The following is a 56,725-nucleotide window of genomic DNA, read 5'->3' as shown; positions in this document are numbered from 1 at the left end:
CTCACCGCCGATTCAACGGCGTCGGCTGGGCGCCAGGTATCGAGGTTCGGCGTGCAGCGCAGGCTGGCCAGTTGCTCGATTGGCTGGTGAGTCGGGCCGTCTTCGCCCAGACCGATGGAGTCGTGGGTGTAGACGTGGATCACCCGCTGTTTCATCAGGGCCGACATGCGCACCGCGTTACGCGCGTATTCCATGAACATCAGGAAGGTCGCGCCGTAAGGCACCAGGCCGCCGTGCAGGGCAACGCCGTTCATGATCGCCGTCATGCCGAATTCACGCACGCCGTAGTACATGTAGTTGCCGCTGGCATCTTCGGCGGTAACACCTTTGCAACCTTTCCACAGGGTCAGGTTGGAACCGGCCAGGTCAGCCGAACCGCCGAGGAACTCAGGCAGCAACGGGCCGAACGCATTCAGGGCGTTCTGGCTGGCTTTACGGCTGGCGATGGTTTCGCCCTTGGCCGCCACTTCGGCGATATAGGCCGAGGCTTTTTCGCTGAAGTCAGCTGGCAGGTCACCGCTCAGACGACGCACCAGTTCGTTGGCTTCAGTCGGGAACGCGGCGGAGTAAGCAGAGAAACGCTGGTCCCACTCGGCTTCAACAGCGCGACCGGCTTCCTTGGCGTCCCACTCGGCATAGATATCGGCCGGGATTTCGAACGGGCCGTGATTCCATTTCAGCGCCGCACGGGTCAGGGCGATTTCCGCGTCACCCAGCGGGGCGCCGTGGCAATCTTCCTTGCCTTGCTTGTTCGGAGAACCGAAACCGATGGTGGTCTTGCAGCAGATCAGGGTTGGCTGCTCGCTTTTACGTGCAGTGTCGATCGCCGTCTTGATCTCTTCCGGGTCGTGACCGTCGACATTGCGGATCACTTGCCAGTTGTAGGACTCAAAACGCTTCGGGGTGTCGTCGGTGAACCAGCCTTCGACTTCGCCATCGATGGAGATGCCGTTGTCATCGTAGAAGGCGATCAGCTTGCCCAGGCCCAGGGTACCGGCCAGGGAAGCGACTTCGTGGGAAATGCCTTCCATCATGCAGCCATCACCCAGGAACACATAGGTGTGGTGATCGACGATGTTGTGGCCAGGACGGTTGAACTGCGCCGCCATGACTTTTTCAGCCAGGGCAAAACCCACGGCGTTGGCCAGGCCCTGGCCCAGTGGACCGGTGGTGGTTTCTACGCCCGGGGTGTAGCCGAGTTCCGGGTGGCCCGGGGTGCGGCTGTGCAGTTGACGGAACTGCTTGAGGTCATCGATCGACAGGTCGTAGCCGGTCAGGTGCAACAGTGAGTAGATCAGCATCGAGCCGTGGCCGTTGGACAGCACGAAGCGGTCACGGTCGGCAAACGATGGATTGCTCGGGTTGTGCTTGAGGTAGTCGCGCCAAAGCACTTCGGCGATATCTGCCATACCCATAGGGGCACCGGGATGGCCGCTGTTGGCTTTTTGCACGGCATCCATGCTGAGGGCACGAATGGCGTTGGCACGCTCACGACGGCTAGGCATCGCTGTTCTCCTGGGGGCTTGATTAAAACGAAACGGAAAAAAGGCGAGCATTTTCCCTCACCGGGCCGCCTCGGGGCAATGACAGATAGTCATCTGAAGGCGTTTTTCCAATGGATAACGACGTATTCGCCTGGTGAAACCTTTCCGCCGTCCGATTGTTGACAAAAGCTAACGTCGAGAAGTGCCATCTATCGAGCAATATCAAAACTTTTTGATATTGCTCTTGCGATACCTTCGACCCGTGACTAGACTGCCGGCCTTATGAATTTACGCGTGCCCTCCATTCAACATGACGATTGCGATGAGCTGGCGGCCTTGTGCAAGGCTGGCGGCGATCCCCTGCGGTTGAATGTCTTGCGCGCACTGGCCAATGACTCGTTCGGCGTACTGGAACTGGCGCAGATCTTCGGCATCGGCCAGTCAGGCATGAGCCACCACCTCAAGGTACTGGCACAGGCCGACCTGGTGGCAACGCGCCGCGAAGGCAACGCGATTTTCTACCGTCGCGCGCTGCCCCACACCGAACTGCTGGGCGGCAAACTGCACGCAGCATTGCTCGAAGAAGTGGACAACCTGACGCTGCCGACCGACGTACAGTCGCGCATCACCCAGGTCCATGGGCAACGTGCGGCGGCCAGCCAGGATTTTTTCTCAAGGGTTGCGGAGAAGTTTCGCGCCCAGCAAGACTTGATCGCCGGTCTGCCGCAATACCGCGAAAGCGTGGTGGCCCTGCTCGACAAGCTGAGCTTCGACAAAGACGCCACGGCCATTGAAGTCGGCCCCGGCGATGGCGCATTCCTGCCGGACCTGGCGCGCCGCTTCGCGCAAGTCACGGCGCTGGATAACAGCAGTGCGATGCTCGAACTGGCGCGCCAGGTCTGCGAACGCGACAAGCTGACTAACGTTAGCCTGCAACTGGCCGATGCATTGAACGGCGTCAGCCTCAAGGCCGATTGCGTGGTACTGAACATGGTGCTGCACCATTTTGCCGCACCGGCCGATGCGCTCAAGCACATGGCCCATTTGCTGCAACCAGGCGGTAGCCTGTTAGTGACAGAGTTATGTAGCCACAACCAGAGTTGGGCCAAGGAGGCCTGCGGTGATCTCTGGCTGGGGTTTGAACAGGACGATCTGGCCCGTTGGGCCACCGCTGCGGGACTCGTTCCCGGGGAAAGCCTCTATGTAGGCTTACGTAATGGTTTCCAGATCCAGGTCCGCCATTTTCAGCGACCGGCTGGCGACACTCACCATCGGTAATTTCAGGAAAACATCGAGATGAGCGAATACTCCCTTTTCACCTCCGAGTCCGTGTCTGAAGGGCATCCGGACAAAATCGCCGACCAGATTTCTGATGCGGTGCTGGACGCCATCATTGCTGAAGACAAGTTCGCCCGTGTGGCGTGCGAGACTCTGGTGAAAACGGGCGTGGCGATCATCGCCGGCGAAGTCACCACTTCCGCCTGGGTTGATCTGGAGCAGATCGTTCGTGACGTGATCACCGACATCGGCTACACCAGCTCCGACGTTGGCTTCGACGGCGCGACCTGCGGCGTGATGAACATCATCGGCAAGCAGTCCCCTGACATCAACCAGGGTGTCGACCGTGCCAAGCCTGAAGATCAGGGCGCCGGCGACCAGGGCCTGATGTTCGGCTACGCCAGCAATGAAACCGACGTGCTGATGCCTGCACCGATCACCTTCTCGCACCAACTGGTGCAGCGCCAGGCTGAAGCCCGTAAATCCGGCCTGCTGCCTTGGCTGCGCCCGGACGCCAAGTCGCAAGTGACCTGCCGTTACGAAAACGGCAAGGTTGTCGGTATCGACGCCGTCGTTCTGTCGACCCAGCACAACCCGGAAGTGTCGTACAACGACCTGCGCGAAGGCGTGATGGAGCTGATCGTCAAGCACGTGCTGCCTGCCGAACTGCTGAGCAAGGACACCCAGTTCCACATCAACCCGACCGGCCAGTTCATCATCGGCGGCCCAGTGGGTGACTGCGGTCTGACCGGTCGCAAGATCATCGTCGACAGCTACGGCGGCATGGCCCGTCACGGCGGTGGCGCGTTCTCCGGTAAAGATCCATCGAAGGTTGACCGTTCGGCGGCCTACGCCGGTCGTTACGTGGCCAAGAACATCGTTGCCGCCGGCCTGGCCGAGCGTTGCGAGATTCAGGTGTCCTACGCCATCGGCGTTGCCCAGCCAACTTCGATCTCGCTGAATACCTTCGGTACCGGCAAGATCAGCGATGACAAGATCGTCAAACTGGTCCGTGAAGTGTTCGACCTGCGTCCATACGCGATCACCACCATGCTCGACCTGCTGCACCCGATGTATCAGGAAACCGCTGCGTACGGCCACTTCGGTCGCACCCCGGCGACCAAGACCGTTGGTGACGACACCTTCACCACGTTCACCTGGGAAAAAACCGACCGCGCCGACGCCCTGCGTTCTGCTGCCGGCCTGTAAGGTTCCCCCGCAACACCCGAAGCCCCGCACGGTTCGCGCCCTGCGGGGCTTTTTATTGGCATTCGCTTTACACCGCATCAAGGCCTTCGCGAGCAAGCCCGCTCCCACAGGGTTATGAGTGGGTCAGTTGATTTGTGAACGCCATCGCTTACTGTGGGAGCGAGCTTGCTCGCGATGAGGCCAGCACAACCACCAGAAATACCCGGCAAAACACCCCCTCGCTGCGCCAACTGATACTGACCTAGCCTTCACGCACCTCACCGAGCAAGGACGCTCAAGATGCTTCCCGACCTACGCCTGTTTTTCGCCGCTCTACTGACCCTTGCCTACCTGACCGCCAGCGCCGCCGAGTGCCCGGAATGGCCAGCCGAACGCGCCCGGAACGAAGTCGGCAAACTGCAACAACAAATCGACCTCTGGGACGACAGCTATCACCGCCAGGGACGCTCACTGGTCGCCGATGAACTCTACGACCAGTCCCGCGCGCGACTCACCCAATGGCGCCACTGCTTTAATCTGAGCCCGCCCGCAGACCCCTTGCGCACTGCGCGCGGTACGCTGCCCCACCCCATCGCCCACACCGGCCTGGACAAACTGCACGATCAGCCCGCCGTGGAAAAATGGCTGCGTGACCGGGTCGACGTCTGGGTCCAGCCTAAAATCGATGGTGTGGCGGTGACTCTGGTTTACCGCAGCGGCCTGTTGGCCCAGGCAATCAGCCGCGGCGACGGCCAAAGCGGCCAGGACTGGACGGTACCTGCACGGCAGATTCCGGCCATCCCGCAACGGCTATCTCAGGCCCGGGACTTGATCGTGCAAGGCGAACTGTATTGGCGCCTGACCGATCACGTGCAGGCCCGGGCCGGTAGCCTCAATGCTCGTGGCTCGGTAGCCGGTCTGATGGCACGCAAGGTCTTGAGCGCCGAACAGGCCGCCGGCATCGACCTGTTTGTCTGGGACTGGCCCCAAGGACCGGCGAGCGTACCCGAGCGTGCCGCGGCGCTGACTGCGCTGGGCTTCCCGAGTACCACGGCATACAGCCAGCCCATCGCCTCCGTCATTGATGCCGAACGCTGGCGCGAGCACTGGTATCGTTCCCCCTTGCCCTTTGCCAGCGACGGCATCGTCCTGCGCCAGAATCAGCGACCAGCCGCCGAACGCTGGCAAGCCAGGTCACCCTACTGGGCCATCGCCTGGAAATACCCCTTCGCCCAGACACTGGCCGAAGTCCGCCAGGTTCACTTCAAAATCGGCCGGACCGGGCGGATCACTCCGGTTCTTGAACTGACCCCGGTAAAGCTCGATGACCGGCAGATCAAGCACGTCAGCGTCGGTTCGTTGCAACGCTGGCAGACGCTGGACATCCGCCCGGGTGACCAGGTCGCCATCAGCCTGGCCGGGCTGACCATTCCCAGGCTCGATAGGGTTGTATTGCGCAGCAGCGAACGCGCCGAATTGAACGCGCCGCGGGCAGAGGACTTTCATTCATTGAGTTGCTGGCAACCGACTCCGGGCTGTGAGAGCCAGTTTCTTGCGCGCCTGACCTGGCTCAGCAGCAAACAAGGCCTGGCGCTGCCCAATGTGGGTCCGGGCACCTGGGAAAAACTTCTTGCAACAGGTCGGCTGAACGGTCTGTTGGATTGGTTGACCCTCGATGCCCAAGAGCTTGCTACCATTGACGGTTTCGGCGAGCGCAGCGCGGCTCGTCTTGCGGACAGCTTCAACCGAGCCCGGCAACGCCCGTTCGCGCACTGGCTGAAAGCCTTGGGATTGCCGCCGACAGGTCAGGCGCATCTCGGCGATTCATGGCTGGTACTGGCGCAGCGAGACATCGAACAATGGCGGGCCGAGGCCGATATCGGGCCAGGGCGCGCGGCGCAACTGAGCGCTTTTTTCCGCGATCCGCAGGTACTGGGCTTGAGTGAAACGTTACGTGATGCGGGGATTGACGGCTTTTAGTTGTCGGCCCTGCGCCCAGCGGGAACCACAAGGGACCGCTGGGCTCCAACAGCCATTGCCACAGTGGTCTGCTTGCTTTCCTACATGGAGCTTTTATGAAATTTCTTTCACCGCTCGCCCTGTTGACCCTTTGCAGCGTGCTGGCCACCCCGTTGATGGCGGACGAGGAAGCGCCGGGGCTGACCGGTTGCGCCGCCAAGAAGCAAGGCATCGTCAACCAGATCGAATTGGCCAAGGTCCGCGGCAACGCCGACCAGCAGGCAGGCCTGGAAAAGGCCTTGAGCGAAGTCGAAGCGAACTGCACCGACGCCTCGCTGAAGAAGGAACGGGAAAACAAGGTGCTCGACGCCAAGCACGAAGTCAGCAAGCGTCAGGCAGACCTCGACAAGGCCATGAGCAAAGGCGATCCCGACAAGATCAACAAGCGCAAAGACAAACTCGCCGATGCCCGCAAGGAATTGCAGAACGCACTCGATGAGTTGGATAAGTAACGCAGCAGTTTTTTTGTGGCGAGGGGGCTTGCCCCCGTTGGACTGCGAAGCAGTCCCAAAATCGCTGAACCGAACTCAGTCAGATATACCTGACAGTTCAAACAAACGACGGCTACGCCGTCGAACGGGGGCAAGCCCCCTCGCCACAGGTCATGCGTAGCGCCGAATCAATGATCCCGAAACGCCTTATGACAAGCACTGCAAGCATCTTCGACTTTCTGTACCGCCGGCCCCAGGTTGCTGGCCTTGTAGGGTTGGACCTGGCTGGCGATCACCAATTCACCGGTGGCGCTTTCAAGGTCGCGGGCCATTGCCTGAAAGCGTGTCTGTTGCTCCCAGACATCGCTCTTGGCGCTGGTGTGATCCTCCTCGCGCACTTGCGGAAAATGCTGCCACGGCTCACGGGACAACGCATCGAGTTTCACCGCACCTTCGGCGAACTTCGGGCCATCGAAGGCAATGCGCCCACGCAACATACCGCCCAGGTCTTCGCCAGTCTTGAGCATCTGCTTGAAAATGGCCTTGCGCTGGCCGAGCGGCGAGTTGGGGTCGATACCGCCACAAGCGGACAGCGTCAGGCAGGCCAGCAATACAACAGAAAGTCTTTTAAGAGTCATGGTGGCTTCAGGTCACGGGAAACGGCGGCCAGTATCCTCGCGTCATCGGCAAAGACCAATAGCCCTATTATCAATAAGGGTTGCTAGCGCATGGAGCGCTCAAGCAACCGGCAAAGGAACCACTCCATGAACAGCCGTTTCAAGGCATGGCGTCACAGCCTGGCCTGGACCCTGCCGATGGTGGCCCTGCTCGCAGGCTGCACCGGTGGCGACAGCCAACAACCGAAAACCCACGCCCTGGCCACCTACTCCAGCGCCACATGGGAAGCGCTGCCGGCAGTGTCCGACAGCGACCTGGTCGCCGGTTTCGGTTCCTGGCGCAGCGCCTGTACCCGACTCAAGGCCGATCCGGTCTGGGGTGGCACCTGCGCAGCGGCTGTCAACGTGCCGCAAACCGCCAGCGACATTCGCGGTTTTCTCAAACAGAACCTCGATGTCTATGGCCTGCGCGCCGCCAACGACAACCCCAACGGCCTGATCACCGGCTACTACGAACCGGTCTATCCCGGGAGCCTGACCCAGACCAGCGCTGCCAATGTCCCGGTCTATGGCGTCCCCGAGGACATGATCATCGTCGCCCTCGACAGCATTTACCCGGAACTCAAGGGCAAGCGCCTGCGCGGTCGACTCGAAGGTCGCGTGCTCAAGCCATACGACGATGCGGCAGCCATCGAAAGCAAAGGGGTCAATGCGCCGGTCGTGGCCTGGCTGACCGATCCGATGAACCTGCAGTTCCTGCAAATCCAGGGTTCGGGTCGTATCCAGCTCGACAATGGTCGCCAGTTGCGCATTGCCTACGCCGATCAGAACGGCCACCCGTATCGACCGATCGGCCGCTGGCTGGTGGAACAGGGCGAACTGAAAAAAGAAGACGTGACCATGGGCGCCATCAGCACCTGGGCCAAGGCCAATCCATCGCGGATCCCCGAACTGCTCGGCAGCAACCCCAGTTATGTGTTCTTCACCCGCAACCCGGACAGCAACGAAGGTCCGCGCGGCTCGCTGAACGTACCGTTGACCGCCGGTTACAGCGCGGCGGTGGATCGCAAGGTGATTCCGCTGGGCAGCCTGTTGTGGCTGTCCACCACCAGACCGGACGGCACGGCCCTGGTTCGCCCCGTGGCAGCACAGGACACCGGCGGCGCCATTGCCGGCGAGGTTCGGGCGGATCTGTTCTGGGGCACCGGGGATGCGGCCGGGCAACTGGCCGGGGACATGAAACAGCAGGGGCAGATCTGGATGCTCTGGCCCAAAGGCGCGACGTTGCCGCAAGTGCCGCAGGTGGCGGATGCCGAGAAGACCAAGCCCTGAGGCGAGTGTTGACCGTTAGATAGCTTTCGCGAGCAGGCCCGCTCCTACACTGGAACGCACACTCCTGTGGGAGCGAGCTTGCTCGCGATGAGGCCGGCAAAAACCCTGAAGATCTGTCAGGCTGACACCACAAAGAAACTCACGATCAACCCCATCCCCACGAACCACATCAACGACCGCAGCGTCGCCCAGTCCGCCAGGTAGCAAATGATGTAGAGCAGCCGGCTGGTAATGAACAGCACGGCCAGCACATTGATCGTCACCAGTTCGGCATTGCCGACCAGATGCGCCACGATCACCGCCGCAGCGAACGCCGGGGTCACTTCAAAGCTGTTCAGTTGCGCCGCATTCGCGCGCCTGCCCAAGCCTTCCAGCGAATCGAGAAAGTCCCGGGGATCATGGTTGTCTCTCAACCTGAACCCGCCACTGATCTTGGCCACGCCCACACACACATACGGCAGGAAAATCGCGATCAAAATGCACCACAGAGCAACCGTCATAAAGCAGTCCCTTCTTCACGTTTCAGAACAGTCAAAATTTCATGACCAATATACCGATCAGCACCAGCCCACAGGCCAAGAGGCGTGGCCCGCCAAAAGGCTCTTTCAGGTAACGCATGCCAAACAGCACCACCAGAATTACGCTGATCTCGCGCAACGCCGCCGCTTCTGCAATCGAGCCCAGCTGCATCGCCCACAGCACCAGAGCGTAGCTGAACAACACGCAGAACCCGACGGCCAGGCCCAGTCGCCACTGCTCGCGCCAGAACAACATGAACGCGGGTCGTTTGCGCACCAACGCCAACAGCGGAAACGGCCAGGCACTGAGCAAGGTGACCCAAACCAGATAATCCAGTGGATGGGACCAGCGTCGCAATGCCTGCCCGTCAATGTAGGTGTAGCAACCGATGCACAGGCCGATCAGCGCCACCACCGGCAACATCGACCAGGGCAAACGCGCACCGCCGCCGCCCTGCCAGAGCAGGCACAGCATGCCGAACGGGATCAGCAGGATTCCGAAAATCTGCTGATGGGTCAGCACTTCCCCGGCAAAGATCAGCGTCAGCGCCAGCACCACCAACGGTGACAGGCCACGCATCAATGGATAGACCAGCCCGAGGTCGCCGACCCGATAGGCCTGGATGAGCAAATAGCGATAGAGCAACTCGAACGCCGCCGACGCCAGGATCCACGGCCAGATCTCCAGTGGCGGCACGCTCAGGAACGGCAGCATCAGCACGACAAAGAGCAGCGCCACGCTGTCCATGCAGGCCACCACCAACAGCCGCTCCGCACTGAACTTGATCAGGGTATTCCACGCCGCATGCAACAGCGCCGCCACCAACACCAACGCCGTCGCAAGCACGGCCTACTCCTTTTGTTGTCTCCACGATCCCCGTAGGAGCGAGCTTGCTCGCGAAAAACGTGAGGACAACGCGCTCAATCAGCGAGCACCCGTCTTCGTTCACGTCCATCGCGAGCGAGCTCGCTCCTACAGGGGCCGGGTAGAGAATTGATTCGCCATATTTCACTGTCTGTTTATACTGCAAGCGACCACGCCGCACTCAGTTGCGCACAAACTTATTCCAATAAAAATCCTGCCCGGCCCGCTCTCGTCGAGAACGGTCGTCGGCCTGCGTATGCCTGATCACAGCGTCAAGACTACCGACAGAGACCTTGCGCATGCCACTCGCTTTGCTTGCCCTCGCCGTTGCCGCCTTCGGCATCGGCACCACCGAATTCGTCATCATGGGTCTTTTGCCCGATGTCGCCCGCGACCTCAGCGTGAGCATTCCCGACGCCGGATTGCTGATCACCGGCTACGCCCTGGGCGTGGTATTCGGTGCACCGATCCTCGCGGTCGGCACCGCCAACATGCCGCGCAAGGCCACGTTGTTGGGCATGACGCTGATGTTCATCCTCGGCAACATGCTCTGCGCGCTGGCGCCAAACTACGCCACGTTGATGGCCGCGCGCGTGATCACGGCACTGTGCCACGGCGCATTTTTCGGCATTGGTTCGGTGGTGGCCGCCGGGCTGGTGGCCCCCAACAAAAGGGCTCAGGCGATTGCCATGATGTTCACCGGCCTGACCTTGGCCAACGTGCTCGGCGTGCCACTGGGTACCGCACTCGGGCAATACGCAGGCTGGCGCTCGACCTTCTGGGCGGTGTCGGTGATCGGGGTGCTGGCGGCGATTGCGCAATGGGTCTGGCTGCCGAAAAACATCGCGATGGATAAAGCCAACCTGGCCAGCGAGTTCAAGGTACTGGGCAAGGCCAACGTACTGCTGGCCCTGGGCATGAGTGTACTGGCCTCGACCAGCCTGTTCAGTGTGTTCACTTACATTGCGCCGATCCTGCAAGACATCACCGGTGTCAGCCCCCACGGCGTCACCCTCATGCTGCTGTTGTTCGGCGTTGGCCTGACCGCCGGCAGCATGCTCGGTGGTCGTCTGGCGGACAGCCGTTTGCTGCCTTCGCTGGTGGGCATGGCGCTGGCGGTGCTGGTGGTACTGGCGGCATTCACGCAAACCAGTCACTCGGTCATCCCGGCGGCCATCACACTGGTGTTGTGGGGGACGTTTGCCTTTGCCTTGTGCCCGATCCTGCAACTGCTGATCATCGATCAGGCCTTTGAGGCACCAAACCTGGGTTCGACCTTGAACCAGAGCGCCTTCAACCTCGGCAACGCCGCCGGGGCATGGATTGGCGGGCTGGTTGTGGCCAGCGGTGCCGATCTGGCGGACTTGCCCTGGACCGGTGCACTGGTCAGCGGGCTGACCGTGCTGACCGCACTGTTTTTCATCTATCGCCAGCGTCGCGGTGCGGCTGCGCTTGATGCGGTGGGCTGAGGATCAGCTTGATGGTTTTTTGATTTTCTGCGGATCGGGCGCTTCGCTCTGATCCGCAGATTTTTTCGGCGGCCCGCTTTCGCTGCGAATCTGCGCATGGCTGATCAGCGCGAAAATAAAACTGCCACCGATGATGTTCCCCGCCAGCGTCGGCCCGGCGAACACCAGCCAGAAATCACTCCACGGCAACTCGCCGGCAAATACCAGATACGAAACCTCCAGCGAACCGACCACGATGTGGGTGAAATCCCCCAGCGCCATGAGGTAGGTGATGAGGATGATGATCCACATCTTGGCGCTCTCCATGGACGGGATCATCCAGACCATGGTGGCGATCATCCATCCGGAAATGATGCCCTTGGCGAACATCTGGCTGGCGTGGTTTTCCATGACCTTGCGGCCGATATCGAGGAAGGCGACATCGGTCTTGCTGTCGAAAATCGGCAGTTCCAGCATCACGTACGCCACCAGCAAGGTGCCACAGAGGTTGCCGACCAGCACCACCGTCCACAGCCGTAGCAGCCGGCCGAAGTTGGCCAGCGTCGGTTTGGTCATTACCGGCAACACGGCGGTCAGGGTGTTTTCGGTGAACAGTTGCTGGCGAGCGAGGATCACCGCGAGGAAACCGGCGCAATAACCGAAACTCGCGATCACCTTGAATCCTTCGCCATCCGGAAGACGTGAATTGAGCAAGCCCATGCCCATCAGCGACAGCCCCATGGTCAACCCCGCCGCGAGCGCCGACCACCACAACGCGGCAATGCTGCGCTCCAGCTCCTGGTCGCCCTGGGTACGGATGATCTCGTGCAGCACCGCGGCACGGGGTGGCTGGCTCTTTTCGACTTCGTGCTCTTCTTGCGCCGAAAGGTTCGGGGTCTTGCCGTCTTGTGCCGAGTTCATGGGATGCGCAACCGGTGGCGGGCTATTCAGCTATGACCTGTGCAGCGGGGATTCCGTTCTGTAGGAGCGAGCATGCTCGCGATGGACTTGAGAGCACCACTGGGTGTCAGGTACCCAGTGTTATCGTTAACGACCATCGCGAGCAGGCTCGCTCCTACACGCTGGCGTCGTCCTTGAACTGGTCCTTGACGTACTTGATCTCGGTCCGGCCGTGAGGCGCCGGCAAGCCGTCTTCACCGAGGTTCACGAACACCATTTTTTCAACGGTGAGGATGCTCTTGCGGGTGATCTTGTTGCGCACCTCGCACGTCAGGGTGATCGAAGTGCGGCCGAACTCGGTCGCCGTGATGCCCAGTTCGATGATGTCGCCCTGGCGCGAGGCGCTGACGAAATTGATTTCTGAAATGTACTTGGTGACCACACGCTGGTTGCCCAACTGAACGATGGCGTAGATCGCCGCCTCTTCGTCGATCCAGCGCAGCAGGCTACCGCCGAACAGCGTGCCGTTAGGGTTGAGGTCTTCGGGTTTTACCCATTTGCGGGTGTGGAAATTCATGTTCACTCCTGAGCGTCTTGCCGAATGATGCCGACCATCATGGCAGAGCCCGACCTAGAGCTCTATTGAGCATCGTCTATGGTCTCGATTACCGTTCGGACATTGACCGACAGAAACGCTTTGGAAGATCGGCATAGCCCGCTATAATCGCCACCGTTTCAAAACGGTCATCTTCAATTGCTACCGTTTCCCGCCACCTGTCCGAGGGGCGCTGCAGCAGGTTCGACCTGTCAGGCTCGGATGGGGCGTTGCCTGGCCTTCACTGGCTGGACACTAAACGCACAACGGCGCCCATTCGCATACATTACGAATGGAGGCTCTTCATGAGCGCTGTTATCACGCCTGCAGATTTTAACGATTACAAAGTTGCCGACATGTCCCTGGCTGCCTGGGGCCGTCGCGAAACCATCATCGCCGAATCCGAAATGCCAGCCCTGATGGGTCTGCGCAACAAGTATTCCGCCGAGCAACCGCTCAAGGGCGCGAAGATCCTCGGCTGCATCCACATGACCATTCAGACTGCCGTGCTGATCGAAACCCTGGTTGCCCTGGGTGCCGAAGTACGCTGGTCGTCCTGCAACATTTTCTCGACTCAGGACCAGGCTGCTGCTGCCATCGCCGCTGCCGGCATCCCGGTTTTCGCCTGGAAAGGTGAAACCGAACAAGAGTACGAGTGGTGCCTGGAGCAGACCATCCTCAAAGATGGCGCGCCTTGGGATGCCAACATGATCCTCGACGACGGCGGTGACCTGACCGAGCTGCTGCACAAGAAGTACCCACAGGTTCTGGACCGCGTCCACGGCGTGACCGAAGAAACCACCACCGGCGTTCACCGCCTGCTGGACATGCTGGCCAAGGGCGAGCTGAAAATCCCGGCCATCAACGTCAACGACTCGGTGACCAAGAGCAAGAACGACAACAAGTACGGCTGCCGTCACAGCCTGAACGATGCGATCAAGCGCGGCACCGACCACCTTCTGTCCGGCAAGCAAGCGCTGGTCATCGGCTACGGCGACGTGGGCAAGGGTTCGGCCCAGTCCCTGCGTCAGGAAGGCATGATCGTCAAGGTTTCCGAAGTCGACCCGATCTGCGCCATGCAAGCCTGCATGGACGGTTTCGAAGTGGTTTCGCCGTTCATCGACGGTATCAACAACGGAACTGAAGCAAGCATCGACAAGGCATTGCTGGGCAAGATCGACCTGATCGTGACCACCACCGGTAACGTCAATGTTTGCGACTCGAACATGCTCAAGGCCCTGAAGAAGCGTGCCGTTGTCTGCAACATCGGCCACTTCGACAACGAAATCGACACCGCTTTCATGCGCAAGAACTGGGCATGGGAAGAAGTGAAGCCGCAGGTTCACAAGATCCATCGTACCGGCGCTGGCGATTTCGACCCACAGAACGACGACTACCTGATCCTGCTGGCCGAAGGCCGTCTGGTTAACCTGGGTAACGCCACCGGCCACCCGAGCCGTATCATGGACGGTTCGTTCGCCAACCAGGTTCTGGCCCAGATCTTCCTGTTCGGCCAGAAGTACGCCGACCTGTCGCCAGCCCAGAAAGCCGAGCGCCTGACCGTTGAAGTACTGCCGAAGAAACTCGACGAAGAAGTGGCCCTGGAAATGGTCCGTGGCTTCGGCGGCGTAGTGACTCAACTGACCAAGACCCAGGCCGACTACATCGGCGTGACCGTTGAAGGTCCGTTCAAGCCGCACGCCTACCGCTACTGATAGACCGGCTTTTCCTGTGTAGGAGCGAGCTCGCTCGCGATGGACGTCAGCGATAACGCGTGCTGTCTGGATGAACGCGTTGCCTTGATGTTTTTCGCGAGCAAGCTCGCTCCTACAGGGGGCCAGCGTCCGCCTTATGAGTTTCCAAGGATATGACCATGTCCCAAGATCGTCGCTACAGCTTCGAGTTCTTCCCTACGAAGACCGATGCTGGGCATGAAAAGCTGCTCGCCACTGCTCGCCAGCTGGCCATCTACAACCCCGATTTCTTCTCCTGCACCTACGGCGCCGGCGGTTCGACCCGCGATCGCACGCTGAACACCGTGCTGCAGCTCGAAAGCGAAGTCAAAATCCCTGCCGCTCCGCACCTGTCCTGCGTGGGCGATAGCAAGGACGACTTGCGCGGCCTGCTGGCCCAGTACAAGGCTGCCGGCATCAAGCGTATCGTCGCCCTGCGCGGTGACCTGCCTTCGGGCATGGGCATGGCCAGCGGTGAGTTGCGCCACGCCAATGACCTGGTTGAATTCATTCGTGAAGAAACCGGTGATCATTTCCACATCGAAGTCGCCGCTTACCCGGAAATGCATCCGCAAGCGCGCAATTTTGAAGACGATGTGGCCAACTTCGTGCGCAAGGCCAACGCTGGCGCCGACAGCGCGATCACCCAGTACTTCTTCAACGCCGACTGCTATTTCTACTTCGTCGAACGCGTGCGGGCGCTGGGCGTGAACATCCCGATCGTGCCGGGCATCATGCCGATCACCAACTACAGCAAGCTGGCGCGTTTCTCCGATGCCTGCGGTGCGGAAATCCCGCGCTGGATCCGCAAGCAACTGGAAGCCTATGGCGACGACACCCAGAGCATTCAGCGCTTTGGCGAACAGGTCATCACCGAGATGTGCGAACAACTGCTGCAGGGTGGCGCTCCAGGGCTGCACTTCTACACGCTGAACCAGGCTGAAGCGAGCCTGGCGGTGTGGAACAACCTGAAGTTGCCGCGTTAAAAAGTCGTTGAAGCACGATTAAAAGATCGCAGCCTGCGGCAGCGCCTACAACGGAATGTCAAATCCCGTAGGCGCTGTCGCAGGCTGCGATCTTTTTGCTTTCAACGCACTATTAATGTGCAGCAATCCACGGAGTTAGAGCATCTGCGGTCAGTTTCTGGCTCTTTCCGGTTTCTCGTCGTAATCTCAGCCTATGCCTTTGATCACGCAGTTAATCGCCGTGCTTGTCTTCACTTGCCTGAGCTTCGCCGCCCGGGGCGAGAAGCTGCGCATTGTCACGGAGCCTTGGGCGCCCTATGTGTACGAAGACAACGGCAAATCCCTGGGCCTGGACTACGAAACCACCGCCATTGTCTTCAAGCGCCTGGGCATCGAAGTGGAGTGGCAGTTCCTGCCATGGAAACGCTGCTTGTCGATGCTTGAAACAGGCCAGGCCGACGGCGCCCTGGACATCTTTCACAGCGACGAACGCGAAGCGACGCTGCTCTACCCCAGCGAACCGCTCTCGGAAGTCCAGTTCGTGATGTTCTACGCCAATGACCGGCCCCACCCGTTTCGCAGCCTCGAAGACTTGCGCGGCCTGACCATCGGCACCTCGCCGGGTTACCTGTACAGCAAGGACTTCAGCGATTCGACGCTGTTCACCCGCGAGCCGGCCCCCACCCATGAAGCCAACTTCGGCAAACTGGTACGCGGGCGAATTGACCTGCTGATCACCGACCGCCGGGTCGGCCAGCATTTGCTCGACGAACTGGGCATCCGCGACAAGATCACCGAAAACCCCACGGTCATCAGCCAGCAAAGCCAGTTTCTCGCGGTGCGGCGCAATGCGGGCATGGATCTGCTGGTGCAACGTTTCGGCGCCGAACTCAAGCGCTTCAAGCGCGAGCCCGCCTACGCTGAACTGAGCGCCCGCTACGGCGCGGAACCGGCAGCCAGCGTGAAGTCTGAAAAGGCCACGGCCGCCACGGAAAAAACCGTTGAGCAGCAGGAAAGCGGCGCGCAGTGATAGCTCTGTTATACTCCGGCCTTCCCGCCAGGCTCACGCCCGGACGCTCGGAATCGTTAAAGGCATCTCAACCCCGCTACTGCGCAGCTTTCAGCCCGCGCGAGCGCTTGCAGACGAGCCTTCGAAACCCAGCAGGACCGGACGGGATTGCGTCCTCTTAAACGCCATTCGCGCCAGGCAAGACTCCCATTGGGCCAAGCCCTAACTAGAACAGGATTACTCATGTCCTTTGCTTCCCTCGGTCTCTCCGAGGCTTTAGTCCGCGCCATCGAGGCGGCGGGCTATACCGAGCCTACTCCGGTGCAACAGCGGGCCATTCCCGCCGTGTTGCAAGGTCGCGACCTGATGGTCGCGGCACAGACAGGTACTGGTAAAACCGGCGGTTTCGCCCTTCCGATCCTGGAGCGGTTGTTCCCCAACGGTCATCCGGACAAGTCCCAACGTCACGGCCCGCGCCAACCGCGCGTACTGGTCCTGACCCCGACTCGCGAACTCGCCGCGCAAGTGCATGAAAGCTTCAAGGTCTATGCCCGTGACCTGAAGTTCGTCAGCGCCTGCATCTTCGGCGGTGTCGGCATGAACCCGCAGGTTCAGGCCATGTCCCGCGGCGTAGACGTGCTGGTGGCCTGCCCTGGTCGCCTGCTCGACCTGGCCGGCCAAGGCAGCGTCGATCTGTCCCACGTGGAAATCCTCGTGCTGGACGAAGCCGACCGCATGCTCGACATGGGCTTCGTCCATGACGTGAAAAAGGTCCTGGCCCGTCTGCCGGCCAAACGCCAGAACCTGCTGTTCTCGGCGACCTTCTCCAAGGACATCACCGACCTCGCCGGCAAGCTGCTGCACAACCCGGAACGCATCGAAGTCACGCCGCCAAACACCACGGTCGAGCGTATCGAACAGCGCGTATTCCGCCTGCCGGCCAGCCACAAGCGCGCCTTGCTGGCCCACCTGATCACCGCTGGCGCCTGGGAACAGGTACTGGTGTTCACCCGCACCAAGCACGGCGCCAACCGCCTGGCCGAGTACCTGGACAAGCACGGCCTGAGCGCCGTCGCGATCCACGGCAACAAGAGCCAGAACGCCCGCACCAAAGCCCTGGCCGACTTCAAGGCCGGCACTGTGCGCATCCTGGTGGCCACCGACATCGCCGCCCGCGGCCTGGACATCGACCAGTTGCCACATGTGGTCAACTTCGAACTGCCGAATGTCGATGAAGACTACGTGCACCGTATCGGTCGTACCGGCCGTGCCGGTCGTTCGGGCGAGGCGATTTCGCTGGTAGCCCCGGACGAAGAAAAACTGCTGAAAAGCATCGAACGCATGACCAAGCAGAAAATCGCCGATGGCGACCTGATGGGCTTCGATGCAAGCACCATCGAGGCGGAAAAGCCTGAAGTGCGCGAGCGTCCGGACATGCGCAACCCGCGCAATCCACGTGGCCCGCGCGGCGACGGTCCGAACGGCAGCGGTGGCGGCGGTGGTCGCAAGGACAAAGGCAAGGACAAGGGCAAGGAAAAACCGGCCGGCGAACGCGGCGAGCGCCCTGCCCGTCAGCAGAAACCACGTGAAGGCACTCCGGCTCGCGAACAGCGTCCGTCGCAGCCTCCTCGTGCCGCCGCTGACCGCGCCCCGGACGAGTTCCTGGACGACGATATCGATAACTTCGGTAACCGCGTCGACTACGTGCCGCAGCAGAAGCCCGCGCAAGGCCGTGGCCGTCGCCCGGGTGCTCCGGCGCAAGGCACCGCGGCAGGTTCGGGTGCTCCACGTTCCGGCAAGCCACAAGGTCGCCAGAACGGTCCCCGCAACAGCGATGGCGCCAGCACCGGCACTCCGCCAGCCAAGCGTAACGGCCCTCGCAGTGGCGCACCGCGCGACGGCCAGGCCCGTCGCGAAGATTCGCGCAATCGCCGGCCGGCCCGTGACGACCAGCCACGTTCGGAACCTGCCGTACAGAACCCGCGTGGCCCGGCGCCGAAGATCATGCACAAGGAGTCGAAGGCGGATCGCTTCCCGACACCTGAGCAGCTGGATCAACTGCCAAGCCGTCCTCGTGGTGAGAAACCAGCGCTGCTGACCCGCAATCGCTGAGTTATCGCTGCAATGAAAAATGCCCCGGTTCGAAAGAGCCGGGGCATTTTTTTGATCAGTGCAAAAACCTGTGGGAGCGAGCTTGCTCGCGATGGTCGTCAACGATAACCCTGGAAGCCTGATGCTCCGCGGCGTTCTCAGGTCTATCGCGAGCAGGCTCGCTCCTACAGTCTCAGCATTACTTCGCTTTTACACCTTCAAAGGTCACGTACATCTCAACCGCATCGGACGATGGGCCCAGGTCTTTCTGCTTGCCGAAGTCGGAACGCTTGAGGCTGAAAGTACCCTCGAAGCCTGCACGGTAGCCGCCCCATGGATCCTTGCCTTCACCCAGGAAAGTAGCCTTGACCACGATTGGTTTGGTTACACCGAGGATAGTCAGGTCGCCAGCTACATCGGCAGTGTCCTTGCCAGCGGCGTTTTTGCCGGTGGGTTTGACGCTGGTGGAAACGAACGTGGCTTTGCTGCCGTTCAGGAAGTCTTTGCTGGAGATGTGCTTGTCACGCTCGGCGTTGTTGGTGAAAACGCTGGCGGTGTTCACGTTGAACTCGATCTTGCTGTCTTCAGGCTTGGCAGCGTCAAAGCTGAACTTGCCGTCGATGTCCTTGAAAGTACCGGTGATGAAGCTGTAGCCCAGGTGGCTGATCTTGAAGTCAACGAAGGCGTGCTGGCCTTCTTTGTCGACCACGTAGTCAGCGGCCATGGCGTTACCGGCGGACAACAGGGCGGAACCGATTGCCAGAGCGGCCAGAGTCTTTTTCAACATGCTTTGTTTTCCTTTGGAGTCGAGGTTGAACTTCAGGCGTTGCGACCCAGCATTCGCTTGAGGGTCACATCACGGTCGATAAAGTGGTGCTTCAATGCTGCCAACGCATGGAGGCCGGAAAAAATTACCAGCACCCACGCCAGGTAGAGGTGAATCACGCCAGCGGTATCTGCCTGATCCGGCAGTCCGGACACCAGCGCAGGCACTTCAAACCAGCCAAACACCGGGATACCGACACCTTCTGCAGTGGAAATCAGGTAACCGGCAATCATCACAGCGAACAGACTGAGATACAGAAAGCCATGGCCGAAATGGGCGCCCAAGCGCGTCATGCGGCTGTAGCTGGCCAGGGTTGGCGGCGGTGGGCTGATGAAGCGCCACAGCACCCGCAGCAGCATCACACCCAGCAACACCAGGCCGATACTCTTGTGCAGGTCCGGCGCGTCTTTGCGCCAGGTGCTGTAGTAGTCGAGCCCGACCATCCACAGCCCAAGCGCGAACAGACCGAAGACCGCCAGTGCCACAACCCAGTGAATGACGATACTGACCCAGCCATAGCGGGAGGTAGAGTTACGTAGCTGCATTGCCTAGATCCTGTAAGTGCTGGCCCAAGACTATCGAGTTATCTATCGAATTAAAGCGGAAAAATTTGCTTTGAAATATCGAAAAATGCGATCAAGAGTCTGAAGCCTGCGAGTTAAGGAAAGATTAAACGCGAAATTGTGAGAAAAAGTGAATACAAACCGGAGAACACCTGTATCAAAAGGTTTATTCGATTCTGGTCCAGGTTTTTCTCCAGGCAAAAAAAACGCGGCCCTTGAGCCGCGTTTTTTTCGCCTGAGCGTTGCTGAGCCTTGGTGTCAGTGGCCCCACTGCTCTCCGATTCAACATTTTTGACCGGTGCCGTCCTGGCAGGCTCCGCCCTCCCCGATCCAGACACCTGATGGCTGCCGCTTCCTTTTCTGCTTCACGCTAACCTTCAACGGTTTTTTTATTAAAGCGATACATATGTATCGCCATTTCCGTAGTTGAACTTGGTTCAATGTGGGCTCAACAGTTCATTGAACAATGAAAAAACATGGCCATTACATACACCAACTTTCAAGCAAGTAGCTCGCAGGCGCTCCCCCCCAATCAAGTGATGTCGGCAGGATAGTAACTTATGTCCGGAAATTGACGATTTCGATTGGTGTTGCAAGCTGACGGAAATCTAGTCATTTACGATCAACGCACGGCGAATCTATGCTTGGCGCGCTTTGGATTCGCCCCTGGGCGTATTCCAAAAAAGAAGGCCACGTTAATAATCAGTGACATCTCCAGTAGAATCTCGACACACGCTAATTATGATAAAAACCTTGATTACTTAGGTCCTTGGAAAACCGGAGGCGGCTGAAAACAATCAGCATCGTGCGGATTAATCTGGCATTTATAATGCCAACTCAGAGCTATACCCTTTAGGAAACCATTCGCTACTTACACAGCCAGAAAGCACTATCAACATGATTATTACTGCTAGTGATTTCATATATCCCCCCGTTATCTGAAGAACATAAAGTCAAAGATCTGGAGCCAGCTATCATTTAGCTCCGAATCTTTTGTGAGAAGCTTCTGATGCATCGCAGCAGCATGTAGGACCGCACAGCCAAACCGGATGGTTGATGTTTGATGGCAAAAAAAAAGCGCGACCCTGGGGCCGCGCTTTTTTACACCTGAACGTTACTGAGCCTTGGTCACAGTGTCCGTCGCAGGTTTGGCCGCTGGCTTCTTCGCCGTCTCGGCTTTCTTCACCGGAGTCTTGGCCGGGGCCTTTTTCGTTTCGGTCTTGGCTGGGGCCTTGGCCGGTGCCTTCTTCGCAGGCTCGGTTTTCACCGGTGCTGCAGGCTTCGGTGGTTCGACCGGTGCCGGAGCAGCAACCGGTGCTGGAGCAGGTGCCGGAGTTACCGGTGCTACCGGCTCAGGTGCCTTGACTGGCTCTGGTTTCTTCTCGTCATCCGAGCCGCCGAACAGGTTGCTGAAGAAATTGCCTTTCTTCGCCACCACCGCACCAGCGCCCGCCGCTGCGGCGGCCGGACCCACTTTCGCCGGTTCGAACGACTTGCCTGCCGCCAGGTCTTCAACCTGGCTGGCCGCACGCTGGCCAGTACGCAGCGCGCCTTCCAGGGTGCCCGGGTACAGGGTGTCGGTGTGTTCGCCAGCGAAGGCTACGCGCTGAATCGGGCGCTCCCACAGGCGCCAGAACTTGCTGATCTGGCCCGGGCCGAAGGCCAGGTAGGCACCGCCAGTCGACGGGTCGGTGCTGTAGCGACGGATTTCATAACCGGTGAACGAACCACGGGCCTGTGGATAAAAAGCGTGCAGGCGAATCAGTACCTGATCAGCCATCTGCTTGTCGCCGAACGCCTGCATGACGCGGGCGTTGTCGCCGGACAGGTTGATCACCACGTTGGCACCGCCCTTCAGGGCAGGCTCGACCCACAACATCCCCAGGCCGGTGTTGCTGTAGATCTCGCCGGACATGCGCGCCTTGCTTTCCCACACCGGCGTCTTGAACTTGAGCATGATCTGGTCGCGCCAACCGTAGTTGGTGCCCTTGATCGCCGCCAGGTGCTGTGCGTCCAGCGCCGGGGTCATCTGGATCTTGTTCAGGGCGCGCAACGGCACGGCCAGCACCACGTAGTCGGCCTGGTAGCCGACGCTGCCGACCTTGACGGTGACGCCGTCCTTGTCCTGGCTGATGGCCGAGACCGGGGAAGCGGTCTTAATGGTTTTCAGCTGCTTGACGAAGGCCTGGGCCAGCACCGGGCTGCCACCGACCAGGCGCGAAGCACGCAGGTCACGATCGGAGACGCCACGGTAGACGCGGCTCTGCTGCGCGAAGTACAGCAGCGACAAGCGCGAAGGTTCATCGTAGCGGGTACGGATCTGCTGGTTGATCAACTGGCGAGCGGTGGCCGGCAGGTTCTGCTTGTCGAGCCAGCTCGACACGTTGATCTGATCCAGCGCGTGCAGCGTGTTGTTGGCGGCCGGGTTCAGCGGGTCGTCGATCGAGCGCGCCAGATCGTCCACGGTCTTGTCGAAACGCTTGAGCGCCTCGGCGGTGGCTGGCTGCTTGGTCGCCAGATCGGCGGCGGAGAAATACTCGCCATCGATCAGGTAGCTTGGGGTCCGCACGAATTCAGGGGCCGGCGTGGTGCTCAGCTTGAAGTTCGAGACGTACTTGTTCAGCACCGGCTGAGCCTTGTCATTGCCGATCCACTCACTGGTGGCCATGCCGGAACGACCGCCCAGGCTCGACCTGGCTTCCAGCAGAGTGACCTGCCAGCCCTTGTTCTGCAGCTCGTATGCGGCAGTCAGGCCCGACAGGCCGCCGCCGATCACGATCGCGGTTTTATCCTTGGCCAGCGCAGACACGCTGAACAGCCCCAACATCACCAGCGCACAGGCGCGCAGCCAACCGACAGACATTCAGCGAACTCCGGAATCACACGAGGAAAACAGTAGTTTTTGCGAGCCAGACGGCTCAAGAGCCGCGAAGGATACGTCAGCCTTCAGACGCCCGCCAGCAACGTCTATCGGCCTGTACAAAGTAGCTCATTCGACACAATGGGTTGTCCCCGCGGCACGCATTGCATAGGCTTGCGCGATTGTTTGTCCGCGCAGGTAACGGACCGCCTCCAGGAGAGTGAAAATGGGCCTGAATAATCAGTGGATGCAACGCGATCTCGCCGTGCTGTGGCATCCCTGCACCCAGATGAAAGATCACGAGCAACTGCCGCTGATCCCGATCAAGCGCGGGGAAGGCGTGTGGCTGGAAGACTTCGAAGGCAAACGCTACCTCGATGCGGTCAGCTCCTGGTGGGTCAATGTGTTCGGACACGCCAACCCGCGGATCAACCAGCGCATCAAGGACCAGGTCGACCAGCTCGAACATGTGATCCTGGCCGGCTTCAGTCATCAACCGGTGATCGAGTTGTCCGAGCGTCTGGTGAAGATGACGCCGGAAGGCCTGACCCGGTGCTTCTACGCCGATAACGGCTCGTCCTGCATCGAAGTCGCGCTGAAAATGAGCTTTCACTACTGGCTCAATCGCGGTCAGCCGAACAAGAAGCGCTTCGTCACCCTGACCAACAGCTACCACGGCGAAACCATGGCGGCGATGTCGGTGGGTGATGTGCCGCTGTTCACCGAGACCTACAAAGCGCTGTTGATGGACACCATCAAGGTGCCGAGCCCGGATTGCTACCTGCGCCCCGAAGGCATGAGCTGGGAAGAACACTCGCGCAACATGTTCGCCGCCATGGAGCAGACCCTGGCCGAAAACCACGACACGGTCGCGGCGGTGATCGTCGAGCCGCTGATCCAGGGCGCCGGTGGCATGCGCATGTACCACCCGGTGTACCTCAAATTGCTGCGAGAAGCCTGCGACCGCTACGGCGTGCACCTGATCCACGACGAAATCGCCGTCGGCTTCGGCCGCACCGGGACGATGTTCGCCTGCGAACAGGCTGGCATCCGCCCTGATTTCCTGTGCCTTTCCAAAGCCCTGACCGGCGGCTATCTGCCGCTGGCGGCGTGCATGACCACCGACGAGGTCTACAGCGCCTTCTACGACGACTATCCGACCCTGCGCGCCTTCCTGCACTCCCACAGCTACACCGGCAACCCGCTGGCGTGCGCGGCGGCCCTGGCGACCCTGGACATCTTCGAAGAAGACAACGTCATCGAGAACAACAAGGCCCTGGCGCAGCGCATGGCTACGTCGACGGCGCATCTGGTCGACCACCCGAACGTGTCCGAAGTGCGCCAGACGGGCATGGTGCTGGCCATCGAGATGGTCAAGGACAAGGCCAGCAAAGAGGCTTGGCCGTGGCAGGAACGTCGCGGCCTGAAGGTGTTCCAGCACGCCCTGGAGCGCGGTGCCTTACTGCGTCCATTGGGTAGCGTGGTGTATTTCCTGCCGCCGTATGTGATCACCCCGGAGCAGATCGACTTCCTTGCCGAAGTGGCCAGCGAAGGAATCGACATCGCGACCCGCGACAGCGTCAGCGTGGCGGTGCCGAAGGACTTCCACCCGGGGTTCCGTGATCCGGGCTGATGATGCGGTCAATGTGGGAGCGAGCTTGCTCGCGATAGCGGTCTTCCAGCCACCATCAATGGTGAATGTCAGATCGTCATCGCGAGCAAGCTCGCTCCCACAGAAGTCCCCACCGTTCCATGACCAACACCCTTTTTCAGAGACCCAGCATGAGACTGTCCCGCTTCTTCATCGACGCCCCCCTGAGCATCGGCGAGCACGAGTTGCCCGAAGCCCAGGCCCACTACATCAGCCGCGTGCTGCGCATGGCCGAGGGCGATGCGTTGCAGTTGTTCGACGGCTCGGGCCAGGAGTTTCGCGCCAGGCTGGTCGACGTCGGCAAAAAGCGCGTCGTGGTGCAGATCGATGAATGCTTCGCCGGGCAGATCGAGTCGCCGCTGCAAATCCATCTCGGCCAGGGCCTGTCCCGGGGTGAACGCATGGACTGGGCGATCCAGAAAGCCACGGAACTGGGCGTCACTGAAATCACCCCGATCTTCACAGAGCGCTGCGAAGTCCGACTCAAGGACGAGCGCGCCGACAAACGCCTGCTGCACTGGCGCCAGGTGGCGATCAGCGCATGCGAACAGTGCGGGCGTTCAAGGGTGCCGGTGATTCATCCGCCGCTGTTGCTGACTGACTGGTTGAAGCAGACACAAGCCGAGTTGAAATTGGTGCTGCACCCGGTGGCCGAACCGTTGGTGAGCCACGCCAAACCTTCAAGTCTGGCATTCCTGATCGGCCCGGAGGGTGGTTTGTCCGATGCCGAAGTCGATCAGGCCAAGGCCGGCGGCTTCCACGCCGCCCGCCTCGGTCCACGGGTGCTGCGCACCGAAACCGCGCCGGTTGTTGCACTGGCGGTGGCCCAGCAACTCTGGGGTGATTTCTAGGCTACTGCACCGGATCACTCACCGGTTTGGCAATGATCGCCTTGAGTTCGCTGGTCATCGGGAACTCAAGGTTCAAACCCTTCGGCGGGATCGGCTGCTCGAACCAGCGTTGGTAGATGCCATTGATCTCGCCCGAGCTGTACAGATCCGCCAACGCGCCGTTGACCAGCGCCAGGAACTGCGGATCGTCCTTGCGCACCATGCAGCTGTAGATCTCCCGCGATTGCTCCTCCCCGACCACCACCCACTTGTGCGGGTCATTGGCCTTGGCGCGCTCACCGTAGAGCAGCGCGTCGTCCATGTAGAACGCCGCCGCCCGGCCCGACTGCAGCATCTGGAAGGCTTCGCCGTGGTCCTTGGCGCTGATCACGAACATGTCGATCTTGTGATCGACGTTATAGCTTTTCAGGAAGCGCTCGTTGGTGGTGCCGGCGGTAGTCACCACGTTCTTGCCGCGCAGGTCAGCGAAATTCTTGATCCCGCTGTCCTTCGCGGTCAGCAACTGGCCTTTGACGTAGATGAAGCCATAGGAGAACGCCACCTGCTTCTGCCGTTCGGCGGTCACGCCGGTGGAGCCGCACTCCAGGTCAACGGTGCCGTTCTGCACCAGTGGAATGCGGGTCTGCGAGGTCACCAGGTTGTACTTCACCTTCAGGTCCGGCAGCGCCAGTTGCTGCTGGATACGCTCGACGATCTTGCCCGCCAGATCCACCGAGTAACCCATCGGCTTGCCGCTGTGATCACCCACGTAGGAGAACGGCACCGAAGCATCGCGATAGCCCAGGGTGATGCTGTTGGCGCTGGCGATCTTGCTCAGGGTGCCGGTCAGCGGCGCTTCATTGGCCTGAACCTGACTGCCAAGCAACAGGCCAAGCGTACAAGCGAGCAACGTGATTTTTTGCATTGTTATTCTCCGTTGTGAGTGTTGGTTTATCAGACGCGTGCAGCGATGACGGTGATTTCCACCAGCACCTGCGGGCGGGCCAGTTCGGCCTGCACGGTGGTGCGGCTCGGTGCCTGCCCCGGCGATAGCCAGGCCGACCAGACCTCGTTCATCGCGGCGAAATCCTCTGTGATGTTCTTCAGGTAAATGGTCGCGCTGAGCAGATGATCCTTGTCGCTGCCCGCCTCCGCCAGCAAGGTATCGATTTTCGCCAGCACTTCGCGGGTCTGGCCGGTGGCATCCAGGGCATCGCCCGGCACCTGCCCGGAGAGAAACACCAGGTCGCCAAAGGTCACGGCGCCAGACAGGCGCGGGTTGCTGTGCAGTCGGGTAATGGTCATTGCAGTGTCCTTTTCAGAAATCAGTATTCAGGCGGCCCGGTGGCTGAAACCCTGAAGGTCAATGGAAGGCCGGCGCTCGCCGATCAGCTCGCTGAGCAAGCGCCCGCTGCCGCATGCCAGGGTGAAACCCAGCGCGCCGTGGCCGAGGTTGAGCCACAGGTTGCGATACGCCGTCGCGCCCAGTAGCGGCACGCCGCTGGGGGTGGCCGGGCGCATGCCGGCCCACTCGACGGCTTCGTCATAGGCGCCGGCATTTGGAAAGGTGTCATGGGCCTGACGCTTGATCAGCGCCAGACGCTTGGGGTCCAAAGCAGGGTCGAAGCCGACGATGTCGACCATCGCCGCCACTCGCAATTGCTTACCGATGCGGGCGTAGACGATCTTGCGGTCGTAGTCGGTGATGCTCACGTCCGGTGCCCGGTGACCGGCGCCGATCGGCACGGTCAGGCTGTAGCCCTTGAGCGGATAAAGCGGCAGTTGCAGCCCGGGTAGCGCCAATAACGGACTGCGGTGACCGGCGGCGATCACCAGTTGATCGACCGACAGCAATTGCCCGCCCAGTTCGATGGCGTTGACACTACCGTTGCTGTGGCGAATGCCGGTCACCGCTTGCCCGAGACGAAACTCGCAACGGCCGGATGCTTGCAGCCGCGCGGCCAGTTGCTGGCAGAAGCCGTGGCAGTCGCCGACCTCTTCGTCCGGGGTGTAGATTGCCCCGACAAAGGGCGCATCGATCAGCGCCGGTTCCAGTTGCGCGCATTCGGCCGGCGACAACACTTGCTGTTGCTGCGGGTCGGCCAGGCCTTGGCGCGCATGCCCGAAGCTGCTGTTCTGGCGGAAAGTCACCAGTTTGCCATTGCGCCGCCACTGGAATCCCGCCAGTCCATCATCCTCGCGCCAGGACTTCAATGTGTCCTGGCTGAACAACGCCAGGCGCAGCAAGTGCGCGGCGTTCTCGCGGTTGACCGAGCGGCGGCAGGCGCCGAGGAACGACGCCATCCAGCGCCACTGTGCCGGGTCGAAGCGCGGGCGCAACTTCAGCGGTGAATCGCCGCGCAGCATCCAGCCGATGGCTTGTAAAGGCACACCGGCGTCGGCCAGCGGCGCGACATAGCGATAGGACAACTGGCCACCGTTGGCGAAGCTGGTTTCGCTGCCCAGCGAGTCCCGTGCCTCGACCACCGTCACCTCGAAGCCGTCGCGCACCAGCGCATAGGCCGTTGCCAGGCCAATCACGCCGCCACCGATGATGCACACACGCTGAGCCATGTCCGTCCTTAAAACCGTAGTGAAGACGACACCGAGGTTAGAGCCAGGTGACAGACGTTGAACAATGCATAAAGATGGCAAACCCATAAACAAAGGTTATGGACTTGCCATGCGTCTTCGCCATATCGAGATTTTCCAGGCCATCCGCCAGACCGGCTCAATCAGCGCCGCTGCGCAATTGCTGCATGTCTCGCAGCCGGCGGTGAGCAAGGTGTTGCAGCACGCCGAGCAGCAATTGGGCTTCCCGTTGTTCCTGCGGGTGCGCGGCAAGTTGCAGGCGACCCCGGAAGCGCTGGAACTGGAGCGCGAAGTGGACAAGGTCAGCGAAAGCCTGCAAGGCGTACGACGCCTGGCGCAGAGCCTGCGCCGCGAACCTGGCCACAGCCTGCGCATCGGTGCCACCCCGGCGCTGGCCCTGTCATTGCTGCCACCGGCCATTCACGAATGGACCGGGCGTTACCCGGACATCGTTTGCGAACTCTCCAGCGCCCACAGTCGCGAACTGGTGCAGAACCTGTTGATGCGCGAAGTGGATGTCGCCCTGACCCTGCAACGCCCGGATCACCCGGGGCTCAAGGCCCAGGCGCTGGCGTCCGGCGTGCTGGTGGCGCTGGCGCCGAGTGGTTACTGGCCTCAGGAAGAGGTGGGTAAACCGTTGCCACTGATGGCGTTGGCGGATGCACCGCTGATCGGTTTATCCAGCGCCGACCCACTGGCCGCACGGCTCGACAGTTACCTGGAAGCGGTAGAACCGCCGCCCCGGGTACGCATCGCCGTGCAAACCTACTCACTGGCACGGGCGATGGTGGAATCTGGCGCGGGCCTGGCGGTGATCGATCCGTTCACCGCCCTTGGCGCCTCTCCCGCCACCACAACGATCCGCCCTCTGACACCGCCGTTACCCATCACCCTGTACGCAGTGACCCGCGCCGCCGAACCACCGCCCCACACCTTGAACGATCTGTTGCAGGTTTTCAGCCGTCGAGCCCGGGAGCAGTTGGATCGCCTGGTCCCGGTGCAGCCTTAAAGGACATAAAACAAAATCGCCACAAAGTGCAGCAGGCTCCCGGCGATCACGAACAGATGCCAGATCCCGTGGGCATGGCGCAGGCGATGATCGAGGGCAAAAAAGATAATCCCCACGGTGTACAACACCCCGCCCGATGCCAGCCACGCAAACCCGGCGCCGCCCAGCGCCGCAAGCAGCGGCTTGACCGCCACCAGTACAATCCAGCCCATCACCGCATAAATCACGATCGACAGAATCCGCGCTTCCGAACGCGGCTTTATCTCTTGCAGGATGCCGATCAGCGCCAGTCCCCAGACAATCCCGAACAACGTCCAGCCCCACGGCCCGCGCAGGGTCACCAGACAGAACGGCGTGTAACTGCCGGCGATCAACAGGTAGATCGAAAAGTGATCGACCTTCTGCATGATCGCTTTCTTGCGCCCGCGCACGCTGTGGTACACGGTCGACGCGCTGTAAAGCACCATCAGGGTAAAGGCGTAGATCGCCATGCTGACAATCTTCCACGGACTGCCGTCGAGACTGGCCAGCACAATCAGCCACACCCCGCCGATAAACGCCGCCACGGCCCCGACAAGATGCGTCCAGGCGTTCAGTCTTTCCCCGTGATACATGCGTTGCTCACCTCGAAATTCGTTACCGCAGAGCGCAAGGCTCAGGCTTGAAGCGTAAAAGCGCAATGTTTCTGTACGACGGGCCCGGAGTAATTGGGCACAATCGAGTCATTCCAAAAAGAGTCCGCCCCATGCTGATCGATGAAGAGTTGACCCTGAAAAAACTCGAGGTGTTCCTGGCTTTCATGCGCACCGGCAACCTGGCGCGGGCCGCTGCCGAGTTGCAGACCAGTAACGTCAGCGTGCATCGGGCGATCCATTCCCTGGAAAGCGCCTTGCGCTGCCCCCTGTTCAAGCACGAAGGCCGCAGCCTGACGCCGCTGGAAAGCGCTTATGTGCTGGAAGAGCGGGCGCAGAAGCTGATTCAGGATGTCGTCGAAAGCGTGCGCCTGACCCGCGAAGCCGCCGGGTTCTCCGCCGAGCGTTTCAAACTGGGCTCGCTGTATTCACTGACGGTCAAGACCGTGCCGCAACTGATCATGGGTTTGAAGATCCGTCGCAGCGAGCTCAACATCGACCTGATTCTGGGCTCCAACATCGACCTGCTCTACAAGCTCAAGAACATGGAAGTCGATGCGGCCCTGGTGTCGCTGGACGACAGTGTCAACGACCCGGATTGCGAGCAGATCCCGCTGTTTTCCGACGACATCTTCCTCGCCACCCCCGCCGACTCGAAGTTTGCCCAGCGAACCGAAGTCGACCTGGCCGAGGTCCGCGACGAAACCTTCATCACCCTGACCCAGGGCTTCGCCACCCATCAGGACGGCAAGCGGGTATTCGAGCAGGCAGGGTTCGAACCGAAGGTGGCGATGCAGGTCAACGACATCTTCACCCTGCTGAGCATGGTCAGTTCGGGCGTGGGTTATGCGTTGCTGCCGGGGCGGATTGCGGCGGTGTACGAGAACCGGGTGAAGCTGATCCCGTTGCAGGAAAAGTACCGGTTGCAGCAGCACATTGGCGTGGTGTTCCTGAAAGCCAAGGAGCGTGATCCGAATTTGCTGGCGTTGCTGGCGGAGTGTCGGATGTATGCCAATCGGCAGGCTTGAGACCTTATCGACCCCATCGCGAGCAAGCTCGCTCCCACATAGGAATGCGATTCCCTGTGGGAGCGAGCTTGCTCGCGATGACGTCTGAACATTCAATGACGATGCAGCGGACTACCCGACAATCCCGCGAACAATGAAGTACAACAACGAAGGCCCCAGCAAGCACCCAAGCCCGGTGTGGAAGGTCGCGGTCAGCGCGCCATAAGGCACCAGGCGCCGATCCGTCGCCGCCAAACCGGCAGTCACGCCACTGACCGTCCCGGCCAGCCCACCGAACACCATCGCCGAGCGCGGGTTATCCAGACCCATCCAGCGCGCCGCCATCGGCGTACCCACCATTACCAGAATCGCCTTGATCAGCCCGGTGGCAATCGAAAGCGCCACCACATCGGAACTGGCGCCAATGGCCGCGCCGGTCACCGGCCCGACAATGTAAGTCACCGCACCGGCGCCGATGGTGGTCATGCTCACCGCATCGCGGTAACCGAATGCCCAGGCCATGCACGCGCCGACAATAAACGGCAGCACTGTGCCCAACAGCAGCGCAATAACACCGATCAAGCCGGCCTTTTTCGCTTCCGTGGCCTGCACCTCGAAGGCCGTGGCGACGATGGCGAAGTCCCGTAGCATGGCGCCGCCCATCAGCCCGATGCCGGAAAACAGGGTCAGGTCCGCCAGGCCTTTTTGCCCGCCGGTCATCGTGCCGCCGACCCAGGCCAGTACCAGGCCGATGACGATGGCTATCGCCGAGCCGTGGATACGCCCGAAGGTCAGGCGTTTGGAGATCACTACCGACACCCACATGATCACGCCGACAAAGGCGAATGCGGTGACCAGACCGTTGTGTTCCAGACCGTTCTTGATGAGTTCCCACATATCAGCGACCTCCTGCCGGTGCGCCAACCGGCGTTACATCCACCGGTTCATCGGGCAAGGGTTCGCCTCTATGGGTCCGGCTGATCAGGGCAATGGTGCAGCCGCAGATCACCACCGAACCGATCGCTGCCAACACCGCCACCGGACCACCATGCAGCGCCGTGACCACGTTTTGTTGCGCCGCCATCGCCACCACCACCGGGATGTACATCGCGCCCCAGAAGCCGACGCCCATCTCGCAATCCTTGGTCATGCCGCCACGCTTGTGCATCCACAACCGTGCGCAAATCAGCAGGATCATCGCGATCCCGACACCGCCGACGTTTGACTTCACACCCAGCAACACCCCGAGCATGTCCCCCATGATCACCCCTGCCAGCGTACAGATCGCCAACAGCGCCACACCGTAAATAATCATTGCTGTAGTCCTCAAAGTGCATTTCGAATGTTGTTTTTGTTGTGCGAAGCCTTAAGTCAGATGATCTAAGGGTGGCGGCTTCCCTCCTCACGCATCAGCGCCTGCAAGGTGTCGAGCCGTGCACCGTCGAAGGCAATCACGGTGCCCTGCTCGAACACCCGGCGCGCCAGTCCGGTCAGCACCGCACCGGGCGGCAGTTCGATCTGTAGACGTACGCCGCGCTCGTAGGCGCTTTGTACCGTGCCGCGCCAATCGACGATGCGGCACATGTTGAAGGCCAAGTCGTCACGCAAGGCTTCAGGCTTGATCATCGGACGCGCGCGACTGCCGCTCAGGTAGCCCATCTTCGGGGTGTGCAGCGGCACCTTGGCGAAGGCTTCGGCCAACCGTTGCGCGGGCGCCTCAAGCAATGGGCAGTGGGACGGCACGCTCACTGCCAGACGCTTGGCCAAGCCCGCTCCGCAACCTTTCGCCAACCCGGCCACCGCTTTCATCGCCGCGTCGCTACCGGCAATCACCACCTGGTTATCGGCGTTGATATTGGCCAGATAAACCGGCATTTGCGCGCTGTGCACCCGGGCCAGTAATCCTTCCACCGTGGCCAGGTCCAGACCGATGATCGCGGTCATGCCGTAGCCCTGTGGATAAGCCTGCTGCATCAGCTCACCGCGCAGGCTGACCAGATGCAGCGCATCGCTGAAACCCAAGGCACCGGCCACCACCGCTGCCGGGTAAGCGCCGATCGACAAGCCGGCCACGTAGTCCGGCGCCATGCCCAACTGGCGTGAAGCAGCGACGCCGGCGATCAGCAGGCAAAGCTGAACCGCCCTCGTCGACTGCAACGCCTCGGCAGAATCCAGCTGCGTCACATCTTCACCGAGCAGGTCGCTCGCCTCGTTCAACGTTTCCCGAGGTAAACGCGCCAGCATTCCGGGTTGTTGTGCACCCTGGCCGGGGAACACCAGCAAGCTGCTCATGCTGCTTGCTCCTGTGGATTCCACGGATCAGTCACCAGGGTGGCTTGAATGGCATTTTTCAGCAGGACTCGCGACGAAGCACCGGCCCATTCGCGCAAGGCAACGGCACCCGACGGCGCCTGCAGTTGCAGGTCCACGCGGCATACGGCTGTATCAAGAACGGCCACCAACGCCTGGGCGTCGACACGACTCAACGGACGTGGCGTACGCAGGATCAGGTCGAGGTCGCTGCCCTCGTGCAAAGCGGCAAACCCACTGGCCAACTCGAACCCGGCGCTGCCGCTGACACCCCAGACCCAGCCACTGCCATCGAGGTGCGAGCGCAGTTGCGCCAAAGCCCGCAGCGCCGGGAAATCGCGCCGGCCTTGAACATGGCACAGCTCTTCCGGCTGCACCCGCCGGGTGATGGCGGCGACTTCCATCACCGCGGCAAATCGCTGTTCGCGCAACGGCCCGCGCACGCCCACGGCCACCTGCCCCGCCGCGCTCAAGGCGCGACGGACCACCACCGGCTGGCCGGCACTGATCGACTCGATCACCCACGCAGGCGCATCCGTCGGCAACTGCTGCGGGGTCATGCCCCACAGCAGGTCGTGAGCCAGTAGCCTGCTCACCACTGCGCTCTCAGCAATTGACGAACCTTGCTCGACGCCGCCCGATTGGCCGCACCCAGCCGACCGCTCAGATCACGGCCAGCGGCGGCCACATCGTCAATCGCCTGATGCAGGCACTCGGTCACCCGCGCCAGATCCGCCGCCGTCGGCTGCTCGATCTTCTCCACCGCCAAGGTTTCCCACAGCAACCCGAGGCTGGCATAGCTGTCGATGTCATAGGCCATCGGCGGCACGCTGGCAGCCAAGGCTTCGAGCTCTTCGACGCTGCGCAAGGTCACACGCGCGGCCGACGCCTTGCCCATGGCGTGCACCATCACTCCCGGATCGCGCAGGGCGATCAAGCGATTGGCCTGATAGCCGTGGGCCAGAAACGCGCCCGACATCGCCTTGCCCACCAGCAAACCGATCACCGCATGACCGGCCAGACGGGCACGGGCATAACTGCCCGCCGCAGCGGCCAGCGCCTGATGAATGCCGAGGGCTTCCTCCCGTCGACCGTAAGCCTGGCTCGGCACGTCGACGATGGCGATCAGAGCGCGCTTGCGTGCCTTGTTTTGATCGGCGGCAATGACTTCATCCACGGCCTTGGCCAGGCCCCAGCCTTCGAGCAAACCCACTTCGCCGTTACGTGCACGGACGAAGCGGTTTTCCGGGTCGGCCACCACCGCGAGGAAACGCACAGGCTGATCGCCCAGCACGGCGTCCGCGACCTTCAGCGAAGCCGGCAAACCCTCGACCGCTTTCGCTCCGGCGCTCAAGGCGTTGAACCAGTTCAAGCCTCGCAGGGAATACGAACTCATGGGCGTTCTCCTTGGTACAGATCGCGAACCACGGACGGCTCGATTTGCGGTTCGGCATCCAGACGCGCCAACCGTTGCAGGAACAACCCGGCCTGTTGGCTACGCGGTTGCGCTGGCAATCCTTGCTGGAGTAACTCACCCACCTGCTGGCGGATCTGCGCCACGTCGTCGGCAACATAGCGATCCACCAGACCACTGGCGAAGCGTTGCTCGCCACCGGTCAGGCTCCAGATGAAAGGCCGGTCGCGGGAGTCGTACTCCTCGAGTCCGGCTTCCTGTTCGATCACCTGCGGGCCGTTCAGGCCGAGCCGCGCTTCCTGGGTCACCAACAGATAGCTGCACAACCCGGCGGCAATCGACATGCCGCCAAAGCAACCGACGCTGCCCGCCACCACACCGACCACGGGTTGGTACTGCTGCAAATCGACAATCGCCGCGTGGATGTCGGCAATTGCCGCCAGGCCGAGGTTGGCTTCCTGCAAGCGCACGCCACCGGTTTCCAGCAGCAGCACGGCGCGGGTCGGGATACCGTTGCGGTTGTCTTCGGCGGCCAGTTCCAGCGCGCCGGCAATTTTTGCTCCGCCGACTTCACCGAGGCTGCCACCCTGGAACGCTCCTTCGATGGCCGCGATCACCACCGGCAAACCATCGAGATTGCCCTTGGCGATCACCACGCCGTCGTCGGCTTGCGGCACCACGCCCTGGCGCGACAGCCACGGCGACATGATCCGTTGAAAGGGGTCGAGCAGTTCGCGGAAGGTGCCTGCATCGAGCAGGGTCTTGGCCCGTTGCCGGGCACCGAGTTCGACGAAGCTGTGCTTGTTGAGCAAAGATGCGCTGTCAGTCATGGCCGATCTCCTCGAAGCCTTGCTCCAGACGCAGGCGCACCACACCGGGTGTCGCACCGAAATCGTGGATGTCGATGTCCATCGCCGGCGGTGTCTGACCGTCGAACATCCGTGCAAACAGATGCCGCCAGCGTTGTTCGCTGCCGTTGACCGAGGTCTGCACATTGATCGTCAACTTGCCGGCCTGACCCGGTTCGATCAGCACTTCCAGATCGCCAGAGCCGACACAACCCACCAGGGTGCGACCGCGTGGCGGCTGCCCGGCGGGGAATTCAAAGGATAAGGTTTCCATCAAAACACTCCCTGGATAAGGCCGTCGCCAGACGCGATACGGTCGATGAACAGGCAGGCTGCGAGCAGGTCGGCAGCGCCACCGGGCGAGGCATTCAACGCGATGAGTTGTTGGTCCAGCTCATGCAGGCGGCGACGTCCGCCGAGGCTGGCGCTGCCGCCCGCATCGAGCACCGCCCGGGCGCCCAGTTGCATGGTGTTCAGGCCTTCTTCACCGGCGCGATAAAGCACGCAGGTGTCGGCCAGACTCGTCATGATCGCCAACAGCGCGTCGAGCCGGGCGTTCTGTTCGCCATGACCGGCGGCGCGGCTGCGCAGCAGTTGTGGCAGTGCACGTTGGGTCACCGCCGGAAAACCCAGTTGCGCTTCTTCACGGGCGCCGCGAGCGCCGTAGCGTTGGGCGACTTGCGCACCGTGACTGAGCGGATGTGGCGCAAAACGGTCGTCGAGCAGGGCCAGCCGCGCCGCCCGCAACGCCACGCTATTGGCGTTGCAGGATTGAGGTTCCAGTGCAGCGGCAGTGATCAGCAAGCCCAAGGCCCAGATCGCCCCGCGATGGGTGTTCACCCCGCCGGTGGTGTCGAGCATGGCTTGCTCACCTTCGCGACCAATGCGGCCCACGGCTTCGCGCAGGGGCAAGCCGATCTCGCCGAACTCGATGGCGGCTTCCGCCATTTCTTTAAAGGCCGGCCACAAGGACAGAGCCGAGGCGTGCATCAGCCCCAGGTGCAAATCGGTGTGGGCGCCATTGCCGCGACGGTCGACCAGTGCCGGTTTCGGCGACAGATCAGCCTCGTCGATCAACGCATCCACTGCCAGGTCCGCCAGCCGTTCGGCCAGGCTCAGGCTCAGGCTTTTTGGTTGCAGGTTAAGTGCGTGCATTACCAGCTCCTGAACTTGGCGGGCGGGTTGTAGAGGCCACCGGACCACTCCACCAGATCGGCCACGCTTTTCGCCGCGAGCAGTTCGCGGGTGGCGTCGGTGCGGCGGATGCCGAGGTCTTCGGGCAAGGCGATCAGGCCTTCACGGCGCATGCGCGCGGTGTCTTTGGGGTTGTGGCGCAGGCCGATGGCGGTCACCCCGGCGACGGCGGCGATCATCGCCTGGCGTTCTTCCAGTGAGCGCGCCTTGTACAGGTAGGCGATGCCTTCTTCGGTCAACAAGTGGGTGACGTCGTCGCCGTAGACCATGATCGGCGCCAGTGGCATGCCGCTTTTCTTCGCCACATCCACCGCATCGAGGGTTTCGACGAAGGTCGGTTTGCCGCCTTCCTGGAAGGTCTCGACCATCTGCACCACAAGTTTCTTGCCGCGTTCGAGCATCGGCTCGGCCACATCGGTATTGCGCATGTCGAGCCAGGCCGGCGTGCCATGGCGACGACCGCGTGGGTCGTGGCCCATGTTCGGTGCGCCGCCGAAACCGGCCAGGCGCCCGCGAGTCACGGTGGAAGAATGGCCGTCGCCATCGACCTGCAAAGTCGCGCCGATGAACAGGTCCACAGCGTATTGCCCGGCCAATTGGCTGAACATCCGGTTGGAACGCAGGGAGCCGTCGCGGCCGGTAAAGAACACATCCGGCCGCGCCGCAATGTAGTTCTCCATCCCCAGTTCGGTGCCAAAGCAATGCACGCTTTCGACCCAACCACTTTCAATCGCCGGGATCAGCGTCGGGTGCGGGTTGAGCGTCCAGTTGCGGCAGATCTTGCCTTTGAGGCCGAGGGATTCGCCGTAGGTCGGCAGAATCAATTCGATGGCAGCGGTGTTGAAACCGATGCCGTGGTTGAGCGACTGCACGTTGTGTTTTTCGTAGATCCCGCGAATCGCCATCATCGCCATCAGCACGTGCACAGGCTTGATGTGCCGAGGGTCGCGGGTGAACAGCGGTTCGATATAGAACGGCTTGTCGGCCACCACCACGAAGTCGACCCAGGACGCGGGGATGTCGACACGCGGCAGGTCGCTGACATCGTCCACCAACTGGTTGACCTGGACGATGACGATGCCGTCGCTGAAGGCCGCCGGCTCGATCAGCGCCGGGGTGTCTTCGGTGCTCGGCCCGGTGTAGATGTTGCCGGCGCGGTCGGCCATGAACCCGGCCGACAACACGACGTTGGGAATCAGGTCCACCACCAGCCGTGCGTAGAGTTCGATGTAGGTGTGGATCGCGCCGACTTCCAGCAGGCCGTCTTCGAGCAACTGGCTGATGCGCAGGCTCTGGGTGCCGGCGAAAGAGAAGTCGAGTTTGCGGGCGATGCCGCGTTCGAACAGATCCAGGTGCTCGGAGCGTCCGACGCTGGGCATGATCATGTGCAGGTCATGCAGCTTCGCGGGGTCGGCCTTGGCCAGGGAACGGGAAAGGAAATCCGCCTGCTTCTGGTTGTTGCCTTCGAGCACCACGCGGTCGCCGGGCAGAATCAGCGCTTCAAGCGCCGCGACGATGTTGTCGGTGGGCAACACCACACCGTCGGCAAGACCTCGCACCAGCTCGAGGCGCCGCTGCTTTTCGCTGCGCCGCCGCGTCCATCGCGAGTCGGGGGATATTGTTGTTGTCATGACCACTCCACGGGTTCGCTGTCGTGGGGGTCACCTTAGGAGTGTTGGTTGGGGGTATCAATCAAGCAGAGTGGTGGATCGTTACGCTCAGGTTAATGATCGAGATCTGCGTCGTTCATGCGGGCCTCTTCGCGGGCAAGCCCGCTCCCACAGGGTTTTGTGTTCACCACAGATCAACTGTGGGAGCGGGCTTGCCCGCGAAGAGGCCGGTGCAGTCAACGCAAGACCGCGATCAGATGGTCAATCCGGCATCCACCAACAACGCCTCCAGTGCCAACAAGTTCGGCACCTTGGCCACTTGCTCGCCCACCTGCACCGCTGCCTGCTCCAGCGGACACAACGGCACATCCACATAACTCAACTGGCTATCGAGCTTGCAGGAGCGCGGAATCCCCTGCACCAGCAGGGCGATGAATTTCAGCTCGGGGCGCCCGCCCAGGGCGTTGAGAATGACGATCCGCGCGCGTTCGCCGATGACGATTTTCTGCGCGCATGCCGACTCGAAACTCAGCAGCGGAATCTGCCGGTCACGCCATGTCACCAGGCCCAGGTACCACGGCGGCGTGTCGAGGTCGAACGTCCCCGGCTGCTGGTAATCGATCAGCTCGGCAACGGCGACGTTGGGCAGGATCAGGTTGCGGTCGGCCAACGGCAGCAGCAGGCCGGTGAGGTTGCTGGTGCGGTGCTCAAGCATGGGTCTTGCTCCACAAGGCGATGCTTTCGAGCAGCACCGATTCCTGGTACGGCTTGCCAAGGTAGTCGTTGACGCCAATGGCCATGGCGCGATCGCGGTGTTTCTGTCCGGTGCGGGAGGTGATCATGATGATCGGCAGGTGTTGCAGGCGTTCGTCGTTGCGCACCTGGGTCGCGACTTCGAAGCCATCCATGCGCGGCATCTCGATGTCCAGCAGCATCAGGTCGGGCATGTGCTCTTCCAGCAGCAGCATGGCATCGACTCCGTCCTTGGCGGTCAGCACGCTCATGCCGTGGCGTTCGAGCAAGCGGCTGGTGACCTTGCGCACGGTGACCGAGTCGTCGACCACCATCACCAGCAGCGGCCGATGCGGTTCGGCCTCGACCTCTTGCCCCGCCGGACGCTGGGGCACACGGGCCTGCATGGCGCGGATCGGCGCCAGCAAATCCAGAATCAGCACCACCCGGCCGTCCCCGAGAATCGTCGCCCCGGACACCCCTTGCACCGCCGCAAATTGCGGCCCCAGGCTCTTGACCACGATTTCGCGAGTGCCGGCCATGGCATCCACCAGCACCGCGATGTGCCGTTCGTTGCACTGCACCAGCAACACCGGCAATGGCAGGCTCTGGCCCAACAGCTTCGGGCGCGGGCTGGTTTTCAGCAGCTCCCCCAGATAGCACAGCTCGTAATGTTGGCCGGCGTATTCGTAGATTGGCGAATCGAAGCGGAAATACCCTTCGAGTTCATTGGGCAGAACGCGAACGATGCCGTCGATGGTATTGAGCGGGATCGCGTATTGATCCTCACCGCACTGCACCATCAACGCCCGGTTGACCGATACGGTAAACGGCAGGCGAATGCGAAAATGCACGCCCTGCCCGGGCACCGAGTCGATGCTCATGGTGCCGCCCAGTTGTCGCACCTCTTCGTGCACCACGTCCATGCCGACGCCGCGCCCGGAGATCTGGGTGATTTTTTCGGCGGTGGAAAAACCCGGTTGCAGGATGAACTGCAACACGTCGTGATCACTGATGATGCTGTCCGGGGCGAGCAGGCCGCGCTTGATCGCCTTGCGCCGCACCGCGTCCAGCGGTACACCGGCGCCGTCGTCGCGGATGTCGAAAATGATATCGCCGCCTTCGCGCAGCAGATCGAGGGTGATTTTTCCCTTGGCCGGCTTCCCCGCCGCCAACCGCACTTCAACGGACTCCAGGCCATGGTCGACGGCGTTGCGCAGCATGTGTTCCAGCGGCGCGGCCATGCGTTCGAGAACGCTGCGGTCCATTTCACCTTCGGCGTTGTCGACGATGAAATCCACGTCCTTGCCCAGTTCGCTGGACACCTGCCGGACGATGCGCTGCAAACGCGGGAGCATGCGTTCGAACGGCACCATGCGCGTGCGCATCAGGCCTTCCTGCAGTTCGGTGTTGATGCGGCCCTGCTGTTGCAGGAGGTTTTCCGTGTCCTGATTGCGTCGCTCGAGGGTTTCCTTGAGGTCGAGCAAGTCAGAAGCCGACTCGAACAATGCCCGGGACAGTTGCTGCAACTGTGAGTGGCGGTCCATTTCCAGCGGGTCGAATTCCTCGTAGCCCAGGCGTTCGGCCTCGACTTGCTGGCGGCTGAGGATCCGCCCCTGGGTTTCGGTATCGAGGCGGCGCAACTGGTCGCGCATCCGCTCGATAGTGGTCTCCATTTCATTCAGGGCGATGTGCGCATCGTTGACCTGTTGTTCGATTCGGCCACGGAAGATCGATGTTTCACCGGCCAGGTTGACCAGATCGTCGAGCAGCTCCGCCGAGACCTTGACCATGTCCGCGCCGGCATCGGACGGCGGCGCCAGCGGCTCGGGCTTGGGCGTGGCCAACGGCGCAACCGACGCGGGCGTTTCCGGCACGGCCGGATGGCTGAAGTTCTTGATCGCATCGATCAAGCGATCGGCCGGCGGCATCGGCTCACCGGCGCGGGCCGCATCGAGCATCTGCGCCAGGCGGTCATGGCTGCGCTGCAACAGCGCGAACAACGGCTCCGTCGGTTGCAGCACGCCGGTGGACAGGCCTTCGTAGAGGAACTCCAGTTCATGGGCCAGATCACCAATCGCGGCGATTTCCACCATGCGCGCACCGCCCTTGAGGGTGTGCAGGTCGCGCAGCAGGGTTTCCACTTCCTGACGACTCGAAGGCAGGGCCTGCCAGCGCTCAAGCGCCGCCCCGGAGCTTTCGATAATATCGAAACCTTCCTCGAGGAAGATCTCCAGCAATTCAGTATCGTGCGCAGCCGCGTCACTGCCGGTCGCCTGTCGGGCCCCCTCGGCGATACCCGCATGCCCTTGACGGTAGGCACGAATGGCTTCGATCAGCTCACGGGAATCGTCCAGCGGCTGGTTGAGTTGCAACTGTTCAAGGTACAACGCCAGTCGCTCATGGCTCTGTTTGAGCAGCACCGCCAGTGAATCGCTGAAGGCATAACGACGGTCCACCAGGCCCTGGTAAAGGCTTTCCAGCTCATGGGCCAGATCGCCGACCGGCCCGACCCCGGCCATGCGTGCACCGCCTGTGAGGGTGTGCAAATCCCGTTGCAGGGACGACAGCGGCGCGGCGTTGTCCGAGTCGCGCAACCAGCGCTGCAAGGCCTGGCCGGCGCTTTCGAGGATATCCACCGCCTCTTCAAGGAAGATCGCAACGATTTCATCGTCCAGCTCGCTCCTACAGGGGCAGGAGGTAGCGTGCGCTCAAGTTCCTCGGTGGCAGAACCCAGTTCGCGGATGCTCAGGCTTCGGCTGCCATCGCTGCGGATCAAGCCCATTGCCGACGGGTCAAGGCTCTCGTCGAGCAGCTCGCGCAAGGCCCTGATCCGTAGCGGCTGCGGGCTGACTTCCTGCCCGGCGGCCAGTTCGTCGAGCATGTTGATCAGTGCTTCGTGGGCACCCTGTGCTTCATGGAAAAACCGCTCGCTGACCGCCAGGCTGCTTTCTTCCACGGCACCGTACAGGTCGAGCAACGCTTCGCACAACTCGTCCACCGGGTGCAGGTCGGCCAGATGGGCGCCTTCGCCGAGGGTGGTCAATTCGTCCAGCAGCGCGCTGAGCTCCTGACGTTCGCCGGGGTGTTGCTGCCAACGTTGCAACAGGCTTTCGGCGTCCAGCAGGATGTCCATGCCCTGGGCGAGGAAGTTGTTGATCAGTTGCGGGTCGCGCTTGATTCGCAGCCCGGTGTTCGGTGTGCTCAGGAGGTTTTCCAGGCGCTCGGCCAGCTGCGCCCTGGCGCGCTCGGTCAAACCCCGGGCACCGGGAATTTCCGCCAGCGGATCGCGCTTGAGCTGGCGCAAGCCGAGGCGAAACAGTCCTTCTGCCTCCAGTAACAATTCGACTTCATCCAGATCCAGTGCGATCAGGTGCGCCTTGTATTCCCGGGCCAGTTGATCCAGCGGTGCGGCCAGTTCGGCAATCGGCAACACGCCGGCCATGGAGGCGCTGCCCTTGAGGGTGTGCAAGGCGCGCTGCAATTCGTCGCTGGCCTGCAACGGCACATGCTCGGCGGCCTGATCAAGGAAGCGATTGAGGCTGCCCAAGTGGGTTTCGGCCTCTTTGCGAAAGATCTCCAGCAACAGCGGATCGAGGGCCGCGACATCTTGCGTATCCTCATCGGACACCGGTTCATCGCCCTTGGCCAGGGCATGGGCGCGGGCGGCCAACTGATCGACATCATTGCGCTGACGCTGGGCATTGGCGGCGTATTCAGCCACCAGCTCCGGCAGCAGATGCAGCACATCGCCGATCAGTTGCTGCACTGTAGCACCCGGCTCCACACTGTTCTCCAGTACGCGATTGAGCAGGTTTTCCACGGCCCAGGCCAGCTCGCCCAGCACCAGGGCGCGCACCATGCGGCCACTGCCCTTGAGGGTATGGAAGGCGCGGCGCAACTCACTCAGGGCCGAGCGGTTGTCTGGGTTGGCGGACCAGCGCGGCAAGTAATCGCGCAGGATCTCCAGGACTTCGTCGGTTTCTTCGAGGAACACTTCGCGCAGTTCTTCGTCCACCGGCTCTTCGCCCGCGGGTGGCGGCAGCAGGCTGCCCGGGGTGTTCAGCGCGGGCGGATTCAGAGTCGAAACAGGACTGGCGAGCACATCGGCCAAGGTCTGGACGACCTGCGGATCCTCCAGCTCCTGCATCATCTGCATGACCTGCGCCTGGGTCGGGTTGAGCACATCATCAAGCACTGGCACATGCTGCTCACTGGGGAAAAAACCGAGGTTCGCCAGGCTTTTTTCCGCGACATCGAGCAGGTTTTCGCCCTGCGCTTGCGGGTCATCACCGAGGCGTTCGAGATAGTACTCGATGCTGGTGATCACATCGGCCAGACTGTCCAGTTCCTGCCAGCCCGGTTGACCCGGCTCGAGCAACAGGTGCTCGCGAATAAAGTGGTTGCAGGTTTCGACCAGGCTCGCCGCCCGGCTCAACGGAATCATCGCCAGCGCCCCGCGCACCTGGGTCAGCAAGGCCGGCAACGCCTGCAAATGCTGGCGGTCCCAATCGGCGTCGATGTAGTCGACAATCATGTCCTTGGCCTGCTGCAAACAGATGCGGGCCTCCTTGATCACGATCTGATGGATCTGCGTCAGGTCGGTGGTGGGCAGGCGGTTGTCGTCCTGGCTCTCCGGCTCCACGGTACCGACCATGCCGGCCAGCGTCGCTTCGACGTACAACAGGGCCCCTGCAACGTCCATGAGGATCGCATCGTTGGGTTCGCGCTGGCCCTGAGCGAGGCTGAGCACCACCGCCAACTGATCGATGATCACCTTGCGCGGCTGGCCGAAGCCCAGGACCGCCAGGGTGTCGGCGATTTGTCGCAGCGGCGCCAGCAGGCTGTCGAGGTCGGAAGTGTGCTGGCGGTCACTGCGCACGAACAGGTCCAGGCGCTCCTTGACCCGCACCAGCTCTTCGCACAGCGCAGCCAGCACCGAGCGCATGGCGTCGCGGTCGGGACCGGCCAGGCGCGCGCGTTCTTCATCGACCATCACGCTGTCGGGCAGCGCGTCGTCCAGTGAGTAGCGTTCTTTCATGGTCAGCATCTGCCCGGTGGGATGTTCGGCCTTGGCAATATAGAAGAGCAAACTCTTGAGCAGCTCCGGCGGGGCCGGCTGGTTGATGCCGGGCATGCCTTGTTCGAGCAGGCGCTTGAGTTCCTTGTCGGCATCCTTGAACAGGCTGCGCAAGGCCGGGCTATTGGCGATCGCACCGCCCTGCATGCCTTCGACCAGCGCCGATGCCACCTGCCATAACGGGCTCAGGGGGGCGTTGTCGCACAGTGCTTCGAGGCGGGTGAATACCTTGGCCAGGTAATCGAGGTTGGTGTCGTTGTCCTGTTCACGCAAAAATCCGACCAGCGCCATTTGCAGCATCTGCCGCAGCTTTCGCAGCACACCGGGCAATTCGGCCGGTTCCAGCTGCGCCAGCGCTTGTGCGTCCAACGCTGGCAACTCGGGCAATTGCGGGCTGAACAGGCTGGTTTCCGACAGCAGGCTTTCGCCGCGGGCGCTGCGCAGGTCGTTGATCAGTGGCAACACCACCAGTGGCAAGTCGCGGCGCGCGCCTTGCACCCGGTCCAGGTAGATCGGCAACTGCCCCAGGGCCTGCATCAACAGGTGCAACGCCTCGTCGCGATGGCTGACACGGTTGCCCCGCAAGGCCATGGCCAGTTGTTCCATTTCTTCGGCGAGCAACGCCGCGCCGTAGAACTCGACCATCTGCAAACTGCCATGAACCTGGTGGATGCACGAAAGGCTTGCATCCAGCGCTTGCGTCGCCTGCGGGTCATCGAGCAGGTTTTCAATCGCGTGATGAGCCTGTTTCAGCGTTTCGGCAATCTCGCCCTTGACCCACTCGAGGGCCACATAGTCGTGCCGATCACCCATAACCACTCCAATCACAATTCAGATACCCATGGGCGGTTCAAGCTTTGTCCACAACCTGCGCCTTGGCATCCGGCAAGGTGAAACCGGACACCGAACGACGCAACTGACTGGCCATTTTCGCCAGGTTGCCGATGCTGTCGGCCGTGGCGGTGGAACCCGACGATGTCTGCGAGGTGATCTGCTGGATCACGTTCATTGTCAGGGAAATCTGACCGGCCGACGACGTCTGCTGTTGCGCCGCATTGGAAATACTCTGGATCAACGCCGCTAGAGTCTTGGAGACGCCTTCGATTTCTTCCAGGGCCACACCGGCATCCTGCGCCAGACGGGCGCCACGCACCACTTCGGTCGTCGTTTGTTCCATGGAGATGACCGCTTCGTTGGTATCGGTCTGGATCGCCCGCACCAGGGTTTCGATCTGCCGGGTGGCGGCGGACGAGCGCTCGGCCAGGCGCTGCACTTCATCGGCGACCACGGCGAAACCGCGACCGGCGTCACCGGCCATGGACGCCTGGATGGCCGCGTTGAGAGCCAGGATATTGGTCTGATCGGCAATGTCATCGATCAGGCTGACAATGTCGCCGATTTCCTGAGAAGACTCGCCAAGGCGCTTGATGCGTTTGGCGGTGTCCTGAATCTGCTCGCGAATGTTGTCCATGCCGTGGATGGTGTTGTGCACCACCTCGTTGCCCTTGTTGGCGATTTCCACCGAGCGTTCGGCAACCGCCGAAGATTCCGCCGCGTTGGCCGACACCTGGTCGATGGACTCGGCCATGTCGTTGATCGCCATCGACGCTTCGGAAATCTGCTGGGCCTGGTGCTCCGACGCCTGGGCCAGGTGCATGGCAGTGGCCTGGGTTTCCTGCACGGCGGCGGCCACCTGGCCGGCGGTGAGGTTGATGGTCGCGACCAGATCGCGCAACTGGTCGACGGAGTAATTGATCGAGTCGGCGATGGTGCCGGTAAAGTCTTCGGTTACCGAGGCCGTCACGGTGAGGTCGCCGTCGGCCAGGTCTTCGATCTCGTCGAGCAAACGCATGATCGCGTTCTGGTTACGCTCGTTTTTCTCGGCGGTCTCGCGCAACTGACGATTGGTTTCGCGCACCATCACCAAACCGATCAGGATGATCGAAGCCAGCGCCAACAGGCCCAGCACATAGCCGCCAATGGTGTCGGTGGTTCGCCCGCCGACCATGTTTTCAAAACCGCTGGCCAGGTGTGAGGCTTCGTCGAGCAGGGTTTGCGACAGGCTGAAAATGTTCGAGGCCGATTCGCGTACCTTGAACAGCTCCGGCGAGGTTTCGAGGATCTCGTCCACCGAGCCCGAGACGAACTCGAACAGCTCGGAGATTTCCGCGAGTCGCGCACGGGCGTCGCGGTCTTCGACCTGGCTGACCTTGAGCGCCGGGTCGCCCTGGAGCATGCCGTTGAGCACCTTGCCGAACTGCGTTGCGTCACGCCCGAACGCATCGGCGGCCTGCTGTGAATTTTCGTCGCCGGCCAACACCGTGTTGACTGCGCCGAGGATCCGCTCGGCCAGCAGCGATTGGCGCTGGGCCATGGCCACCTGGGCCGCCGGGGCGCCCCGCTGCAGGAGAGTCTCGACGACTTTCTCGTACTCGACCTGCAACTGCGGCACGGTTTCGGCCAGGGTCGCGGCGACCTGATGCAGCGACAGTACGGTTTGCTCGCTGGAGAGAATCGCATCGGTGTTCTTCAGCAGCCGCTCCCAGTCCTGTTGCACCGCGCGCATCTCCGGACGCACGGTGGCGGGGGCCGGCGGCAGGCCCGTGGCCGGGTCACCCTTCTTCAGAAAACCCCAGCGCCGGGCAAAATCGTTGCGCGCATCGCTGAGCAACTTGAACGCGGCAGCCTTGCCGGCGGCGGCTTCGGTGGCGTTCTTGGCGATACGCTGGGACAGCACGCGCAGTTCGCCGGCGTGGCCGATGTACTGTTTGTCGTAGATAGCCTGGGTGTTGAGGTACGCGAAGTTGGCGAACAGCAGCATGATGAAGACGATCAGCGCGATGAACAGCACGATAATCTGCGACCGGCTGCGCGACCCTTCCATTGGCTTGCCTGCTTTTGCTTTTATCATCGGTCCTCGCCTGTTAACCCACACCTTCCAAGACTTGCCGAGGAACCTGTGGGAGCGAGCTTGCTCGCGATAGCGGTGTGTCAGTCGACATTAATGCTGGCTGCAAGTCCGTCATCGCGAGCAAGCTCGCTCCCACAAGGTTCTCTGTTGCTCCAACTACACCGCGACGCTCATGAACCCCTGGGACTGCGTCAACGCAAACGGGCTGAACACCTGCCAGCACTGCTCACGCTGAAACCGGCCTTTGACGAACGTCGCCACCGGCCCCTTCAATTCGTCTGTCGGCACCGGCTCCAGGCTGTCCTGGGCAAAGTGCTGGAGGCCGAAGACTTCATCGACCAGCAACCCGGCAAACACCTCTTCATGTTCCACCACCAACACCCGCCGCTGTCGACGCACCGCCGAAAGCTCGTGCCCGAAGAAGCCGCACAAGTCCATGACCGGCAGCAAACGTCCGCGCAGGTTGGCGACACCCTTGACCCAGGGTTTGACCCCTGGTAGCTGAGTGCAGCGCGGCTCGTGCAAGACTTCGCTGACTTCGCTCATGGGCGCGACATACCAGTGCTCGCCCAGGCGAAAACCGATGCCGCTCCAACTGTCCCGCCGGGCCGGCTGGGACGGCAAGTCCGCCGCCAGCAAACGACAGCGCTGGTCGATCTGCAGCAGCAGTTCGAAAGCCGTCAGCGACTCGTTCATGGCCTGACGATCAACCGGCCAGCACGTTGTTCAGGGTCTTGATCAGGGTGTCTTCATCGACCGGCTTGGTCAGGTAGTCCTTGGCACCCTGGCGCGTGCCCCAGACTTTGTCGGTTTCCTGATCCTTGGTGGTGATGATGATCACCGGGATGTGCCCGGTTTCCGGGTCCTTGGTCAACTGGCGGGTGGCCTGGAAGCCATTGAGGCCTGGCATGACGATGTCCATCAGCACCGCATCGGGCTTTTCCTGGCGGGCCAGGGCCACGCCGTCGGCGCCGTTTTCGGCTTTCAACACTTCATAACCGTGCTTTTCCAGCATGCCGGTCAGTTTGTACATTTCGGTCGGCGAATCATCGACGATCAGAATACGTGCCATGGTCTTCCCCATTCTTGTCGACGCCTGGCCCGATGGCCGAGCGTCACTGTGCGTGTCCTACTGCGGCAAAACGGCGGCGAAGCCAGGAACATGGGCCTGGATCGCATCAAGCAATTCTTCCTTGCTGAAAGGCTTGGTCAAAAACTGGTCGGAGCCGACGATGCGCCCCTTGGCCTTGTCGAACAGCCCGTCCTTGGACGACAGCATAATCACTGGCGTGGACTTGAACGCGCTGTTGTTCTTGATCAGGGCGCAGGTCTGATAACCATCCAGGCGCGGCATCATGATGTCGACAAAGATGATGCCGGGATGGTTGTCGACAATCTTGGCCAGGGCATCAAAACCGTCGATGGCCGTGATGACCTCACAACCCACGTTCTTGAGCAGCGTTTCGGCGGTGCGACGGATCGTCTTCGAATCGTCGATCACCATGACCTTCAAGGCGCTGGGGTGCTGTTCCATAAAATGCTCTACCGTCGCCTTTGCGAAACAAATTGTCCGTTTGCCGGTTAACGCGGCTCGAAACCCTTGGTGCTCAAGGGCCGGCACGACATGGCAGCCTTTTTAGCACAGTCTCCAACACCAATCTATCGGCCGACCCGCAAGGTGGTTTTTCCTTGACCGGGAACACACTCAGCGCCACTCTGACGCCACTTTTATACGCTGATCTTTTGTAGGAGCGAGCTCGCTCGCGATGGCCGTCAACGATAACGCGTGCTGGCTGGATAAGCGTGTTGTTCTCGGGTTCATCGCGAGCGAGCTCGCTCCTACAGAGATCGACATAGCCCCCCAAATTTCGAGGAAACACCCATGAGCGTTCGCGTCGGGATTGTCATGGACCCTATCGCCAGCATTTCCTATAAAAAGGATAGCTCGCTGGCCATGCTGCTGGCCGCGCAGAAGCGTGGCTGGGAGCTGTTCTACATGGAACAGCGCGACCTGTATCAGGGCGAAGGCCAGGCCCGAGCCCGGATGCGTCCGCTGCAGGTTTTTGCCAACCCGGAAAAATGGTTCGAACTGGGGGCCGAAAGCGACGCGCTGCTGAGCGATCTGGACGTGATCCTGATGCGCAAGGATCCGCCGTTCGACCTGGAGTTCGTCTACTCCACTTATTTGCTGGAACAAGCCGAGCGCGCCGGCGTGCTGGTGGTCAACAAGCCGCAAAGCCTGCGCGACTGCAACGAGAAGCTGTTCGCCACGCTGTTCCCGCAGTGCACACCGCCGACCGTGGTCAGCCGCCGCGCCGACGTGTTGCGTGAGTTCGCCGCCAAACACGGCGATGTGATCCTCAAGCCGCTGGACGGCATGGGCGGCACGTCGATTTTCCGTCACCGCGCGGGCGATCCGAACCTGTCGGTTATCCTCGAAACCCTGACCGCCCTCGGCGCCCAGCAGATCATGGGCCAGGCCTACCTGCCGGCGATCAAGGATGGCGACAAGCGCATCCTGATGATCGATGGCGAGCCTGTGGATTATTGCCTGGCGCGGATTCCGGCCCAGGGCGAAACCCGTGGCAACCTCGCTGCCGGGGGGCGTGGCGAAGCCCGCCCGCTGACCGACAAGGACCGCTGGATCGCCGCGCAAGTCGGCCCGACCCTACGTGAAAAAGGCCTGCTGTTCGTTGGCCTGGACGTGATCGGCGAGCACCTGACCGAGATCAACGTCACCAGCCCGACCTGCATTCGCGAGATTGATAACGCGTTTGGCACCGATATCGGCGGCATGCTGATGGATGCCATCGATCAGAAGCTCAAGGCACGTTGATTAGCCAAACCAACATTGCGTTATCATGCGCGGCCTGTGAAAACGCGATGTTGGTTTCCTTGTCATGACACTCCCGTCCGATCTGCCTGCCGAACTCGCCCACCGTGGCGTGCGCCCGGTCGATCGCCTCGGTTTTACCCTGTTTCTGGCAGCGCTGATCCACCTGGCCTTGCTGTTGGGTGTCGGGTTCGCAGTGGTCGAGCCCAAGCAGATCAGCAAAACCCTGGAAATCACCCTCGCCACCTTCAAAAGCGAAAAAAAGCCCGAGAAAGCCGATTTCCTGGCCCAGGAGAATCAGCAAGGTAGCGGCACCCTGGATAAAAAGGCGATTCCCAAGACCACCGAGGTCGCGCCGTTCCAGGACAACAAGGTACAAAAAGTCACGCCACCGCCGGCTGCCAAGCCTGAAGTGCAGGAAGCCCCGCCCAAGGCTGCCGTGACCACCGTGGCGCCGAAGCCGAAAAAAGCCCCCGCCAAGACCGAGGAGCCCAAGACCGAGGTAAAAACCCAGGTCCAGGCGCCGACCTTCGACAGCGAGCAACTGTCCAGCGACATCGCCAGCCTGGAAGCGGAACTGGCCGCCGAACAACAGCTGTACGCCAAGCGCCCGCGCATTCACCGCTTGAGCGCGGCCTCGACCATGCGCGACAAGGGCGCCTGGTACAAGGACGAATGGCGCAAGAAAGTCGAGCGCATCGGCAACCTCAACTACCCCGACGAAGCGCGGCGCAAACAGATCTATGGCAACTTGCGCCTGATGGTGTCGATCAACCGTGATGGCTCGTTGTATGAAGTGCTGGTGCTGGAGTCTTCAGGCCAGCCGCTGCTGGACCAGGCGGCGCAACGGATCGTCCGGCTGGCGGCACCGTTTGCACCGTTTACCGGGGATTTGTCGGATATTGACCGGCTGGAGATTATCCGCACCTGGAAATTTGCCCGCGGCGATCGCCTCTCCAGTAACTGACCACACACCCCCACCTGTAGGAGCGAGCTTGCTCGCGATAAACCTGAGAGCACAGCAGGGTGTCAACCTGGCAGTGTTATCCTTGACGACCATCGCGAGCAAGCTCGCTCCTACAGAATTGCGCTAATTCCTGTGCATCCCCAGCTTGTCAGTTCGCCCCTCGAACGCCACACTAGCGGTCATGAAAAACGTCAGCCCCAGCTACCTCAAGCATCAATTCCTGATCGCCATGCCGCACATGGCCGACCCGAACTTTGCGCACACCTTGACCTACATCGTCGAGCACACGGCCAATGGCGCCATGGGGCTGGTGGTCAACCGTCCGCAAGATCTGAACCTGGCCGATATCCTTGAGCAATTGCGCCCGGAAATCGAACCTCCAGCGCTATGCCAGCATGTACCGATCTTCATCGGTGGCCCGGTGCAGACCGATCGCGGTTTCGTCCTTCACCCCAAGGGTCAGAGCTTCCAGGCGACCGTTGATCTGGAAGACGAGTTGGCCCTGTCGACCTCCCAGGACGTGCTGTTCGCCATCGCTGACGGCGTCGGCCCGGCAAAAAGCCTGATCGCCCTCGGCTACGCCGGTTGGGAAGCCGGGCAACTGGAGGCCGAACTGGCGCAGAACGCCTGGCTGAACTGCCCATTCGACGCGGACATCCTGTTCAACACCAGCAGCGAACTGCGTCTGGAAGCGGCCGCCAAACACCTGGGCGTCAACCTCAGCCTGCTGACCAGCCAGGCGGGGCACGCCTGATGGCCCTGAAGCTGATTCTGGGTTTTGACTACGGCACCAAACAGATCGGCGTTGCGGTCGGCCAGGTGATTACCGGCCAGGCCCGCGAGCTGTGCACCCTGAAGGCGCAGAACGGCATTCCTGACTGGAACCAGGTCGAAGCCCTCATCAAAGAGTGGAAACCCGATGCCGTGGTGGTCGGCCTGCCGTTGAACATGGACGGTACGCCCAGCGACATGTGCGCCCGCGCGGAAAAGTTCGCCCGGCGCCTGAACGGCCGCTTCAACCTGCCCTTCTATACCCACGATGAACGTCTGACCACCTTCGAGGCCAAGGGCGAACGCCTAGCTCGTGGCGGCCAGAAAGGCAGTTACCGCGACAATCCGGTCGATGCCATCGCCGCCGCCCTGCTGCTGCAAGGCTGGCTCGACGAAAACACCGCACTGTTTGAATCCTGAAGAGCCGCTGTGCGTCTCTCTTAGCTACAACCCGAGCCACTTCCCGCACAGGCTGGCTCGGGCCCAAGAAGGAGCAACCATGAGCCTGCCCAATCCCGCCGAACTGATCAGCCAGATGGCGACCCGACTTGACGCCTATCTGGCCAAACGAGGCATCAGCGACCCGCGTTTCATCGGCATCCGCACCGGCGGCGTCTGGGTGGCCCAGGCTCTGCTCAAGGAGCTGGGCAGCAATGACCCCCTCGGCACCCTGGACGTGTCCTTCTACCGCGACGATTTCAGCCAGAACGGCCTGCACCCGCAGGTTCGCCCTTCGGCGTTGCCGTTCGAGATCGAAGGCCAGCATCTGGTGCTGATCGACGACGTGCTGATGAGCGGCCGGACCATCCGCGCCGCCATGAACGAACTTTTCGACTACGGCCGCCCGGCCAGCGTAACGCTGGTGTGCCTGCTGGACCTGGACGCCGGCGAACTGCCGATCCGCCCGAACGTGGTTGGCGCGACCCTGTCGCTGGCGGCCCACGAACGGGTGAAGCTGTCCGGTCCCGAGCTCGCGCTCGAACTGCAAGACCTCGCCCTTTAATTCGCCCTATTGAGAGTCCCCCTTGCGATGACGCCTCTAGAAACCAAGCGCCCGCTGCAGCTCAATGATCAGGGCCAGCTGCGCCACTTCCTCTCGCTCGACGGTTTGCGCCGCGAACTGTTGACGGAAATCCTCGACACTGCCGACTCCTTCCTTGAAGTCGGCGCCCGGGCCGTGAAGAAAGTCCCGCTGCTGCGCGGCAAGACCGTGTGCAACGTGTTCTTCGAGAACTCCACCCGTACCCGCACCACCTTCGAACTGGCGGCCCAGCGCCTCTCGGCGGACGTGATCACCCTCAACGTGTCGACATCGTCGGCAAGCAAGGGCGAAACCCTGCTCGACACCTTGCGCAACCTGGAAGCCATGGCTGCCGACATGTTCGTCGTGCGCCACGGCGATTCGGGTGCCGCGCACTTCATCGCCGAACATGTTTGCCCACAAGTGGCGATCATCAACGGCGGTGACGGCCGGCACGCTCACCCGACCCAGGGCATGCTCGACATGCTCACCATCCGCCGACACAAGGGCGGGTTCGAAAACCTTTCGGTGGCCATCGTCGGCGACATCCTGCACTCGCGGGTTGCGCGCTCGAACATGCTGGCCCTGAAAACCCTGGGTTGCCCGGATATTCGCGTGATTGCGCCGAAAACCCTGCTGCCGATCGGCATCGAGCAATACGGCGTGAAGGTCTACACCGACATGACCGAAGGCCTGAAGGACGTTGACGTGGTGATCATGTTGCGTCTGCAGCGTGAACGCATGACCGGCGGCCTGTTGCCGAGCGAAGGCGAGTTTTACCGCCTGTTCGGCCTGACCACCGCGCGCCTGGCCGGCGCCAAACCCGATGCCATCGTGATGCACCCGGGGCCGATCAACCGTGGCGTGGAAATCGAGTCAGCAGTGGCCGACGGCCCGCACTCGGTGATCCTCAACCAGGTGACCTACGGGATCGCCATTCGTATGGCGGTACTGTCCATGGCCATGAGCGGGCAGACTGCGCAACGCCAATTCGAGCAAGGCCAATTCGAGCAGGAGAAAGCCCAGTGAAGCTCAGCATTCTCGGCGCCCGCGTGATCGATCCGGCCAGCGGCCTGGATCAAGTGACCGATATCCACATTGAAGCCTGCAAAGTCGTCGCCCTTGGCGCGGCGCCAGCCGGTTTTGTCGCCGTCGACACGATTGACGCCAAAGGCCTGGTGGCCGCTCCCGGCCTGGTCGACCTCAACGTTGCCCTGCGCGAGCCGGGTTACAGCCGCAAAGGCTCGATTGTCAGCGAAACCCGCGCGGCGGCGGCTGGCGGCGTGACCAGCCTGTGCTGCCCGCCAAAGACCAAACCGGTGCTGGACACCTCGGCGGTGGCCGAACTGATCCTCGACCGTGCCCGCGAGGCCGGCAACACCAAAGTCTTCCCGATCGGCGCCCTGAGCAAAGGCCTGGACGGTGAACAACTGGCAGAGCTCGTAGCATTGCGCGATGCCGGTTGCGTGGCCTTCGGCAACGGCCTGGAGAGTTTCCGCAACACCCGCACCCTGTGCCGGGCGCTGGACTACGCAGCGACTTTCGACCTGACGGTGATTTTCAACTCCCAGGATTACGACCTGGCCGAGGGCGGCCTGGCTCACGAAGGCCCGACCGCCAGCTTCCTTGGCCTGCCGGGCATCCCGGAAAGCGCTGAAACCGTCGCCCTGGCCCGGGATCTGCTGCTGGTTGAACAGACCGGCGTGCGCGCGCACTTCAGCCAGCTCACCAGCGCACGCGGCGTAGAGCTGATCGCCCAGGCCCAGGCCCGGGGCCTGAAGGTGACAGCGGATGTCGCCCTGTACCAGCTGATCCTGACCGACGAAGCCCTGATCGACTTCAGCAGCCTGTATCACGTCCAGCCACCGCTACGCACCCGCGCCGACCGCGACGGCCTGCGCGCAGCGGTGAAATCGGGCGTGATCTCGGCGATCTCCAGTCATCACCAACCCCATGAGCGTGACGCCAAACTGGCACCGTTCGGCGCAACCGAGCCGGGCATCAGCAGCGTTGAACTGCTATTGCCACTGGCAATGACCCTGGTCGAAGACGGCTTGCTGGACCTGCCGACACTGATCAACCGCCTGAGCGCCGGCCCTGCAGAGGCCCTGCGCCTGCCGGCAGGCAAACTGGCGGTAGGTGGCGCGGCGGACATCGTGCTGTTCGACCCTGCGGCCTCGACCGTGGCCGGTGAAACATGGCTGTCCAAGGGCGAAAACTGCCCGTTCATTGGCCACAGCCTGCCGGGTGTGGTGCGCTACACCCTGGTGGATGGACGGATCAGCCACCAGGCTTAAGACCGCGTCGCCTGCATTCGCGAGCAGGCTCGCTCCCACAGTGGATTTGTAGTGATTCGCAAATCTGTGGCTACACGCCAACCCTGTGGGAGCGGGCTTGCTCGCGAAGACGATTTAGAAGGCGCCTCTATTCTGCGCATTACGCACAGAAACCTGGTCGTTCAACGTCCAGAAGTCATACAGCACCCCGAGAAAGAACAACCCGCCCGTCAGCAGGTACAGCAACCCGCTGATCCATTTCCCCTGATACATCCGGTGCACGCCGAACACCCCGAGAAACGTCAGCAGGATCCACGCCACGTTGTATTCGACGGGGCCTGCGGTGAACCGCAGGTCCGCTTCACGGTCCATGGACGGGATCAGGAAAAGGTCGATCAGCCAACCGATCCCCAGCAAGCCGAAGGTGAAGAACCAGATCGTCCCGGTCACCGGCCTGCCGTAATAGAAGCGGTGAGCCCCGGTAAAACCGAAAATCCACAGCAGGTAACCGATCACTTTGCTGTGGGTGTCTTGCTGCTGGACAGCCTGTTGATAGGGGTTCATGAATGACCTCGATTCACACGATAGATAAATATTCTTTAATTCTTTGTGACTTTTTTACAGGCACCCGACGCATGGCAAGTGCTACCTTCACTCCCGTCAAAGCCTTGTAACACCGGACTCCTGTCCGACAATTGCGCCATTTTGCCGCTTTTTTGCCACCATTGCCCCCCGGATTGAATCGACCAACGGCCTCGGAAGCGGCAAAAAAGCTGTTATAAAGTTGCGCGCTAACCTATTAAGAGCCTTGCCTAATGCGTTCATTTTTCAAGACATGGCTAACCATTTGCCTTTTGATGCCACTGGCCGCCCACGCCACCAATCGTGAGCAACGTCTTCCAAACGTTAATGGTTACACCCCAAAATCCCATGCCTCTGCTCCTTCGAGCAAAGACAAGAAATCCGCTAAATATGCTCCAAGCCTGGCCAGCAGCAAAAGCGGCCTGGTTCCACCGATGGGCACCAAGGAAAGCAGCGACGTGCTTAGCCGCGCCGTGAACGTCCTCGGCACTCCCTATCGTTGGGGCGGCAGCAGCCCAAGCAAAGGCTTCGATTGCAGCGGCCTGGTGAAATACGCGTTCAACGACGCCACGTTCGACCTGCCACGCACCTCCAACGCCATGGCCAGCGGTCATGGGGAGAAAGTCGATCGCAACGACCTGAAGCCGGGCGACCTGATTTTCTTCAACATCAAGAGTCGTCGGGTCAATCACGTTGCCATTTACCTGGGTAACGACCGCTTCATCCACGCGCCACGTCGTGGCAAGTCGGTCTCCATCGACACTTTGAAGAAACCGTACTGGGAAAACCACTACGTGGTTGCCAAGCGGGTCCTGCCGAAAGAACAGAATGCGTTGCGGGTTGTTCAGCGCTGATTTGAATTTCCGGGGAATGCCCTTGGAAAGTGCTTGAACATGATGACCCCCTTCGCGAGCAAGCTCGCTCCCACTTTGGAATGCACTCCCCTGTGGGAGCGAGCTTGCTCGCGAAGAGACCCTTGAAAGCACCTCAAATCTTCCTCAAAAATTATCCGGCGACCGCGCCTTCTCCCGCGCATGGTCACGACTGACCAACCCCTTGGTCACCAGGTCCTTCAAGCTCATATCCAGCGTCTGCATCCCCAACGACCCTCCCGACTGAATCGCCGAGTACATCTGCGCAACCTTGTCCTCGCGGATCAGGTTCCGGATCGCCGATGTCCCCAGCATGATCTCGTGGGCCGCGATGCGTCCGCCGCCGATTTTCTTCACCAGGGTCTGGGACACCACCGCCAGCAGCGACTCGGAGAGCATCGAGCGCACCATCGACTTCTCGTCCCCCGGAAACACATCGACCACCCGGTCGATGGTTTTCGCCGCCGATGTGGTGTGCAGCGTGCCGAACACCAGATGGCCGGTTTCGGCCGCGGTCAACGCCAGGCGAATGGTTTCCAGATCGCGCATCTCCCCCACCAGGATCACATCCGGGTCTTCCCGCAGCGCCGAACGCAAGGCGGTGGCGAAACTACAGGTATCACGATGGACTTCACGCTGATTGATCAGGCATTTGCGCGACTCGTGAACGAACTCGATGGGGTCTTCGATGGTGAGGATGTGGTGATGGCGATGGGTATTGAGGTAATCGATCATCGCCGCCAGCGTAGTGGACTTGCCGGAACCGGTCGGGCCGGTTACCAGCACCAGACCACGGGGAGCGTCGGTCATCTTGCGGAACACGTCGCCCATGCCCAGCTCATCCATGCTCTGCACTTTTGA

General features: G+C 61.5%; 51 protein-coding genes, 1 pseudogene and 1 riboswitch (2 of these 53 running past the window's edge). Of the genes and pseudogenes, 22 read left to right on the top strand and 30 right to left on the bottom strand.

Translation table 11 applies throughout. From position 1 onward, the window contains the following. Positions 1-1,505, bottom strand: the 5' portion of a protein-coding gene (tkt, locus tag KW840_RS06620; RefSeq protein WP_057712963.1) for a transketolase. Its footprint begins 493 nt before the window's first position; the window shows 1,505 of its 1,998 coding nt (coding positions 1-1,505); it begins with the start codon at positions 1,503-1,505; the stop codon falls past the left edge of the window. Between the two features lie 261 nt (positions 1,506-1,766). Between tkt and KW840_RS06615 the strand changes: the two genes are divergently transcribed. From KW840_RS06615 to KW840_RS06600, 4 genes are all read left to right on the top strand, one after another. Next, positions 1,767-2,762, top strand: a complete 996-nt coding sequence (locus KW840_RS06615; protein ID WP_057712962.1) for a metalloregulator ArsR/SmtB family transcription factor — start codon at positions 1,767-1,769, stop codon at positions 2,760-2,762. An 18-nt stretch (positions 2,763-2,780) separates the two neighbouring features. After that, positions 2,781-3,971: a methionine adenosyltransferase gene (gene metK, locus KW840_RS06610; protein ID WP_007975460.1), complete on the top strand. Its 1,191-nt coding sequence runs from the start codon at positions 2,781-2,783 to the stop codon at positions 3,969-3,971. A 279-nt stretch (positions 3,972-4,250) separates the two neighbouring features. Further along, positions 4,251-5,930 carry an NAD-dependent DNA ligase LigB gene (gene ligB / locus KW840_RS06605; RefSeq protein ID WP_218494719.1) on the top strand — a complete coding sequence of 560 codons (1,680 nt, stop codon included), beginning with the start codon at positions 4,251-4,253 and terminating at the stop codon, positions 5,928-5,930. A 95-nt stretch (positions 5,931-6,025) separates the two neighbouring features. Beyond that, on the top strand, positions 6,026-6,421 hold the full coding sequence (locus KW840_RS06600) for a DUF1090 domain-containing protein (protein WP_218494718.1): 396 nt from the start codon (positions 6,026-6,028) through the stop codon (positions 6,419-6,421). Between the two features lie 167 nt (positions 6,422-6,588). On the opposite strand, the gene KW840_RS06595 is transcribed toward KW840_RS06600, so the two are convergent. Beyond that, on the bottom strand, positions 6,589-7,038 hold the full coding sequence (locus tag KW840_RS06595) for a cytochrome c (protein WP_057712959.1): 450 nt from the start codon (positions 7,036-7,038) through the stop codon (positions 6,589-6,591). 126 nt (positions 7,039-7,164) lie between these two features. Between KW840_RS06595 and KW840_RS06590 the strand changes: the two genes are divergently transcribed. Continuing rightward, positions 7,165-8,349: a murein transglycosylase A gene (locus KW840_RS06590; RefSeq protein ID WP_218494717.1), complete on the top strand. Its 1,185-nt coding sequence runs from the start codon at positions 7,165-7,167 to the stop codon at positions 8,347-8,349. A gap of 116 nt (positions 8,350-8,465) precedes the next feature. Here the strand turns inward: KW840_RS06590 and KW840_RS06585 are convergent, their stop codons facing one another. Continuing rightward, positions 8,466-8,849: an MAPEG family protein gene (locus tag KW840_RS06585; protein WP_218494716.1), complete on the bottom strand. Its 384-nt coding sequence runs from the start codon at positions 8,847-8,849 to the stop codon at positions 8,466-8,468. 31 nt (positions 8,850-8,880) lie between these two features. Then, positions 8,881-9,714 (bottom strand): EamA family transporter, encoded by an 834-nt coding sequence (locus KW840_RS06580; protein WP_057712956.1) that lies wholly within the window; start codon positions 9,712-9,714, stop codon positions 8,881-8,883. A gap of 317 nt (positions 9,715-10,031) precedes the next feature. Between KW840_RS06580 and KW840_RS06575 the strand changes: the two genes are divergently transcribed. Next, complete coding sequence (locus KW840_RS06575) at positions 10,032-11,201, top strand: MFS transporter (protein ID WP_218494715.1); 1,170 nt, start codon at positions 10,032-10,034, stop codon at positions 11,199-11,201. Between the two features lie 3 nt (positions 11,202-11,204). Here the strand turns inward: KW840_RS06575 and KW840_RS06570 are convergent, their stop codons facing one another. Together KW840_RS06570 and KW840_RS06565 are read right to left on the bottom strand one after the other, a co-directional pair. After that, on the bottom strand, positions 11,205-12,101 hold the full coding sequence (locus KW840_RS06570; protein ID WP_218494714.1) for a formate/nitrite transporter family protein: 897 nt from the start codon (positions 12,099-12,101) through the stop codon (positions 11,205-11,207). Positions 12,102-12,255: 154 nt separating this feature from the next. After that, positions 12,256-12,657 carry an acyl-CoA thioesterase gene (locus KW840_RS06565; RefSeq protein WP_008019918.1) on the bottom strand — a complete coding sequence of 134 codons (402 nt, stop codon included), beginning with the start codon at positions 12,655-12,657 and terminating at the stop codon, positions 12,256-12,258. 197 nt (positions 12,658-12,854) lie between these two features. Continuing rightward, positions 12,855-12,957: riboswitch (S-adenosyl-L-homocysteine riboswitch) on the top strand. Between the two features lie 23 nt (positions 12,958-12,980). On the opposite strand from KW840_RS06565, the gene ahcY reads away from it, so the two are divergent. From ahcY to KW840_RS06545, 4 genes are all read left to right on the top strand, one after another. Continuing rightward, entirely contained in the window at positions 12,981-14,390 is a 1,410-nt protein-coding gene (gene ahcY, locus KW840_RS06560; RefSeq protein ID WP_090451894.1) for an adenosylhomocysteinase, read from the top strand. A 158-nt stretch (positions 14,391-14,548) separates the two neighbouring features. Then, positions 14,549-15,394, top strand: coding sequence for a methylenetetrahydrofolate reductase [NAD(P)H] (metF, locus tag KW840_RS06555; protein WP_150815197.1), 846 nt, complete (start codon positions 14,549-14,551; stop codon positions 15,392-15,394). Positions 15,395-15,587: 193 nt separating this feature from the next. Further along, positions 15,588-16,403 carry an ABC transporter substrate-binding protein gene (locus tag KW840_RS06550; RefSeq protein ID WP_218494713.1) on the top strand — a complete coding sequence of 272 codons (816 nt, stop codon included), beginning with the start codon at positions 15,588-15,590 and terminating at the stop codon, positions 16,401-16,403. Between the two features lie 222 nt (positions 16,404-16,625). Next, positions 16,626-18,494 carry a DEAD/DEAH box helicase gene (locus KW840_RS06545; protein WP_090451898.1) on the top strand — a complete coding sequence of 623 codons (1,869 nt, stop codon included), beginning with the start codon at positions 16,626-16,628 and terminating at the stop codon, positions 18,492-18,494. A 178-nt stretch (positions 18,495-18,672) separates the two neighbouring features. On the opposite strand, the gene KW840_RS06540 is transcribed toward KW840_RS06545, so the two are convergent. The 3 genes from KW840_RS06540 to KW840_RS06530 all read right to left on the bottom strand — a co-directional run bounded on the left by KW840_RS06540 (position 18,673) and on the right by KW840_RS06530 (position 22,725). Continuing rightward, positions 18,673-19,260, bottom strand: coding sequence for a YceI family protein (locus KW840_RS06540; RefSeq protein WP_154947410.1), 588 nt, complete (start codon positions 19,258-19,260; stop codon positions 18,673-18,675). A 32-nt stretch (positions 19,261-19,292) separates the two neighbouring features. Next, the gene (locus tag KW840_RS06535) at positions 19,293-19,844 is read right to left on the bottom strand and encodes a cytochrome b (RefSeq protein ID WP_218494712.1); all 552 of its coding nucleotides are present in this window, start codon (positions 19,842-19,844) and stop codon (positions 19,293-19,295) included. Positions 19,845-20,976: 1,132 nt separating this feature from the next. Beyond that, positions 20,977-22,725 (bottom strand): flavin monoamine oxidase family protein, encoded by a 1,749-nt coding sequence (locus KW840_RS06530; protein ID WP_218494711.1) that lies wholly within the window; start codon positions 22,723-22,725, stop codon positions 20,977-20,979. A gap of 223 nt (positions 22,726-22,948) precedes the next feature. Here KW840_RS06530 and KW840_RS06525 point away from each other — a divergent pair, with 223 nt between their 5' ends. Both KW840_RS06525 and KW840_RS06520 read left to right on the top strand, forming a co-directional pair. Next, on the top strand, positions 22,949-24,355 hold the full coding sequence (locus tag KW840_RS06525; RefSeq protein ID WP_057712946.1) for an adenosylmethionine--8-amino-7-oxononanoate transaminase: 1,407 nt from the start codon (positions 22,949-22,951) through the stop codon (positions 24,353-24,355). 149 nt (positions 24,356-24,504) lie between these two features. Further along, positions 24,505-25,224 carry a 16S rRNA (uracil(1498)-N(3))-methyltransferase gene (locus KW840_RS06520; RefSeq protein ID WP_218494710.1) on the top strand — a complete coding sequence of 240 codons (720 nt, stop codon included), beginning with the start codon at positions 24,505-24,507 and terminating at the stop codon, positions 25,222-25,224. A gap of 1 nt (position 25,225) precedes the next feature. Here the strand turns inward: KW840_RS06520 and KW840_RS06515 are convergent, their stop codons facing one another. From KW840_RS06515 to KW840_RS06505, 3 genes are read right to left on the bottom strand one after another with little or no spacing between them, the layout of a single operon-like run. Further along, positions 25,226-26,128 carry a transporter substrate-binding domain-containing protein gene (locus tag KW840_RS06515; RefSeq protein WP_218494709.1) on the bottom strand — a complete coding sequence of 301 codons (903 nt, stop codon included), beginning with the start codon at positions 26,126-26,128 and terminating at the stop codon, positions 25,226-25,228. 29 nt (positions 26,129-26,157) lie between these two features. After that, positions 26,158-26,508: a RidA family protein gene (locus KW840_RS06510; RefSeq protein ID WP_057712943.1), complete on the bottom strand. Its 351-nt coding sequence runs from the start codon at positions 26,506-26,508 to the stop codon at positions 26,158-26,160. Between the two features lie 27 nt (positions 26,509-26,535). Beyond that, entirely contained in the window at positions 26,536-27,777 is a 1,242-nt protein-coding gene (locus KW840_RS06505) for a D-amino acid dehydrogenase (RefSeq protein WP_218494708.1), read from the bottom strand. Between the two features lie 109 nt (positions 27,778-27,886). Here KW840_RS06505 and KW840_RS06500 point away from each other — a divergent pair, with 109 nt between their 5' ends. Continuing rightward, positions 27,887-28,804, top strand: a complete 918-nt coding sequence (locus KW840_RS06500; protein WP_218494707.1) for a LysR family transcriptional regulator — start codon at positions 27,887-27,889, stop codon at positions 28,802-28,804. Here KW840_RS06500 and KW840_RS06495 read toward each other — a convergent pair. Next, entirely contained in the window at positions 28,801-29,418 is a 618-nt protein-coding gene (locus KW840_RS06495) for a hemolysin III family protein (RefSeq protein ID WP_057712940.1), read from the bottom strand. The genes KW840_RS06500 and KW840_RS06495 overlap by 4 nt on opposite strands. A gap of 131 nt (positions 29,419-29,549) precedes the next feature. On the opposite strand from KW840_RS06495, the gene KW840_RS06490 reads away from it, so the two are divergent. Then, positions 29,550-30,464 (top strand): LysR substrate-binding domain-containing protein, encoded by a 915-nt coding sequence (locus tag KW840_RS06490; RefSeq protein WP_057712939.1) that lies wholly within the window; start codon positions 29,550-29,552, stop codon positions 30,462-30,464. A gap of 111 nt (positions 30,465-30,575) precedes the next feature. Here the strand turns inward: KW840_RS06490 and madM are convergent, their stop codons facing one another. From madM to pilG, 15 genes and pseudogenes are all read right to left on the bottom strand, one after another. After that, positions 30,576-31,340, bottom strand: coding sequence for a malonate transporter subunit MadM (madM, locus tag KW840_RS06485; protein ID WP_057712938.1), 765 nt, complete (start codon positions 31,338-31,340; stop codon positions 30,576-30,578). Between the two features lies 1 nt (position 31,341). Further along, a complete protein-coding gene (madL, locus tag KW840_RS06480; RefSeq protein ID WP_057712937.1) occupies positions 31,342-31,758 on the bottom strand; it encodes a malonate transporter subunit MadL in 417 nt (138 codons plus the stop codon). A 65-nt stretch (positions 31,759-31,823) separates the two neighbouring features. Next, positions 31,824-32,735 (bottom strand): malonate decarboxylase subunit epsilon, encoded by a 912-nt coding sequence (gene mdcH / locus KW840_RS06475; RefSeq protein ID WP_218494706.1) that lies wholly within the window; start codon positions 32,733-32,735, stop codon positions 31,824-31,826. After that, positions 32,732-33,352, bottom strand: a complete 621-nt coding sequence (locus tag KW840_RS06470; protein ID WP_218494705.1) for a malonate decarboxylase holo-ACP synthase — start codon at positions 33,350-33,352, stop codon at positions 32,732-32,734. Before KW840_RS06470 ends, mdcH begins: the two co-directional genes overlap by 4 nt. Then, entirely contained in the window at positions 33,346-34,149 is an 804-nt protein-coding gene (mdcE, locus tag KW840_RS06465) for a biotin-independent malonate decarboxylase subunit gamma (protein WP_218494704.1), read from the bottom strand. Before mdcE ends, KW840_RS06470 begins: the two co-directional genes overlap by 7 nt. Continuing rightward, on the bottom strand, positions 34,146-34,997 hold the full coding sequence (locus KW840_RS06460) for a biotin-independent malonate decarboxylase subunit beta (RefSeq protein ID WP_218494703.1): 852 nt from the start codon (positions 34,995-34,997) through the stop codon (positions 34,146-34,148). The genes mdcE and KW840_RS06460 overlap by 4 nt, the downstream gene beginning before the upstream one ends. After that, a complete protein-coding gene (locus KW840_RS06455) occupies positions 34,990-35,289 on the bottom strand; it encodes a malonate decarboxylase subunit delta (RefSeq protein ID WP_057712932.1) in 300 nt (99 codons plus the stop codon). The genes KW840_RS06460 and KW840_RS06455 overlap by 8 nt, the downstream gene beginning before the upstream one ends. Beyond that, positions 35,289-36,170, bottom strand: a complete 882-nt coding sequence (locus KW840_RS06450; protein WP_218494702.1) for a triphosphoribosyl-dephospho-CoA synthase — start codon at positions 36,168-36,170, stop codon at positions 35,289-35,291. The genes KW840_RS06455 and KW840_RS06450 overlap by 1 nt, the downstream gene beginning before the upstream one ends. Further along, on the bottom strand, positions 36,170-37,840 hold the full coding sequence (gene mdcA / locus KW840_RS06445; protein WP_008001151.1) for a malonate decarboxylase subunit alpha: 1,671 nt from the start codon (positions 37,838-37,840) through the stop codon (positions 36,170-36,172). The genes KW840_RS06450 and mdcA overlap by 1 nt, the downstream gene beginning before the upstream one ends. A gap of 232 nt (positions 37,841-38,072) precedes the next feature. After that, entirely contained in the window at positions 38,073-38,534 is a 462-nt protein-coding gene (locus KW840_RS06440; protein ID WP_218494701.1) for a chemotaxis protein CheW, read from the bottom strand. Continuing rightward, positions 38,527-44,444: pseudogene (locus KW840_RS06435) on the bottom strand (Hpt domain-containing protein). The gene KW840_RS06440 and the pseudogene KW840_RS06435 overlap by 8 nt, the downstream one beginning before the upstream one ends. Before the next feature lie 37 nt (positions 44,445-44,481). After that, positions 44,482-46,542: a methyl-accepting chemotaxis protein gene (locus tag KW840_RS06430; RefSeq protein ID WP_057712927.1), complete on the bottom strand. Its 2,061-nt coding sequence runs from the start codon at positions 46,540-46,542 to the stop codon at positions 44,482-44,484. Between the two features lie 156 nt (positions 46,543-46,698). Next, positions 46,699-47,238 carry a chemotaxis protein CheW gene (locus tag KW840_RS06425; protein WP_218494700.1) on the bottom strand — a complete coding sequence of 180 codons (540 nt, stop codon included), beginning with the start codon at positions 47,236-47,238 and terminating at the stop codon, positions 46,699-46,701. A gap of 10 nt (positions 47,239-47,248) precedes the next feature. Then, on the bottom strand, positions 47,249-47,614 hold the full coding sequence (gene pilH / locus KW840_RS06420; protein ID WP_218494699.1) for a twitching motility response regulator PilH: 366 nt from the start codon (positions 47,612-47,614) through the stop codon (positions 47,249-47,251). A gap of 57 nt (positions 47,615-47,671) precedes the next feature. Further along, positions 47,672-48,076, bottom strand: coding sequence for a twitching motility response regulator PilG (gene pilG, locus KW840_RS06415; RefSeq protein WP_090451937.1), 405 nt, complete (start codon positions 48,074-48,076; stop codon positions 47,672-47,674). Positions 48,077-48,424: 348 nt separating this feature from the next. Between pilG and gshB the strand changes: the two genes are divergently transcribed. The 7 genes from gshB (at position 48,425) to KW840_RS06380 (ending at position 54,431) form a co-directional block, all read left to right on the top strand. Continuing rightward, positions 48,425-49,378 (top strand): glutathione synthase, encoded by a 954-nt coding sequence (gshB, locus tag KW840_RS06410; protein ID WP_150814825.1) that lies wholly within the window; start codon positions 48,425-48,427, stop codon positions 49,376-49,378. Between the two features lie 64 nt (positions 49,379-49,442). Continuing rightward, entirely contained in the window at positions 49,443-50,342 is a 900-nt protein-coding gene (locus KW840_RS06405) for an energy transducer TonB (protein ID WP_057712923.1), read from the top strand. 181 nt (positions 50,343-50,523) lie between these two features. Beyond that, positions 50,524-51,096 carry a YqgE/AlgH family protein gene (locus KW840_RS06400; RefSeq protein ID WP_057712922.1) on the top strand — a complete coding sequence of 191 codons (573 nt, stop codon included), beginning with the start codon at positions 50,524-50,526 and terminating at the stop codon, positions 51,094-51,096. Beyond that, entirely contained in the window at positions 51,096-51,533 is a 438-nt protein-coding gene (ruvX, locus tag KW840_RS06395; RefSeq protein WP_056726497.1) for a Holliday junction resolvase RuvX, read from the top strand. The genes KW840_RS06400 and ruvX overlap by 1 nt, the downstream gene beginning before the upstream one ends. A 79-nt stretch (positions 51,534-51,612) precedes the next feature. Beyond that, on the top strand, positions 51,613-52,116 hold the full coding sequence (gene pyrR / locus KW840_RS06390; protein ID WP_057712921.1) for a bifunctional pyr operon transcriptional regulator/uracil phosphoribosyltransferase PyrR: 504 nt from the start codon (positions 51,613-51,615) through the stop codon (positions 52,114-52,116). 27 nt (positions 52,117-52,143) lie between these two features. Then, positions 52,144-53,163 (top strand): aspartate carbamoyltransferase catalytic subunit, encoded by a 1,020-nt coding sequence (locus KW840_RS06385; protein WP_046039254.1) that lies wholly within the window; start codon positions 52,144-52,146, stop codon positions 53,161-53,163. Beyond that, a complete protein-coding gene (locus tag KW840_RS06380) occupies positions 53,160-54,431 on the top strand; it encodes a dihydroorotase (RefSeq protein WP_218494698.1) in 1,272 nt (423 codons plus the stop codon). Before KW840_RS06385 ends, KW840_RS06380 begins: the two co-directional genes overlap by 4 nt. Positions 54,432-54,545: 114 nt before the next feature. Here the strand turns inward: KW840_RS06380 and KW840_RS06375 are convergent, their stop codons facing one another. Further along, positions 54,546-54,974, bottom strand: a complete 429-nt coding sequence (locus KW840_RS06375; protein WP_057712919.1) for an NINE protein — start codon at positions 54,972-54,974, stop codon at positions 54,546-54,548. Between the two features lie 251 nt (positions 54,975-55,225). Here KW840_RS06375 and KW840_RS06370 point away from each other — a divergent pair, with 251 nt between their 5' ends. Continuing rightward, the gene (locus KW840_RS06370) at positions 55,226-55,846 is read left to right on the top strand and encodes a C40 family peptidase (RefSeq protein WP_057712918.1); all 621 of its coding nucleotides are present in this window, start codon (positions 55,226-55,228) and stop codon (positions 55,844-55,846) included. A 144-nt stretch (positions 55,847-55,990) separates the two neighbouring features. Here the strand turns inward: KW840_RS06370 and KW840_RS06365 are convergent, their stop codons facing one another. Next, a protein-coding gene (locus KW840_RS06365; protein WP_218494697.1) for a type IV pilus twitching motility protein PilT crosses the window boundary here: on the bottom strand, positions 55,991-56,725 show its 3' portion. It continues 300 nt past the right edge of the window; 735 of the gene's 1,035 nt are visible here — the last part of the coding sequence; its start codon lies beyond the right edge, outside the window; it ends in the stop codon at positions 55,991-55,993.

This window comes from Pseudomonas sp. PDM30 (assembly GCF_019218985.1).
GTDB classification, from domain to species: Bacteria; Pseudomonadota; Gammaproteobacteria; order Pseudomonadales; family Pseudomonadaceae; genus Aquipseudomonas; species Aquipseudomonas jessenii.
The sequence above is the reverse complement of the archived record's forward strand: the minus strand, read 5'-3'. Positions and strand labels throughout refer to the sequence as shown.

What these genes read in the sequence shown, in the direction of transcription:
- KW840_RS06550 (WP_218494713.1), top strand. Translation starts at nt 15,588, where the DNA reads ATGCCTTTGATCACGCAGTTAATCGCCGTGCTTGTCTTCACTTGCCTG.
- KW840_RS06490 (WP_057712939.1), top strand. Translation starts at nt 29,550, where the DNA reads ATGCTGATCGATGAAGAGTTGACCCTGAAAAAACTCGAGGTGTTCCTG.
- KW840_RS06375 (WP_057712919.1), bottom strand. Translation starts at nt 54,974, where the DNA reads ATGAACCCCTATCAACAGGCTGTCCAGCAGCAAGACACCCACAGCAAA.
- KW840_RS06520 (WP_218494710.1), top strand. Translation starts at nt 24,505, where the DNA reads ATGAGACTGTCCCGCTTCTTCATCGACGCCCCCCTGAGCATCGGCGAG.
- KW840_RS06515 (WP_218494709.1), bottom strand. Translation starts at nt 26,128, where the DNA reads ATGCAAAAAATCACGTTGCTCGCTTGTACGCTTGGCCTGTTGCTTGGC.
- KW840_RS06590 (WP_218494717.1), top strand. Translation starts at nt 7,165, where the DNA reads ATGAACAGCCGTTTCAAGGCATGGCGTCACAGCCTGGCCTGGACCCTG.
- KW840_RS06400 (WP_057712922.1), top strand. Translation starts at nt 50,524, where the DNA reads ATGAAAAACGTCAGCCCCAGCTACCTCAAGCATCAATTCCTGATCGCC.
- KW840_RS06510 (WP_057712943.1), bottom strand. Translation starts at nt 26,508, where the DNA reads ATGACCATTACCCGACTGCACAGCAACCCGCGCCTGTCTGGCGCCGTG.
- KW840_RS06450 (WP_218494702.1), bottom strand. Translation starts at nt 36,170, where the DNA reads ATGCACGCACTTAACCTGCAACCAAAAAGCCTGAGCCTGAGCCTGGCC.
- mdcE (WP_218494704.1), bottom strand. Translation starts at nt 34,149, where the DNA reads ATGAGTTCGTATTCCCTGCGAGGCTTGAACTGGTTCAACGCCTTGAGC.
- KW840_RS06585 (WP_218494716.1), bottom strand. Translation starts at nt 8,849, where the DNA reads ATGACGGTTGCTCTGTGGTGCATTTTGATCGCGATTTTCCTGCCGTAT.
- pilH (WP_218494699.1), bottom strand. Translation starts at nt 47,614, where the DNA reads ATGGCACGTATTCTGATCGTCGATGATTCGCCGACCGAAATGTACAAA.
- ahcY (WP_090451894.1), top strand. Translation starts at nt 12,981, where the DNA reads ATGAGCGCTGTTATCACGCCTGCAGATTTTAACGATTACAAAGTTGCC.
- gshB (WP_150814825.1), top strand. Translation starts at nt 48,425, where the DNA reads ATGAGCGTTCGCGTCGGGATTGTCATGGACCCTATCGCCAGCATTTCC.
- KW840_RS06385 (WP_046039254.1), top strand. Translation starts at nt 52,144, where the DNA reads ATGACGCCTCTAGAAACCAAGCGCCCGCTGCAGCTCAATGATCAGGGC.
- metF (WP_150815197.1), top strand. Translation starts at nt 14,549, where the DNA reads ATGTCCCAAGATCGTCGCTACAGCTTCGAGTTCTTCCCTACGAAGACC.
- KW840_RS06530 (WP_218494711.1), bottom strand. Translation starts at nt 22,725, where the DNA reads ATGTCTGTCGGTTGGCTGCGCGCCTGTGCGCTGGTGATGTTGGGGCTG.
- KW840_RS06460 (WP_218494703.1), bottom strand. Translation starts at nt 34,997, where the DNA reads ATGACTGACAGCGCATCTTTGCTCAACAAGCACAGCTTCGTCGAACTC.
- KW840_RS06540 (WP_154947410.1), bottom strand. Translation starts at nt 19,260, where the DNA reads ATGTTGAAAAAGACTCTGGCCGCTCTGGCAATCGGTTCCGCCCTGTTG.
- KW840_RS06455 (WP_057712932.1), bottom strand. Translation starts at nt 35,289, where the DNA reads ATGGAAACCTTATCCTTTGAATTCCCCGCCGGGCAGCCGCCACGCGGT.
- KW840_RS06500 (WP_218494707.1), top strand. Translation starts at nt 27,887, where the DNA reads ATGCGTCTTCGCCATATCGAGATTTTCCAGGCCATCCGCCAGACCGGC.
- pyrR (WP_057712921.1), top strand. Translation starts at nt 51,613, where the DNA reads ATGAGCCTGCCCAATCCCGCCGAACTGATCAGCCAGATGGCGACCCGA.
- KW840_RS06405 (WP_057712923.1), top strand. Translation starts at nt 49,443, where the DNA reads ATGACACTCCCGTCCGATCTGCCTGCCGAACTCGCCCACCGTGGCGTG.
- madL (WP_057712937.1), bottom strand. Translation starts at nt 31,758, where the DNA reads ATGATTATTTACGGTGTGGCGCTGTTGGCGATCTGTACGCTGGCAGGG.
- pilG (WP_090451937.1), bottom strand. Translation starts at nt 48,076, where the DNA reads ATGGAACAGCACCCCAGCGCCTTGAAGGTCATGGTGATCGACGATTCG.
- mdcH (WP_218494706.1), bottom strand. Translation starts at nt 32,735, where the DNA reads ATGAGCAGCTTGCTGGTGTTCCCCGGCCAGGGTGCACAACAACCCGGA.
- KW840_RS06570 (WP_218494714.1), bottom strand. Translation starts at nt 12,101, where the DNA reads ATGAACTCGGCACAAGACGGCAAGACCCCGAACCTTTCGGCGCAAGAA.
- KW840_RS06615 (WP_057712962.1), top strand. Translation starts at nt 1,767, where the DNA reads ATGAATTTACGCGTGCCCTCCATTCAACATGACGATTGCGATGAGCTG.
- KW840_RS06600 (WP_218494718.1), top strand. Translation starts at nt 6,026, where the DNA reads ATGAAATTTCTTTCACCGCTCGCCCTGTTGACCCTTTGCAGCGTGCTG.
- ruvX (WP_056726497.1), top strand. Translation starts at nt 51,096, where the DNA reads ATGGCCCTGAAGCTGATTCTGGGTTTTGACTACGGCACCAAACAGATC.
- mdcA (WP_008001151.1), bottom strand. Translation starts at nt 37,840, where the DNA reads ATGACAACAACAATATCCCCCGACTCGCGATGGACGCGGCGGCGCAGC.
- KW840_RS06425 (WP_218494700.1), bottom strand. Translation starts at nt 47,238, where the DNA reads ATGAACGAGTCGCTGACGGCTTTCGAACTGCTGCTGCAGATCGACCAG.
- KW840_RS06430 (WP_057712927.1), bottom strand. Translation starts at nt 46,542, where the DNA reads ATGATAAAAGCAAAAGCAGGCAAGCCAATGGAAGGGTCGCGCAGCCGG.
- KW840_RS06575 (WP_218494715.1), top strand. Translation starts at nt 10,032, where the DNA reads ATGCCACTCGCTTTGCTTGCCCTCGCCGTTGCCGCCTTCGGCATCGGC.
- ligB (WP_218494719.1), top strand. Translation starts at nt 4,251, where the DNA reads ATGCTTCCCGACCTACGCCTGTTTTTCGCCGCTCTACTGACCCTTGCC.
- metK (WP_007975460.1), top strand. Translation starts at nt 2,781, where the DNA reads ATGAGCGAATACTCCCTTTTCACCTCCGAGTCCGTGTCTGAAGGGCAT.
- KW840_RS06505 (WP_218494708.1), bottom strand. Translation starts at nt 27,777, where the DNA reads ATGGCTCAGCGTGTGTGCATCATCGGTGGCGGCGTGATTGGCCTGGCA.
- KW840_RS06565 (WP_008019918.1), bottom strand. Translation starts at nt 12,657, where the DNA reads ATGAATTTCCACACCCGCAAATGGGTAAAACCCGAAGACCTCAACCCT.
- KW840_RS06545 (WP_090451898.1), top strand. Translation starts at nt 16,626, where the DNA reads ATGTCCTTTGCTTCCCTCGGTCTCTCCGAGGCTTTAGTCCGCGCCATC.
- KW840_RS06535 (WP_218494712.1), bottom strand. Translation starts at nt 19,844, where the DNA reads ATGCAGCTACGTAACTCTACCTCCCGCTATGGCTGGGTCAGTATCGTC.
- KW840_RS06440 (WP_218494701.1), bottom strand. Translation starts at nt 38,534, where the DNA reads ATGCTTGAGCACCGCACCAGCAACCTCACCGGCCTGCTGCTGCCGTTG.
- KW840_RS06525 (WP_057712946.1), top strand. Translation starts at nt 22,949, where the DNA reads ATGGGCCTGAATAATCAGTGGATGCAACGCGATCTCGCCGTGCTGTGG.
- KW840_RS06595 (WP_057712959.1), bottom strand. Translation starts at nt 7,038, where the DNA reads ATGACTCTTAAAAGACTTTCTGTTGTATTGCTGGCCTGCCTGACGCTG.
- madM (WP_057712938.1), bottom strand. Translation starts at nt 31,340, where the DNA reads ATGTGGGAACTCATCAAGAACGGTCTGGAACACAACGGTCTGGTCACC.
- KW840_RS06370 (WP_057712918.1), top strand. Translation starts at nt 55,226, where the DNA reads ATGCGTTCATTTTTCAAGACATGGCTAACCATTTGCCTTTTGATGCCA.
- KW840_RS06495 (WP_057712940.1), bottom strand. Translation starts at nt 29,418, where the DNA reads ATGTATCACGGGGAAAGACTGAACGCCTGGACGCATCTTGTCGGGGCC.